This is a genomic window from Vibrio sp. Y42_MX_L11 (assembly GCF_024181785.1).
GTDB classification, from domain to species: domain Bacteria; phylum Pseudomonadota; class Gammaproteobacteria; order Enterobacterales; family Vibrionaceae; genus Vibrio; species Vibrio diabolicus.
The window spans coordinates 349244-406914 of record NZ_JAMZAP010000001.1 but is presented as its reverse complement, the minus strand read 5'-3'; the positions used below and the strand labels follow the sequence as shown (position 1 = coordinate 406914).

Here is a 57671-nt window from a genome sequence, read left to right as displayed (position 1 = left end):
ATAGCAAGAAAGGATCATTTTGTAACTCTTGCCCAGTCACCCCAGAAAACGGGTTGTACAGAGACTGAATCACATGCTGCACTTGCTGTTCTGGATTTTGGCTTAAACGTTCTCGTTGTTCAGGCGTCAGCAATTGGAATCGGTGCTTAAAGTAGTAACTCGCCCAAGCTTGCTGTTCTTGAGGTGAGATTTTTCCTACCACATCGCGAAAATGATTACTTTGGCGTAACCCCTTATCAAACTCTGCAGCCGCTGCAAAAAGGGCATTTTTGTCCGGCGCTGTGATCACGAAAATGACTTTGTCGCTCATACTTGCCGAGACCGACTCAAAGGCTTGCTCAGCCACCGGGTTTTGTTGGTTCTTCGGCAACAGTTTTAAAATGTTGGTCTCAATCGGAGATTCTGCACTCCAAACCCATTGTTTGAGTAGCAACGCGCCCGCTAAAACAACGAGATTGAGCCAAACAATAGCAAAGGTGTGAGTGCCGAGACTGAGTTTAGAAACGGAATTGAGCGTCTTCGGCATCCGTGAGTTCCTGAGGTAGAGAGGTCTGGTTCGTAAACGTGATTTCGGTCTTATCGCCACGCAGCTCTTGTAGGGTTAGGCGATCAATGTGCGTTTTACCGGAAAGGGTGATGGCTTTAAACACCGCATTTAATGGCGACTGTTTTGGCACTAAAACGAGCTGCCACTGATTGTTCTCAACTGAAAAATCGAGTGTGAATTGTTCTTGCAGTGCAGAAGTATCCCCGTGGAACACGGATAAAAACACGTGGCTAAAGTAGAACGCCATTGGGTTTTCTTGTGCAGAGATCGTTTTTGGTGCTTGGTCGGCAAAAGTCTGACGAAGTTTGTTTTCCGTCAATACCAAATTGACTGAGAAAGGTTCTGTTTGTTGCCACAACAGGCCATGTGTTTTGCTCAGTGTGAACTGACCTTTAGAGGTTAAAGGTTGACTAAACATTTCCAGATGACGCTGCTGCGTAAAATCTCCGCGTACGATTTCATGCTGAGACAACTGCTGTTGAAGCGATGCCAAATCCGTTACATTTGCTGTCGGTGTGGCCAGTGCTGGAACAGAAAATATCAGCAAAAAAGAGAGTAACCACTTTTGCATTAGTTCAGGCTCCCATGGTTGTGCCATCGCTCTACTTTATCTAAAAAGACTGTTGGAGACACAAAGCACATCTCTTGCTTTTCAATGGATACGGCGACTTGCGTTGTATGCGCTTTGCACATACGTTGATTCGTTTCGGCGTCGTAAATCACGTAATCCACACGTAAGCGGTTTTCCCACTCAGTGAGTTGCGCGGTAATGCGAATGGTGTGATTAAACGGAATCGCCTTCACGTATTTAACGCGCGTGTCGATGATCGGCCACATGTACCCAGAGTCTTGCATATCGCGATAGCTGTATTGGATCTTCTCCATCAGCACACGACGCGCTTCTTCAAAATATCGAAAGAAGTTGCCGTGATAAATCACGCCCATCGGGTCAGCATCTTGAAAAGAGGTGACCATAGTCACCTCCGCTTCTAATGGGTAGAGAACCTGCTCTTGCATTATACCTCCACGTAGAGTGGCCAATGACGTTGCTGAATGCGTTCAATGAAATGACGCAAATCTTGTTCCAATGGGCGATCTTCAATCACAAATTCAAACTCGCTCAGTACGGCGTCACGAATTACTCGCAAACTCTGACTCATGTGGTGTTCGTCCAATTCGTTATGACGGCGACGAATCTCAACCGCTTGAACGCTTGCTAGGAGTGAAGCCGCAGCAACTTGCTCTGTTAACTCAAGTACGCGTAGGCAATCACGAGCCGCAATGGTGCCCATGCTCACTTTGTCTTGGTTGTGACATTCGGTTGAGCGAGAAAAAACGCTCGCTGGCATGGTGTTTTTCAACGCTTCTGCCGTCCAAGCTGAGATACCAATCTGAACCGCTTTAAAGCCGTGGTTGATCGGTTTACGCTCGCCTTCTGCACCGGTTAAGTTAAACGGCAGGCCGTTATTGAACTTGTAATCCATCAGTTGCGCCATCTGACGGTCCAGCAAATCAGCTAAGTTGGCAATGTTCACTTTCAATGTGTCCATCGCCATTGCGATATGACCACCGTAGAAGTGACCGCCGTGCAGAACGCGCTCGTTGTCGCCATCGATAATTGGATTGTCATTGGCACTATTTAGTTCATTCTCAATCAATTGACGTAGCCAAGGCAGTGAGTCTTGCACCATGCCAATCACGTGTGGCGCACAACGCAGCGAGTAACGATCTTGCAGTCGGTCGCTATTGCGTGGCGGACGTTCAGCATTGAGATCATCACGCAGCCAAGCCGCAACTTGCTGTTGACCAGGGTGAGGTTTTACCGCAAACAACGCTTCATCAAAGTGGAAGTCATTACCTTGCATACCCACAGAGACCATCGCAGTAATCTTGGTGCATAGCTGAGCTAGGTATTCTGCGCGTTTGTAGGCAAGACAGGCGAGGGCAGTCATCACGGATGTACCGTTCATTAACGCCAAACCTTCTTTTGGTTTTAGGCGAATTGGCTCAATGCCCAGCTCTGCAAACACTTCTTGTGTTGGTCGCACATCGCCTTTGTAAAGCACTTCACGCTCGCCAATTAAGGTCGCCGCTAGGTAAGACAGAGGCGTTAAATCGCCACTTGCGCCCACCGAGCCTTCTTGTGGAATACGCGGCGCAATGTCGTGGTTGATAAGCGTAACGATTTGGTTCAACAGATCGTGAGACACGCCAGATACGCCTTGCGACAATGAACACAAACGGGTCGCCAACACCGCGCGAGCTTGCTCATGAGAAAGGATTTGACCTAAGCCACAGCCATGGAAGCGCGTAAGGTGCAACGGAAGTTCATCCACAAGAGCGGGTGGAATCGCCACAGTACATGAATCGCCGTAACCCGTAGTCACGCCGTAAATAACGCCTTCTTCTTTCAGTAATCGTTCCAGAAACGCCACGCCACGATCAATTTTCGCGGTAAATTCTGGCGAGGTGTTCATGTTTGCCTTTGCACCTTGAGCAATGGCAACGACATCTTCGATGGTTAAAGATTGGGCACCAAAAGTGATGTTGTGATTATTGTTGTTTGTCATGTGGCTGATTACTTAAAGTCCAGAAGTTAAAAAAGTTGTACCACTGTAACGGCGCTTGCAGTGTGTGGTGTTCTAATCTGTGTGCGTACTGTTGAACAACGTGTTCTAGTGCCTGCTGACGCTCCTTGCGCGGTAGCGTGATTTGGTCACTAAAGTGTTCAAAGTACACATTAAAATGCGGAGTGTTTGCTTCATCGTCGCGTAGGCCGAAGAGTAGATAAACCGGCGCTTTTAATACCGAGGCCAGCATGAATGGGCCTTGCGGGAATGGCGCGGGTTTACCAAGAAAATCTGCCCAAACGACACGATTTTCTTTGCTGGTAGAAGTGCGATCGCCAACGATCACCACCCATTCGCCTTGCTCGATTTTTTGTTGAAGCAGAATCGCGGTGTCTGGTCCCATTGAGCTGACTTGAATCAGATTCAGTTCCGAATTTGGGTTTACCGCCTTCATTACCGCATTAAATTGTTCAGCGTGTTGGGTAAATACCAAGGCATTGATTTTGACATGAGAGTGTCGACGACCAAGCGCGCGGCAGAGTTCGATATTGCCAAGGTGCGAGCCTAAAATGAGCACGCCTTGTTTTTTCTGCGCCATCTCTTCGAAATGATGCTGGCCGTGAATGGTTAGGTTATCGACGTTAAAGTCACCTTGCCATGCTGCCAGTTTGTCGAGCATGGTACGCCCAAAAGAAAGCAGGTGATGATAGCTGTCCAACTGTTTTGGCAGTGCGATGTTCTGCTGCGCTGCGTAGTGCTGTAAGTTGTTCAGGTAAATCTCAGACGCTTCGCGGGCAGATTTACCCGTGAAGTGGTAGTAGCGCATGACTAGCTTTAAAATCAGGTCGAACGCTTTTCTGCCGAACAAGCGGTAAACCGCGAGCAAGGTTTTGATGCCTAAAATCGTGCCTTGTTCTTTTCGTTTCGACCAGTGGGCATTGCTGTCGTCTGTATGACGGCGCTTTCTGGCGAGTAGTGAAGGAATGCGCGGCAACATGCCAAAAAATAGGCGAGTGTGCATCCAGCTTATCTTGACGTTATCCCACAATGCATCGAAGTGGGAAATGCCACCTTCAGGGTAGAAAACGCGCGTTGGAACAAAATCAATATCGACGCCTTCCCAGTACATTCGCACCAGAATTTCGATATCAAAATCCATGCGTTTGCCGATGTTGTACTTGTTCAACACGGCGACCGTTTTCGCCACTGGGTAGGCGCGGAAACCGCACATACTGTCTTTGATAGACAGTGACAAGGTTTCTATCCACACCCAAATGTGCGTAGCGTAGCGACCATACAGACGGGCTTTAGGTACGCTCTCGTCGTATATCGGTTGGCCAGAAATCAGGTTATCTGGTTTTGTTTCGCTGGCGCTGAGCAATTTCGGCAATGCTTCTAGGTCGTGTTGACCGTCTGCGTCGATTTGAATGGTGTGCGTAAAACCAAGCTGGTGAGCTTGATGTAGGCCAGCCATCACCGCTCCACCTTTGCCTTGGTTTTCACTCAAACTAATCAGTTTTATCAGCCCTTGCTCACTCAACGCTGAAAGCGCTTGTTTGGTGTCTTCATTACTGCCGTCGTCCACGACCAGCACTGGCAAAGCGAAAGGGGATAACGACGCAACCACGTCTGCAATTGTGCTGCCGTGGTTGTAGCAAGGAATTAAAAAGCAGGGACGGTAATCACTCACGTGACTCACCCAGTTTCATTTTGCCTGAAGAGTGAGTCACCAAGGTTTCACCGTTTTTCGATGTGTACTTAAAGGTCAATTTCTCGCGCTCATTGTCCCAAGATAGTGAGAGACAAACGTCGGTGTTTGGCAGAATCGGCTCTTGAAATTTGATGACTTCCATTCCTTTAAATACCTTGGGGGTGTTCAAATATTGAACGGCGTAGAACAACGCCCAGTCAATTTGAGTGACGCCGGGTAAAAGAGGAAAGTGACTGAAATGACCTTGGAAATCTAAGATGTCAGCATCCACACGCAGCGACAGCTCCGCGGTGTGGTCACTCACTTCAATATTCTGAATAGTTGGTTTTCTTTTATCCATGTTACTAGCTTTATTGGAATAGTTTTTCAATTTCAGCAACTTGGCGTTTGCCTTGGCTGTTCAATGGAATTTCGTCGACCACTCGGAATTTTCTCGGGATAGCGATCGGTTCTAGCCAATTGCGCAGTGCCTTGCGAAGCTCAAGCCAAAACTTGCCTTTACCAAGTTCATCAAGCACATTGCTGCCTTTATCGTTAAGTACGATGATCGAGACTAATGTGAGACGACCAGATTCTTCCATTGGGATCACCACGCTTTCTTGAACCCACGGCAGTTGCTCTAAACGTTTTTCCACTTCGACAAGAGAAATACGCTTTTCTTCGACTTTGACGATTCGGTCAGTGCGTCCACGCAATTCAAAAGAAATACTATCATGGAAATAGCATTCATCCGCAGTTTGGTACCAAGTGTTTTCATCAATGTGTGGCGAGCGGAGCTTTAAACAATTTTCATGGTTAAGCTTTGCTTCAATGCCAGGGAATAACGTCCAGGGAGTGCTAGCTACGTGCTGCTGACGGTAGGCGATGCCGCCGGTTTCTGTGCTGCCAAAAACTTCAATAGGAAGTGACCCAAACAACAGCTGGCTGTGCTGCGCCGCTTGGTTTGGCAAGGGGCCACCAGAAGAAAATACGCACCGAATCGCAACCGGATTGTGCTCTTCACTGAGTCGTTTTAGTAACGCAGGGCTGCTTACTAGCGTGGTGTCAGCATCGGCGTGATGGACAATTTGCTCTGGGAACTCTAGGTTGTGTGCTGAAAATGGACGTGCAGAGCACAAAGGCCACAATACGCGGAACAGCAAGCCGTAAATGTGTTGATGAGAAACGGTGCTTTCAACGCGTGTGTTGGCAACTGTGTCGCCCCACAGGTTATCTAGAATAGCAACTTCGATATCAAGCTGTTTCAGCGTTTTTGCAATGGCTTTTGGTGTGCCGCTTGAACCCGAAGTAAATAGCGTTACTGGTATTTCCGCCAGGTTTAATTCACGCCAAAAATAAGGTTGTTTGGCCTCTGGCTCGTTAATCACGGTGGTTTCTAGCAATGATTGAGCTTCGATCAAAAGCGAGCTCACGAGTTCTGGAACCGAGACATCGGCATCATGCAGCAACAAATCGTAGTGATCACTGAGCTCTTTGAGTGCTTCTGGTTGGTAATTACCAGGTAATACAATGGATTTTCCTGCGTGGCAACAAGCGAAAAAGCCAACGGCAAACAGGTAGCTGTTGCCAAAACACAACGCAATGTTTTGCGTTGGTTGGGTTTCTAACTGCTGAGCAAGCGTTGCGACGTGCTGCTGGAAATCACCCCAAGTGATAACTGTGTCGCGATCGTAAGAGACAGGGGATTGCTCAGGCCTCTCTGCGACGAACAAGGTCGCTAGGGAGGTAAAGCTCGAATACGTTGTATTCATACGATTAGTGTTCCTTTCGAACAAATTGACGCACGATCCATTCTCCAGCGAACAAGCCACCAGCAAGTAAGTAGCTGATGAGGCCGTTATAAAGCGTCCATATTTTTACTGGTAGGAAACAGGTATAGAGCGCAAAAGCGGCATTCAGTACAAAAAAAACGCACCAAACCATCGTGACTTTGCGTGTGTAAGCCACGCCACTAGCCGGAAGGTCAGGCTCTTGCAAGCGAGCAAGCCTTTCAATGATTGATTGCGGCTGTTTTAAGCTCAGTCCAAAGACACACAGCATACATACATTGACAACCACAGGGTAAAACTGAAGCCACCCGTGTTGTTTAAACACCATGCCAAGTGTAATTAGAACAATGCCAACAGCGCCCGTAGCGAGCGCCAAGAATTTAAACTCTTTTAGTGGGGTCTTATTTGCGACGAAAACACGCAAAAGTAACGCAGCAATTAACAAGCCCCCGACTAAGTTCAAGCCAAATTTATCTATACCGAAATAGACGGCGAAGGGGTAGGCAAACAGTACAATTGCAGACAGACCAGTCAGCAATTGGCGCATTAACTTTCCTTCAATAACTCAGTGACGGCGTTAACCACATCGTCAACGGTTCTTACAGCACTAAACTCTGCTGGCTTGATTTTTTTGCCAGTGACATTCTGTAGGTGTACGACCAAATCAACGGCGTCAATGCTATCAAGGTCGAGATCTTGGTATAAGTGCGCATCTGACTGAATGTCGGCTGCGTCAATTTCGAACAGCTCAACAAGCGCATCTTTAACTTGTTCAAATACTTGATCTTTATTTACATCAGTCATGAATATACCTACAACTTATTCATTAGTTTGAGAAGAAACGTATTTCGCTAGGTTTGCTACAGAAGCAAAGTGTTCGCGCGTGTTTGAGTCGTCGGCATCAATAACGATGTTGTATTGTTTTTTAATTGCGAGTCCAAGCTCAAGTGCATCGATAGAATCTAAGCCAAGTCCATCACCAAAAAGTGGTGCATCCGTTTCAATATCATCTACGGTTAAATCTTCAAGGTTTAAAGCATCAATAATAAGTTGCTTAATGTCGTTGTGTAACTGTTCCACTGGGACCTGCTTATTAATAAAAGTTTTCTGGAAAAATGTTTTCAGCTAGGTGCTGTTGTAAGCGTCGCGCCGCTATTGTCGGCGACGTAGTTTGCTTTATAAAAGGGTCAATCTCAACTTTATCCTTAACTTCAACTCTGAAAAAAGGCTTTGTTGCCGGTACTTGATACCATTTTTTCTCTTTTGTGAGGAAACTTGGCGTTACCGTAATATGGACAACCCTTAAATCTCGTTCTGTTCTTACCGCAATTTGCGCTGCGCCGCGTTGTAATTTTGGTTCTACACCAGGTGTTGTTCTTGTCCCTTCAGGAAATATAAGCAACACGTTGCCTTTGTTAAATCGTTCATCACAAAGTGCTAATAAATCATCCGGCGCTTCATTGGGAATATATCCGGCTGCTTTTACGATGTGCTTCATAAAAGGATTCGACCATATTGCCGATTTTACTAAACAGTCGCAGCGATTTAATTGTGAAGCAATGAGAACGTAATCGATTAAACTAGGATGGTTGGCAACAATTAAACAATTACGATCTTGTTGAAGAATATCGGCACCAATAATTTCGTAATCGATTGCTCCACTTAACTTCATCAATTTACAAAAGGTGTTGAATGAATATCGAATCGCACCTTGAACTTTATATTCACGTTCCGTTTGGTCTGAAACGAAAATACGAATGGTCGGAATAACAATGAAGCTTAGTGCTAAACCACCTAACCCAAATACTGAAAAACAAAAGCCGGTTGCTAGCACACGCCAATACTGATTTAAGCGACTCATTGCTTGTGCCATTCCCAAATTTGTTGCGGAGCGTGAATAGTCCACTGATTTTCATCTGACAAGTAGTGTTGCAAAAACGCTAAGCCTTGTGGCAACGGGTGGTTTGAGCATTTTGCACTGATGCCGCTTTGCACCGTGAAGCTATCTCCATGAGAAAGTATCAAGCCGAGTCCAAACCCTTGGTATTGTTGGTTTTCATATTCTAAATAAGAGTCAGGCATAGGCTCATCAAAATCAACAAGCAGGACTTTTTTGTCAGGATTGTCGGACAAAAACAGCCATGCTTCTAATATTGCACTTTGGAATGTGTTTTCTGCCGCAGCGATCGAAGTTAGGGGGATGGGCTGTTTGGTTGCAATAGTGGCAAGCCCTGCGGCGGTATTATGCACTGACTGAGAAAAAGCCATCGGAGACGCTTCTTCACCGTTAATAATATCTTTAACTAACGCAACACTGCGATGCAATTCGCCATGACGACTCGAAAATACGAGGTAATCAACCTGATGTTGATTAAGCAATTCGATTGCCGTTTGCACTGCCAGTTTGCTAAGTGGACTCATTCTTCTGCGCATCATCGCAGGAATATCTGCAACATTGATTTTGCCATCTTCTGGCCATTTTATCTCTGTTGCCCATTGTTTCCATTCATTGGATTCGGATAAACCGAATGAATTCGCTGTCCACGCATCAATATTGAACGAAATGTTGATCTTCGAGTTTGGCATATTGGGTTAAATTGTTTATTTTACAGCTCGATACAAATTGGGCTTTACCCAAAGTCATAATAAAAAAGGAAATTATCATGTCGCGTTTTAAGCTGTATGTCTCGTTATTATTAACTTTGCTTCTTGTCGGTTGTGGACGAGTACAACCTGTAATGAATGTGGAGGATACTCCAGTTGCTTATGATCTTCAAAATAAACAAGTAAAAATGGCCATTGTGCAATCGGCAACCAACCGAGGTTGGACGATTGAAGAAGTAAGCCCAGGTGTTCTTATTGCAAAAATTCACGTTCGTAAACACTTTGCAGAAGTAAAAATTCCATATAACAACAAATATTACTCAATTATTTATCTCAACTCAGTAAATCTAAAAGCCAGTGATGGCAAAATCCATCGCAATTACAATCGTTGGATAAACAACTTGAATGTTGATATTCAACGAGCTATTGCATTGTTAGGCTCTCAGTCTAAACAATAAAAATATTAATTGCAGTTAGGTTTTTCCGTGTTAAATCAAAATAATGACCCTTTTAATGCTTTTGAAGCAAAAACAGAAGCTCAGAAGTTATCTTTTGCACCAATCGTGTTCCAGACCGCCAGAACGCTCCGAGATTTAGGTATTTTAGCCGCGCTAGACAGCGCCGGTTCACAAGGCATGAGTGCCACGGACATTGCCGAGAAAACGGGCGTGTCAGAATATGGTGTCAAAGTATTGTTGGATATGGCGATTAGCGCACATATTGTTTTATGGGAAAGACCTAACTATTCGCTTGCGAACCTTGGTTTTTACCTTCTTCACGATGGTATGACGAACGCAAACATGGATTTTACGGCTGATGTCTGTTACGCCGCGATGATGCATCTGACGGAAGCGATTCAAGAAGGTAAGCCTTCAGGTTTGAAAGAGTTGGGCAATTGGGAGACGATTTATCAAGGTCTGTCGACGCTGCCACATCAAGCCAAGCAGAGTTGGTTTAAGTTCGATCACTTCTATTCGGATCGCTCGTTTCCATTACTGCTTAAAGAAGTGTTTGCAAGCAAGCCAAAGCACCTAGTGGATATTGGCGGAAATACCGGGAAATGGGCTATTCAGTGTTGTAAGCATGATCCTGATGTTGAAGTTACTATTGTCGATTTGCCGCAGCAATTAGAAGTTGCGATGTCAAATGTCTCAGAAAACCAGTTCGCCGAGCGTGTACGTCCATACCCTGCCAACATGCTTGATAAAGCACAAACATTGCCTGAGCATGCTGACGTATGGTGGATGAGCCAGTTCTTGGATTGCTTTTCACCAATTGAGATCCTAAATATCCTTAAAAAAGTCAAAGCCCAGTTAACGAAGGGAGATACTATTTACGTATTGGAGCTATTTTGGGATGCCCAAAAATACGCGGGTGCTTCCTATAGTCTTAATGCAACCTCTCTCTACTTTACCTGTTTAGCCAACGGCAATAGTCGTTTTTATCGCAGTGATGATTTCTTAGAAATTGTCGAAGCGGCCGGTTTATCTGTCGCCGAAAGAACCGACAACATTGGCCTTGGTCACACCTTATTAAAACTACAAGCAAACTAAATTCAGAATGAAAACAGAGCTCAAGCAAGTTGTCGTCGTAGGAGCGGGCCCATCTGGCTCCACCGTTTCTGCGTTATTAAAATCGCGTGGCATAGATGTCGTTGTCATAGAAAAAGCCACCTTTCCACGTTTCTCTATCGGAGAAAGCCTGCTTCCTGCATGTATGGAAGTTGTCGAGCAAGCCGGAATGACCAATGCGGTAAAGCAGTTTGGCTTCCAATATAAAGATGGCGCTGCATTTCGTCGCAATGGTGTTTACACCCAGTTCGATTTTACGGACAAATATACCCCAGGGCCGGGTACGACGTTTCAGGTGCAACGTGCCAGTTTTGATAAAGTGCTCGCCGACAGTGCCGCAGAGCAGGGCGTCGATATTCGTTATCAACATGAGCTAGTTAGCTTGGCGTTTGAAGGCAAAAAATCGCGCTTAGAAGTTGTTGGGCCGAATAAACAGACCTATCAAATCGAAGCTGATTTTGTTTTGGATGCGAGTGGTTTTGGCCGTGTTTTGCCACGCTTGTTGGATCTTGAAGAGCCTTCTTGTCTTCCTCCAAGAAAAGCGATATTTACTCACATTGAAGATCGTATCTCTCCACAAGAGCCAGAGTACGATCGTAATAAAATTCTGATTTCCGTGCATCCTGAAAATCACGATGTATGGTACTGGCTAATTCCATTCTCGAATGGTACATGTTCGTTTGGTGTGGTGGGTGAGCCTGAGTTTTTCGAGCAATATCCAGAAGATAAGCTTGCAGCTTTGCAGCAGTTGGCGAATGAAGAGCCGGGGTTGGCTTCTTTGTTGCGAAATGCGAATTACCCAAATCCAACAGGAGAGTTGGGTGGCTATTCAGCGAACGTCAAACGCTTAGCGACAGAAAACTACGCACTGCTTGGTAATGCCGGCGAGTTTCTTGATCCTGTGTTTTCATCTGGCGTTACTATTGCCATGAAGTCAGCGGAATTTGCGGCCGATTGTGTAGCTCGTCAATTAAATGGTGAAGTGGTTGACTGGCAAGAAGAGTATTCGGAACGCTTGATGGTGGGGGTGAACACATTCCGTACTTATGTGGAGGGGTGGTACAACGGCACATTGCAAGATGTGATTTTCTACCAAAACCCGAATCCACGTATTAAGCAGATGATTAGCGCGATTTTGGCTGGGTACGCTTGGGATACAAACAACCCTTACGTAAAACAAAGCGAACAACGTTTGTCGACGCTCGCTGAGCTGGTTCGAGAAGCGGAACTGTAAGAGTATAAATTCTCTTAGCTGAGGATGCGTAAACCTAGGTCTTACCGAGAAATTGGTAAGACCTTTTTTATTCTCGACAATACCTTTTTATTTGTACTTCGAGCTTACTGGAGACATCTTGACCACTTGTTTCGAGGTGTATCGAATTTGAGAAAATTTATAGTGATTATGATCACATACATACTCATTGTTGCTGATATTTATATTAAACGTGTAGGAAATGGATTACATTTTGGGAGTGTTCCCTAAATCCGGCTTCGTTGTGAAAACGGTTTATAAGCAACTGTATAAATTAGTAAAGTTCCAAAAACTGCACCAAAAAAAAGATGAGTTTCTTGCCAAATCAATTCGCTTGGTGAGTTCGAACCATCGACTGCGCCAAACACTTCCTTTACTTTCTCGAATTGTCAAAGAACACGACGCGTCAACGGTCTCTTCGGTTGTTGATCCCGAGAACGCGGTGGCGTGGGGAGGCAAAGTTTCTCCAGAGTTCAAATGCAAAGTCATCCGTATTAGTGAAGAGCTGGAGATCAACCCTAATCATCTGATGGCCTGCATGGCATTTGAAACCGCTGAAACCTTCAGTCCAAGCATCAAAAATGGTTCAGGAAGTGGGGCGACAGGGTTAATTCAATTTATGCCCTCTACCGCTGAGTCATTAGGAGTGAGTACGAAAACTCTTGCGAGGATGAGCGCGGTTGAGCAACTTGACTATGTAAAAGCCTATTACTGGCCATATCGCCATAAAATCAATAGCTTGGAAGATGCGTATATGGCAATTCTCTATCCTGCTGCGATTGGCAAACCGTCTTCTTTCGTTTTGTTCAAGCAAGGCTCGATTGCATACCGACAAAATGCGGGTATCGATCGTCACAATACAGGAAAAATCACGCTTAATGATGTTTCCTATAAAGTACGGAAAAAACTAGAGAAAGGTTTACAGCCCAATTTGATGGGATAGGGCCGCGCTTTATTCCACTTCGCTATTGTTAGTTGGTGTATCGATGTCTTTGGTGACTCTGACTTGCATAATGCGATGTTTTTTAACGAGGAGTATGTCAAATCGCCAACCTTGGTAGTGAATGTGCTCCCCAACATTTGGGACTCGACCATAAAGCCATGTCAAAAGCCCATTTAATGTTTGAAAGCCTTCTCGCTCTTCGCCTTCTATGCTGCTCAGTTCGAGTTTGTTCTTGAGCTCATTGAGCGGGATCAACGCGTCCATCAACCAACTGCCATCTTTTTGTTGTTTGGCCCACACTTGCTGTGGCGCCATGCCCAGTTCTCCAGCAATTGACTTTAACAAGTCGTAAAGGGTTACTAGGCCTTGTACATCACCATACTCATCGACAATAAAGACCATTTCCGCACTGGTTTGTTGCATGTAGTTAAGGAGAGGTAACCCTTTCATGGACTCGGGTACAAAACGCGGACGCTTGAGCTGTTTAGCCAGTTTACTGATAGACAATTCGTCATATTCATCGAGCAGGACTTTGGATGAAATGGTGCCAATAATATTGTCCAAACTACCCTTACAGACTGGCCATACGGAGTGTTGGGTTTGGCGAAGGTCAGTAAGGATGACATCAATAGGTTGGTTGGCATCTAGGTAATGGATATCGCACCGTGGTGTCATTAACGATAATGCTAAACGATCGTTAAGGTGGAGTAAGTTGCGAATCATCAATTGCTCTTGTGGCTCAATCGCACCGGACTCAGAGCCTTCGCTAACAATAGCAAAAATATCCTCCTCGGTAACAATCTCACCGTTGCTGTCGTTTTGACGCAATAATCGGAGAAAAGTATCGGTTGAAAACGTCAATAAGAAGACAAAAGGAGTGGTGAGCTTGGCGAGCCAGTGGATCGGATAAGCTACGATAATAGCGATGGTTTCTGCGTTGTTTTGTGCAAAGCGCTTGGGAACGAGTTCTCCCACCACAATCGCGAAGTAGGTGATCATGAGCACGACGCTCGTCGTTGAAAGTACCGTTGCTATCTCTCTTTCTAGCCCTTGGGTTACTAACCAATTTTCGAATGGTACTGAAAGCGTTGCTTCACCAAAAATACCACTTAATAGCCCGATGACGGTAATGCCTATTTGGATCGTGGAAAGAAACTGAGTCGGATTGTTTTTAAGTTCGAGCGCTAAAGCGGCAGAGGCGTTGTGTTCTGCAATTAATTTTAGCCTTCCGCTTTTGGCTGCGACTAGAGCGATCTCTGACATAGCAAACGCGCCATTGAGTGCGATTAATCCAACCAGCAGTAATACGTCCATAACGTTTCCCAGTAATGTACACGTTAGCAGCATAACTAGATTCACGCGCAAGAAATGTGATGTTGCGAGTAAATCATGCAGCGCTCTATTATCGGGCTCTACGTGCATGAATCCTTCTGTTACTTCACTGGGATTCTGATACACTACGCGCCCATTTCCTCTGTTGAGACGTTTCTATGCCATTTTCTAAGCTTGGTTTAAGCGCATCGATTACTGATGCAGTAAAAGCGCTAGGTTATGAAAAACCGACCTCTATCCAACAAAAAGCCATTCCAATCGTACTGCGTGGTAGCAACTTAATTGCTGCAGCACAAACGGGGACAGGTAAAACGGCCAGTTTTGTTCTACCAATCTTAGAAAAGCTTAGTCAAGGCGAAACTCAACGTAAAAAACGTGCTCGCGCTATTATTCTTACGCCCACACGCGAACTTGCGCTTCAGGTTCATCAAAGCATTGAAGCTTATGGTAAAAACTTACCGCTGCGCTCAATGGCGATGTTTGGTGGTGTGGATTATGCGCCACAAAAACAAGCCTTGATCGAGGGTGTCGATATTGTGGTAAGTACGCCGGGACGTTTGATTGACCTGTACGGTCAACGCGCTATTCACTTTGATGAAGTGGAAATGCTAGTGCTTGATGAAGCGGACAAGATGTTGGACATGGGATTCATCGATGCGATCGATAAGATCGTTGATTGCATGCCAGAACATGTTCAAAGTCTGCTGTTCTCGGCAACGCTATCTAACCCTGTTCGTGATTTGGCGAAAAACGCGATTATTGATCCTGAAGAGATCACGATTGCAAAACACAGTGCATCTAAGTCGAACATCAAGCAGTGGATCACCACCGTCGATAAGGACATGAAGTCGTCGCTGTTAAGTCACATGCTCAAAGAAAACGACTGGTCGCAAGTACTGGTATTTATTGAAACCAAACACGGTGCTGCCAAGCTTGTTAGCCAACTTGAAAAGCGTGGCATTGTGGCTGAAGCGTTTCACAGTGGCCGTAATCAGCGTGTTCGCCAGGAATTAATAGAAAAGTTCAAAGCCGGTGAAATCCAGTACCTAGTTGCAACTGGTGTTGCAGCGCGCGGTATTGATATCGATAACTTGCCCGTTGTTATTAACTATGACTTGCCGTATCCAGCAGATGAATATGTACACCGTATTGGTCGTACCGGTCGTGCTAGCGCACAAGGTGAAGCGATCTCATTAGTCTCAAAAGATGACTTTAAAAACCTTTGTATGATCGAGAGCCGTTTAGGGCACTTGCTAGAGCGAGTGGAAATTGACGGCTTTGCACCAAGAAAGCCAGTGCCGATTTCTATTTTAAATTACGTACCTAAGAACAAGCGTAAACCGCACGATAAGCGCGAATCAAAATAGCCTGTTTTATCTCTACGATCCAAAAGCCGCATTGTTGCGGCTTTTTGCGTTTTAGGGAGACTCACTCATGGGTTGACAGTGTTGGCTTTTATGCCGTAATGAGGAAAAAAATTAATTTATGTCATACGCTTAACACTCAAAGTGAGTCAGCTTTCGTAAAGCTTTTGTCAATTCTCTGTCCTCAGGTTTGCACAAGGTTAGGAATGGGCGCAGACTTTTTCGCTTGCTAGTGAATGCATAAGATGAGGCATAAATGAAAACAGGTGATAAGCAATTCGCCGTTATTGGTCTTGGCCGATTTGGTTTGGCAGTGTGTAAAGAGCTACAAGATTCAGGAGCTCAAGTTTTAGCGGTTGATATCAACGAAGACAGAGTCAAAGAAGCTGCTAGTTTTGTTAGTCAGGCAATTGTGGCTAATTGTACTCACGAAGAGACGGTTGCTGAGCTTAAGCTTGATGATTACGACATGGTGATGATTGCTATCGGAGCGGACGTTAACGCTAGTATTCTCGCCACACTGATCGCCAAAGAAGCGGGAGTGAAGTCAGTATGGGTTAAAGCCAACGATCGATTTCAAGCGCGTGTCCTGCAAAAGATTGGTGCGGACCACATTATCATGCCTGAACGTGACATGGGGATACGTGTCGCGCGTAAAATGCTCGATAAACGGGTTCTTGAGTTCCACCCTTTAGGTAGTGGCTTAGCCATGACGGAGTTTGTGATTGGATCTCGTTGGATGGGTAAGACATTAAGTGACCTAGCACTGTGCAAAGTCGACGGTGTGCAAGTACTCGGGTTTAAACGGGGCCCAGAAATAACCAAGGCGCCAGACCTTAATACCAAGCTGGAAATTGGCGATCTCATTATTGTGGTTGGCCCGCAAGATGCGCTGGCAAATAAATTAAAATCACTATGACGCAGTTTCATCAAAAAGGCGTTTTTTACGCGCCAGATGGTAAACGAGAAAAAGCCAAGGGTAACGAGCCGCGGATTATATTGCTGAGTTTTCTCGGTGTGTTGCTGCCTTCTGCCGTGCTGTTAACCTTGCCAGTTTTTTCTGTTACAGGCCTTTCGATAACGGACGCTTTGTTTACCGCAACATCCGCCATAAGTGTGACAGGGCTTGGTGTTGTCGATACCGGGCAGCACTTTACGTTAGCCGGAAAAATCTTGCTGATGTTTTTAATGCAAATCGGTGGGTTGGGACAGATGACGTTGTCGGCGGTTTTACTCTATATGTTTGGTGTGCGTTTAAGCTTACGCCAGCAAGCGTTAGCGAAAGAAGCGCTAGGGCAAGATCGACAGGTCAACTTAAACCGACTGGTGAAGCGGATTGTGATTTTTGCGCTTGTCGCAGAATCTATTGGGTTTATTTTCCTTTCCGTTCGTTGGGTTCCTGAAATGGGCTGGCAAACTGGCATGTTTTACGCGTTATTTCATGCGATTTCTGCGTTTAACAACGCAGGGTTTGCTCTGTTTTCAGACAGTATGATGAGCTTTGTGAATGACCCGCTGGTCATCTTTACCCTGGCCGGGTTATTCATTTTTGGTGGGCTTGGTTTTACTGTTGTCGGAGACATCTGGCTGAACTGGCGTAAAGGTTTCCACTTTTTGCATCTTCATACCAAAATCATGCTTATCGCGACTCCGATATTGCTCTTTGTTGGGACGGTGATGTTTTGGTTACTCGAGCGGAGTAATCCAAATACAATGGAATCGTTACCTTTGGCGGGTCAATGGTTGGCGGCATTCTTCCAATCCGCTAGTGCTCGAACGGCCGGATTCAACAGTGTCGACTTGGCGCAGTTTACCCAGCCAGCGTTATTGATCATGATTGTTTTGATGTTGATTGGTGCTGGGTCCACCTCAACGGGGGGCGGTATTAAGGTTTCCACATTTGCCGTTGCGTTCATGGCTACGTGGACCTTTTTGCGCCAAAAGAAACACGTGGTTATGTTTAAACGAACCGTAAACTGGCAAACCGTGACTAAGTCACTCGCCATTATCGTTGTGAGCGGCGCCATTCTGACAAGCGCGATGTTTTTATTGATGCTCACAGAGAAGGCAAGCTTTGATAAGGTCATGTTTGAAACCATTTCCGCATTTGCGACGGTAGGACTTACCGCTGGTTTGACGGCAGAGCTTTCTGAACCTGGCAAGTACATTATGATCGTGGTAATGATCATTGGTCGTATCGGGCCACTCACGCTTGCCTACATGTTGGCCCGCCCTGAACCTACCTTAATCAAATACCCAGAAGACGCCGTTCTTACAGGGTAAAGTAGCGTTTATTAGCACCCCACCGACCATAACGAGCACTGATTAATAGCAGTGCTCGTACATTTATAAAATATGTGGGACGTTGCCCAATTTTATCTACAAAGTCGCAGAAGTTTATTTCTTCTTCCTTTTGTTTCGATACTATTCATTCACTCAATTTATACCCTCGGAAGCCACACTTACAAAAGTATTTGGGCATCCGACGCTTTTGTAACGTGATGCTAAATAATATTGTGTTATCTGAGCGAATTGATACCAGCCTTAGTCGTTAGCCACTTAACCTCATTCTATGTTTATGGGTTACTGTGTACTGGCTGTGCTTGGAATTAAACGAATCGAAAAGATGGAGCCGTACTTTGAAGTTCAACACACTCGCCTTGACTATGCTAACTGCGCTTCTTGCAGGTAAGAGCATGGCAACTACTCCGCCATCACCAGTTTGGCATACTATTGCGTTGAGCGATGGTACCTCTAGTGAGGCAATTTTACGCGGCACTGCCGATTTCCACTGGTTTGAAGATAAACAAGGTAATGCCTTGGTTCATGAAGATGGCATTTGGTTGTTTGCACAGATTCAGCGCGAGTCAGACATCCCAACGTTGCGCTCGACGGGTGTTGCTAAAACTCAATCTAGTGATGCGCCTGAATCGGCGAAGTTTCGCCCGGATCTACAAGTTAAGCCGCAGTTATCTTCTCTAAAAACCATTGAACCGATGGCGCGCCAAAATCTATTGCGTTCGGCGCAAGGTTATCAGGCGATGAGTAGCTCATCGATGAAGCAACAACCACTGTTGGTTGTGCAAGTCTCCTTTGATGATCAAGCGATGGTGCATGACTTCGAACAACGTGTGTTTAATACCGATGGCCAAAGCGTTGTCGATTATTTTGATAAAAACTCTCAAGGGAAATTCAAAGTTGTCCCTGCGATTGAGAGTTATGGTGCCGCGAATGATGGTGTGATCAATGTGACCGTGGCGCAAAGCCACCCAAATTGCCACTCTAGCTCAACTGACAAGACTTGCACTGCCAAGTTGAATGCGGTCTTCACCGAAGCGTATCAAAAACTGGATCCGTACTTTAATCTTTCGGCTTACGACAGCAATCAAAATGGTACCGTAGAACCGTCAGAACTCTCAGTTATGTTTATTTTTGCGGGTGGCGATCGTTCAACCGGATTCCTTGATCGTCCTTCTATTTGGCCTCATAAATTCTCTCACGACGATGTGACACTAGATGGAAAAAAAATTGCCGATTATTGTGTGTTTGCTGACTACCAAGTTGATCATCAAGCGACGTTAGGCGTGATCGTACATGAGCTTGGCCACTTAATGCTTGGCTTGCCGGATTTGTACGCAAGGAACAGTGATGCCTCGATCGGTTCTTGGGGCGTGATGGGTGGTGGTTCATGGGCACAGAAACCGGGAGACTCATACGCAGGAGACACGCCAGTGAACATGAGTGCGTGGAGCAAACACGCTGCTGGTTTCGTTGTACCAACGGTCACTCATGGAAGCCCGACGCCTATTTCCGTGAACAACGACGATGTCAAACTGGTGTATCTCGACCCATACTTGAAAGAGTTTGGCCCACGCGTTTATTTGGAAAACCGTACCTTTAGCGGTTACGACCGAGCATTGGCGGCAGAAGGCATACTAGCGACGTCGGTTAATGTCCAAAATCGCTTTAACGATGTTGGCGCGATGCAGGTTCAAATCATGCAGGCCGATGGTCTGAGTGAGTTAGAACATGATGGAAGCAGTGATGCTGGCGATTTGTATCCTAATGGTGGCAATGTCATTTCAGATACATCGACCCCAGGTCTGAGAGCGATCGCCGGGTTTGATACTGGGGTTCGTATTTCCAACATTGCCAGCAATACCAACGGCGGCAGTTTTTCTCTTGAGCATATAAACGAGCCAAATAAATCGGCATGGTTAAACTCTCTTCACCAAGGTTATGTGTACGCAAGTGGCAGTAACACTCTGGCGGTATCATTGGATTTGAATGCTGAGACAAAGCTTGATGGTCTTCAACTTTACGCGCAAAGCAGTAGCGCTCAAAGTGACATGACTTATCGAGTATGGCGATTCCCATTCTCAGGTAACGTGGGCTACCGATTAATATTGGATCAGAACAATGCTGAACTTTTACAGCAAGGTAGCTTCCAAAAGCCATCCCGAATTTTATTTCCTCAACCGAGCCAATTAAGTGCGGGTCAGCACCTGTTAGTAGTGGAATTAGAAGGCGGTGAATTTGAATCGAACTTTGACTTTGGCCGCTTACTAAAAACTGAAAAATCATCCCTGCCTGCAATGTGGACTGGTAATTACAACGAGATAGGTACGTTTGGTTTGGAGCAAGCCGGGTTCTCTTATGTTCCGTTCGCAGCACTCTTGAATGTGGAGGTGAACAACATTGTTGAAGCGAAAGCTGATTCACTGCAAACCGATAAGAATACGCCAATCGATCTGAACCTGATGGACAATGATTTCATGGCCATAGGGTATCAGTTCAATGTGGACATTGTGCAGAAGCCTGAGCACGGCACCATTTCTGGCAACCAATACCAACCTGAAGCAAACTTTGTTGGTTTGGACAGCTTCCAATATCGTTTGCTGTCTACGGATGGCGTGTATTCGTCTTCGGTTGTGAGCGTGCAGGTCGAAGTACTTGGTAGTAACGAAGCACCAAAAGCGCTCATCGATGTGGATAGCCAGGAGATTACTGCTGGACAGAAAATAACGTTGTCGGCGGCAAACAGCACAGATGCGGATGGCGATGTGTTGAACTACCGATGGGAGCAATTGGCTGGTACTTCAGTTTCTATCGGAAATTCGACCAGTGCTACGGCAAGCTTTACAGTGCCTCAAGGTATAAAAGCGGGTGAGATTCTGACATTCCGTCTAACCGTTACTGATCCAAGTAATGAAACCTCCAGTGCTACCGTCAATTTAACCATGCAAAACGCAGCGCCAGTCACGTTAGCAGATACGGCGACCGTTGCCGTTGGTGAAAGCATTGTGATTGATGCTGCTGGCAATGATTCGGATGTGAATGGCGATAAACTGGTTGTAGAAAGCGTACAGAACCTAACGGGCGTGGGAAGTGCGAGTGTAGAAAATGGCAAAATTCGTTTTCAAGCTCCGGATAGTGCGGTTGATAACATCAAGCTGCAATACACGGTTTCAGATGGCAACGGTGCTACCGCAATAGGTGAAGTGACCGTGACGGTTGTCGCTTCTTTGAAAACAACGACATTCAAGAACTCTGAAGGTAGTGGCAGTGTTTCTTATTGGGCTCTGATGTTACTTGTTGCATTGGGCTGGCGACGCCGCGTCTAAAACGATATCGAATTACGTTATAAGCCACTCACATTGAGTGGCTTATTTTTGTACCCGTTTTGCTTCCTAGTACCTCTCATTATCTTATGAGATGTGTTTCTCATTATTTTTAAAGCGATTTTTCTATTCAGCGGTTACCCTATGGGCAGATTTTTATAAATTAAGGATGTTGTATGTCAACCGAGGACTTTTCTGTTTCGGCAATATGCCGAGAAGCAGCAGTGATGGTTAGAAGGAACCTACTCGCAATTGTCATTGCTTGTATTCCATTGATCATCGTGCACTCAATTTTTGTGTTTATGTATCCTGAAATGACGGGGCAAGATCAAGCGAACGCTCAAGAAGGAAACATCGCGGGATTTTATTTCGTCACAATCATTTTATACCCACTTGTTGCCGCGATGGCGGCTGTGCGTGTACACCGAATTTATTTGGTTGGCGATTACATGCACTCAGTGTTGGATGTATTTCGCTTGTCAGCCAGAGAATTCCGTTTCATTGGCTGGTGGATATTATTTGGGTTGATGATGATGCTCGTCATTGGTATCCCAATCTTTGTGTTGTCGTTTCTCTATATTGCAGAAAGTGGTGAACCTGATTTTGTCGCCATGGCGTTTATCACAACGGTTGCAAGCATTCCGGGCTATTGGGTGATGGCGCGCTGGTCGTTCGTGTTGCCAGCGACCGCAATGGATCATCAGCCGCGCAGCTTGCGTCGTTCGTGGAACCAAAGCAGACCATACAACAAACAAGTATTCATTTTGATGGGCTTAATTCCATTGGGCGCGGGATTGCTCAGTCAGCTTATCTTTAGTCACTTTACTAACCTCTTCATGCTGAGTCTTGTGGGTGTTGCCTATGGTATTTTCGGTGCGTACCAGTTGGCTTTGTTATCGTTGAGCTATAAAACAGTCGTGGATATTGAACGTGCTCGTTTTGATACACCATCAGAGCCACCAAAAACGGGTGAAGAGTTTTCCGCTTAATCATTTGATCGCTTTTACATACCACTTCCGTTTGTGAGGTGGTATGCAGCGGGTTAATACCTTCCTACCGCCTTCGCGTTATTCACGCAAAATACCCATGACCATTTCATGGCTGAATGACAGTGACGTTCACACGTATACTGACATCAGTACTTCTTTTTATTAAGGAACCCCACATGTCCATTTGGCAACGGGTCAGTTTCACCCATCGCTTTAGCCAATTACCGTCAGCTTTCTATACTTTGGTCGAGCCGCAACCCTTGGATAATACTCGTTGGGTCGCTTGGAATGGTGAGTTTGCGCAGCAGTTTGGTTTACCAGCAGAGCAAAACGATGAGCTATTGGCGGTTTTTTCTGGGCAAAGCCAATTCGAACAATTTCGTCCTTTGGCGATGAAATACGCAGGACATCAGTTTGGCGTTTACAACCCAGACTTGGGCGATGGACGTGGATTGCTGTTGGCGGAAATTGAGCATCAAGATGGCACTTGGTTTGATATTCACCTTAAAGGCGCGGGGCTAACCCCCTACTCGCGAATGGGGGACGGCAGGGCGGTGTTGCGCTCAACCATTCGTGAGTATCTATGTAGTGAAGCCATGGCAGGGCTTGGGATCCCGACGACTCGTGCTCTTGGCATGATGGTCAGTGACACGCCGGTTTATCGCGAGAAAACAGAATTCGGCGCAATGTTGATTCGTATGGCGGAGACCCACGTGCGTTTTGGCCATTTCGAGCATTTTTTCTATACCAATCAATTGGCAGAGCAGAAGTTGCTGGCGGACAAAGTGATCGAGTGGCACTTTGCTGATTGTGCATCGGCAGAGAAGCCATACGCTGCAATGTTTGGTGAAATTGTTCAGAAAACAGCGGACATGATTGCTTATTGGCAAGCGTATGGGTTTGCTCATGGGGTAATGAACACCGACAATATGTCGATCCTTGGTCAAACGTTTGATTACGGCCCGTTTGGTTTTCTTGATGATTATGAGCCGGGATATATTTGTAATCATTCCGACTACCAAGGCCGTTATGCATTTGACCAACAGCCAAGAATTGCGCTTTGGAACCTCTCAGCACTCGCGCATGCGCTATCGCCACTCGTTGAGCGAGAAGATTTAGAAGCGTCGTTGAGCCAATTTGAAGTCCGGTTGAGTCAGCAGTTCAGCCGCCTAATGCGTGAGAAGTTGGGTTTAAAAACCAAGATCGCGGAAGATGGACGTTTATTTGAAGCAATGTTTGAGCTCCTTCACCAAAATAACACGGATTACACTCGCTTCTTTAGAACGCTTTCAAATCTTGATACTGATTCTTCTCAAGCCGTAATCGACTTGTTTCTTGACCGAGAAGCTGCGCGAGCTTGGCTTGATCTGTACTTAGCTCGATGTGAGCTAGAGGTTGATGAACTAGGGGGCCTGATTTCAGCCGAACAGCGTTGCGAACAGATGCGTCAAGCCAATCCCAAATACATCTTGCGTAACTACTTGGCTCAGTTGGCGATTGATAAAGCGGAAGAAGGGGACTTTAGTGAATCACACCGATTGGCCGAACTGTTAAAGCGCCCATTTGATGAGCAACCCGAGTTTGATGATTACGCGAAATTGCCACCGGAATGGGGGAAGAAAATGGAGATAAGCTGTTCTTCATAAATGGGTCATTTCCCACCCATTTGAATCTTTTTCTTGGGTGGAATTCACTCGTTATACTCTGTGTTCATGTTAATGGGTTTTGTTAATTTATTGAAATACATATGAATTTTAACATGGTCCATTAATTGCTCTTTGTTGAACATCCGTACCCATCGTCTAATACCTAGTTATTCATGGACGGGATGGGATGTGATTCAACAAGGAGAATAATAATGTTTAAGCCTCTAACTCTACTATCTGTCTCTGCGCTTGCTGTAACGAGCTTTAACGCTGCCGCGAATTGTGACCCAGGTGAAACGGTCATCAAGTTCAGCCATGTAACGAACGCGGACAAACACCCAAAAGGTATTGCGGCTTCGTTGCTTGAAAAACGTGTTAACGAAGAGATGAACGGTAAAGTCTGTATGCAGGTGTTTCCGAACTCAACGCTTTACGATGATGATAAGGTGTTGGAAGCACTACTAAATGGTGATGTTCAACTCGCTGCACCTTCTCTTTCTAAGTTTGAGAAATTCACCAAAAAGTACCGCCTTTTCGATCTGCCTTTCTTATTCGACGATGTCGACGCTGTTGACCGCTTCCAAAACTCTGAAGCCGGTGAAAAGCTGAAAAACTCAATGAAACGACGTGGTCTACAAGGTATTGCGTTTTGGCATAATGGCATGAAGCAAATGTCAGCTAACAAGCCGCTCATTTCTCCAGCCGATGCTGAAGGGCTTAAGTTCCGTGTTCAAGCTTCTGACGTTCTCGTTGCTCAGTTTGAACAGCTAGGCGCAAACCCGCAAAAAATGTCATTCAAAGAAGTGTACGGTGGCCTGCAAACTAAGGTTATTGATGGTCAAGAAAATACTTGGTCAAACATCTACGGCAAAAAGTTCTTCGAAGTTCAAGATGGCATTACGGAAACGAACCACGGGATTCTGGATTACCTAGTGGTGACGTCAAACGACTTCTGGAAAAACTTACCAGACGATCAGCGCGAGCAGCTAAACACAATCATCCAAGAGGTGACAGCGCTGCGTAATGCTGAGTCGACCAAAGTGAACCTGGCGAACAAAAACAACATCATCGAAGCTGGTGGTGTGGTTCGTACGTTAACGCCAGAGCAGCGCCAAGAATGGGTCACTGCACTTCAACCAGTATGGAAGAAGTTTGAAAAAGACATTGGTTTTGACCTAATCGAAGCCGCTTTGGCTTCTAACCAAAAATAATAACGCCTAGCACGCTTAGCCCTCTCGATTAGAGGGGGCTCTTTTCCCCTACAGACGACGTGATGTAATTATGGAACAGACTTTTTTTGCCAAGGCTGGACGAATCACCGATGCCATTGAAGAGACTTTGATTGCTTTCTTCCTAGGTGCCATGACCTTGTTAACCTTTGCCAATGTCATCTTTCGTTATGTCTTTAACGACAATATTCTTTGGGCGCTTGAGCTCACCGTCTTTATGTTCGCATGGATGGTGTTGGTCGGCGCTTCTTACGGTGTGAAAAAACACTTTCATATTGGTGTTGATGTGATCATCAACATAGTGCCAGAGGGCAAACGAAAAGCCTTGGCGTTATTTGCTGCAATATGCTGTTTAGCCTTCTCTATTTTGCTTTTAATTGGCTCTTGGAACTACTGGTATCCGTTCGCCACAGACCGAGCGTGGTATGAAACGGATGATATTCCAATGCCGGAAATGCTTCAGTTTATGGCGGATTGGTTAAACGAGGGAGAGCGTTACGAAAAGCTGCCACGTTTTATTCCTTATTTCGCTTTGCCGCTTGGTATGGCGTTGCTAACGCTGAGATTTGCTCAGGCAACATGGCAAATTGCTACCGGAAAGCTCGACCGACTGATTGCAGGGCATGAAGCGGAAGAAGAGCTAGAGGCGCTTCAAGAAGAGATGAGTGATGCCGGTGATCTTATGGCTCCAAAGGCCTCAGACAATTCTAAGAGCAAGGAGCAATAAGCCATGGATATCTTATTTCTATTTTTGATGGTGATTGGTTTCATGCTCGTCGGCGTGCCAATCGCAGTTTCTCTGGGTCTTTCCAGTATTCTTTTCCTTTTGATTCATTCGGATGCGTCTTTGGCGTCTGTTGCTCAAACGTTGTTTAATGCATTTGCTGGACACTACACTCTATTAGCAATTCCATTCTTCATTTTAGCTTCAAGCTTTATGTCGACAGGTGGTGTAGCAAAACGGATCATTCGTTTCGCGATTGCTATTGTAGGCTGGTTCCGTGGTGGTTTAGCGATGGCTTCGGTTGTCGCATGTATGATGTTTGCCGCGCTATCAGGTTCATCTCCAGCAACGGTTGTTGCCATAGGTAGCATCGTTATCGCAGGTATGATCAAAAACGGTTACTCAAAAGAGTTTGCGGCCGGCGTAATTTGTAACGCAGGTACGCTAGGGATTTTGATTCCGCCGTCTATCGTTATGGTAGTTTACGCTGCCGCGACTGATGTATCAGTTGGACGTATGTTCCTCGGTGGTGTGATACCGGGTTTGTTGGCTGGCGTCATGCTGATGATAGCGATCTATATTGCTGCCCGTATTAAGAACCTGCCAAAACAACCATTTGTCGGTTGGAAAGAGACGTTTGATGCAGCTAAGGATGCAAGCTGGGGCTTGTTGCTGGTGGTGATCATTCTCGGTGGTATTTATGGCGGTATTTTCACCCCAACAGAAGCCGCTGCAGTTGCTGCTGTGTACTCGTTCTTTATTGCCAACTTTGTATACAAAGACATGGGGCCATTTGCTGATAAGCAAAATACTAAGCCTGCATTAGTCAAAATTTTTCACACCTTCGTTCATAAAGACACCAAACACACGCTGTATGAAGCGGGTAAACTCACCATCATGCTGCTTTTCATTATTGCCAATGCGTTAATTTTGAAGCACGTTCTCACGGAAGAACGCATCCCGCAAATGATCACAGAGTCAATGATGTCAGCTGGTTTAGGACCAATCACCTTCTTGATTGTGGTGAACGTATTGCTGTTGATTGGTGGTCAATTTATGGAGCCATCAGGCTTATTGATCATTGTTGCACCACTGGTGTTCCCAATTGCGATAGCACTGGGGATCGACCCAATTCACTTAGGTATTATGATGGTGGTGAATATGGAGATAGGTATGATAACACCACCTGTTGGGCTTAACTTGTTTGTTACTGCAGGTGTCGCCAAAATGTCGATGATGAATGTAGTAAAAGCCGCACTGCCATGGGTGGCGGTGATGTTCCTATTCCTCATTATTGTAACGTACGTGCCATGGGTGTCGACTTGGTTACCAACGACCTTGATGGGGCCAGAAATCATTACTAAGTAATGGCGCCAGATATTTGAAGAAAAACAAAAGAGGTGTGATGATTCACACCTCTTCGTCTATGGGTTTGTAGTTAGGCCTACGAGGGTCTGGGTGGACTCGCCGCTCGTAGCTTCGCCACTTCTTTTTATTCTTGCGCCGCTCCTCGCCTGAACGTCTCTCTTCTTGATATTGCCCGTCTACCATCACGGTATCTGTAATGATCGGTATTCTCACTTTCTCGTTCATATCCGTAACAACCATGATGAATCAATTATTAAAAATTATGATTCAAGTTGGATATAATACCAATCCTTGAGAATCGTTTTATTTATAGAGCTCTTTATCTATTTGATAGCGTTGCATTTTGTCATACAGAGTTTTTCGAGGCACATTCAATTGCGCCATTGTCTGTTTAATGCTGCCGTTATTTTCCAGTAATGCACCTTCAATGGCTGCTCTCTCGAACTCTGCAACTTGTTCTGCAAGACTTGAAGAAGGCTTGGCAACCGGAGTCGATTCTCCTAACTGAATTAATTTACCCAATAGCACGAAACGCTCTGCTGCATTTCTTAGCTCGCGAACATTGCCTGGCCAGTCATGGTTCATCAGTTGGGCAAGGTCGTGGGATGACAAGCTAGGAGAGCTTTTACCGTAACGTGAAGCCGCTACCAATAGGAAATGATGGAAGAGGGCAGGGATGTCTTCTTTCCGTTCACGCAGTGGCGGGAGATCTAAGGTAACCACATTCAGTCGATAGTAAAGATCTTGGCGAAAGGTTCCCTCTTCAGCAGCGCGTTTCAAATCGACTTTGGTTGCGGCAATTACTCGAATATCTAAGGGCAAGAGTTCATTCGAGCCGACACGCTCAATCACACGCTCTTGCAGTACTCTCAGTAAACGGATTTGGGCTTGGATTGGCATTGACTCGATTTCATCCAAGAAAAGTGTACCGCCTTGAGCAAATTCAAACTTACCGATACGGCGGCTTTCTGCGCCAGTAAATGCGCCTTTTTCATGCCCGTAGAGTTCGCTCTCAATCAAATTCTCTGGTACTGCACCACAATTTACTGCGACAAAGTTTTGGTTCCGTCGAGAGCTTTGCTCATGCAAAGAGCGGGCGATTAACTCTTTACCTGTACCAGTTTCGCCAAACAATAAGATATCTGCATCAGTATCGGCGATGTGAGCAATGGTTTCGCGTAACATTTGAATGCTAGACGTTTCTCCGATAACACGAGGTCCGAGCGTTTTACTTGCCTTGAGAGACAGGCGTAACTTCTCGTTTTCAACCGTTAATTGGCGCTTCTCAATGGCGCGCTTGACGGTTTCAACTAGGTGCTCAGGTGGGAATGGCTTTTCGATAAAATCATACGCTCCTTGGTGTAACGCATTAACCGCCATTGAGATATCGCCATGACCAGTAATCATAATCACGGGAAGATGGGTGTCTTTTCGCACAAGGGTATTCAGTAAATCCATCCCTGAAATACCGGGTAAGCAAATATCGGTAATCACCACTCCTGGCTCTGCTCCCTGCTTAATGGCGAGTAAGGCAGATTCAGCGTCTGGAAAGAATGTGGCATCGATATCTGCCAATTCAAACGTTTGTTCTATTGCCAGTCTAAGATCGGCTTCATCATCAATAAAAAACACCTGGCACATGATCTCATCCTTTTGATTGTTCTGTGTTGTTAGGAGCGATAGGTAAACACAATGAAAATCGAGCTCCGCCTTGTTCTCGATTTTGGGCACATAATCTTCCGTTCATACTGGCTAAGATTTGTTGCGAGATGGAGAGCCCTAAACCTAACCCATTTTGTTTGGTAGTTAGGAAAGGCTCACATAAGTCCGAAAGTGAGAAATCTCCAAGCCCTGGACCATTGTCATCTACATGAATCCAAATTAAATCGGCATGTTCGTCTTGCTCTACGGATAACTGTACTTGTTTGTCTTGTTGCTCTTTGAGAGCCTCTATCGCATTGGTCAGCAAATTAACCAACACTTGTTCAAGTTGAATGATATTGATCTGAACTTCAACATCGTGCTCTGGTACCTGCGTTTCTAGCGTGACACGTGCAGATTTAAGTGCGGGTTTCATCAGCTCTTTGACTGAGGCAATTACTGGAAACAAACGAGATTGAGCCAGCTCGTTTCCACTGGTTTTTTTAGCGAAAGAACGAAGCTGCTGACTGATGTTTGCCATACGATCAGTGAGGGCTGAGATGCGAGTTAGATTATCTTCCACTCGCTCATATTTTTCTTTTTGGAGGAACAGCTTGCCGTTTTCAGCAAAGCTACGAATGGCCGCAAGTGGATTATTCAGTTCATGACTGATACTGGCTGACATTTGCCCCAATACTGCTAGTTTCGCAGCTTGAACGAGTTCGTCTTGCGTTAGGCGAAGTGTTTGTTCGGTTTCAATTCTCTGGGCGATTTCTGCTTGCAATTCTGCGGTGCGAGCCATGACTTGATATTCAAGTTTTTGATTGGCCTCTTGCTGAATTCTCTCAAGTTGTAAGTGGCGTTGTTGACGGTGATAGATGAGCTGGCCAATTAAAAACAACACGGTGAATGCAAGAGTAAGTACAAAAATGTAACCCATCGTAAGCCAGACGATAGACTGCTTGGGAGATAGTACACGGATGGTCAGCTTGAGCTCTGGTAGGGGCAACGAAGAGACCACCAAGGTCCCTTTGTTATATGGGTAACCTTGTTTAAGCTCAGAGTGCGTTTCCTCCACATTGCCCACCAATCCTAGAGTTTCAATTGGCTCATCAAGGTATTGTCGGCTTGCCCAAACTTGTTTTCTTTCATTCTCAGTCAGTGGTTGTAAGCTTTTGAGTAGCCAATCACTTCGGCTGCTCATGAAAACAATCCCGTGCGGATCGCTCGCGACGAACACACTATTTGGCTGCTGCCAGTTGTCTTCTATCTTACTCAAGTCCATCTTAACCACGACCACACCAAGGACGCCGCCCGCATATATGATCGGATAAGAATAGTAGTAGCCACGCTTACCCGAAGTCGAACCCAGCGCGTAGTATTGGCTTCGTTCCCCAACGATTGCTTGTTTGAAATAAGGGCGGAACGCAAAATTTCGTCCAATAAAAGATCGCTCTTTACGCCAGTTGCTGGCCGCGACCGTCGTACCCCATTGATCGATTAAATAGGTATCTGCCGCTTCAATCACGTCATTAACGGATTCTAAATACCGATTGGTGAGTTCCAGTTGGGCACTGTTATTTGGATGCAGTAACGCTTGATGGAGAGGGTGATCTTTGGCCAGAAGGTTAGGGATATGAGCGTATTTATCGAGTTTGTTTTTAATATGACTAGAAAATTGCTCAAGTTGGGACTGGTGTTTATCAAGCAATGATTGATAACTAGTCTGCCAAACCCAATGACCACCTATGATTGCGCAAAGGAAATAGAAGGCAAAAAAAATCAGCAGAATCCGGTTTTTTTGCGACATCCTTACACTCCTTAAACCTTTCCTTTGGTCACGTAAGAAAATGTTAATAGTTTGTAGGGAGGATTAGGGATTTAGTTTTCAACTCTGTGGAGTAAAACAAGAGCAAGATCTCTTTTTAGGCTTTTCGATAAAAAAACCGGTCGATTCTCTTGAAAAAGTCGCTATTGTCCCCATTCTAGATATGCTGACGATACTTAGACGGTGTTTGAATCGCATTTTTGAAGAAAAAATGGGTCAGCATTCGAGAATTTAGCGCAGACAATGTCCACATAGTGGCTATTGGCTCGACAGGGTTGCGACAGATCGCTAGAATGTCGCGTCTAAAAATTCTGTCCTGAGGCTAATAGGAGATACCTTTGGTAATTTTATCGAAGATATCACTGATTAGTCCGGTACTGACAAACAGTATCGATACTCGATTTAAATTAGGTGTTCGGACAGAACACTACACAAGGATGAAGCGTAAGCTCCGCTGAGTTTCGCTCATACGCTCGGAAAACCGAGCCACTTTAGAGGTTTATATATAATGCAAGTTACTGTTGAAACGCTAGAGGGCCTAGAGCGCCGTCTAAACATTACTGTTCCAGCTGCAAACATCGAAGACGCTGTAACAGCTGAACTACGCAACATCGCTAAAAACCGTCGTTTCGATGGTTTCCGTAAGGGTAAAGTGCCTCTAAAAATGGTTGCTAAGATGTACGGCAAAGCAGTACGTCAAGACGTTCTTGGTGAAGTTATGCAACGCCACTTCATCGAAGCTATCGTTAAAGAGAAAATCAACCCAGCTGGCGCTCCAACTTTCGCTCCTGTAGAAAACAAAGAAGGTTCAGACCTAGTTTTCACTGCAACTTTTGAAGTTTACCCAGAAGTTGAGCTTAAAGGCCTAGAAAACATCACTGTTGAAAAACCGCTAACTGAAGTTAAAGACGCAGACGTAGAAGAGATGATCGATACTCTACGTAAGCAACAAGCAACTTGGGTTGAAGTTGAAGAAGCAGCAGAAGATGGCAAACGCGTAAGCATTGACTTCGTTGGTTCTATCGACGGTGAAGAGTTCGAAGGCGGTAAAGCTGAGAACTTCCCTCTAGAAATGGGTGCTGGTCGCATGATCCCTGGTTTCGAAGACGGTATCGCAGGTAAAACTGCTGGTATGGAATTCGACATCGACGTGACTTTCCCAGAAGATTACCACGCTGAAAACCTAAAAGGTAAAGCAGCTAAGTTCGCAATCAAAGTGAACAAAGTTGAAGCTCGTGAACTACCAGAACTAAACGACGAGTTCGTTGCTAAGTTCGGTGTTGTTGAAGGCGGTGTTGAAGCACTTAAAGCTGAAGTTCGTAAAAACATGGAACGCGAGCTTAAGCAAGCTGTTAAGAACCGCATCAAAGAGCAAGCGATTGACGGTCTAGTTGAGCAAAACGACATCAACGTACCATCAGCGCTTATCGAGCAAGAAATTCAAGTTCTACGTCAACAAGCTGCACAACGCTTCGGTGGTAACCCAGAAGCTGCTGCACAGCTTCCACGTGAACTGTTCGAAGAACAAGCTAAACGTCGCGTAGTAGTTGGTCTTCTACTAGGTGAAGTAATCAAGTCTGAAGAGCTAAAAGCGGACGACGAGAAAGTTAAAGCTCTAATTGAAGAAATGGCTACTGCATACGAAGATCCATCAGAAGTTATTGCTTACTACGAGCAAAACGAAGAAATGATGAACAACATGCGCAATGTAGCTCTAGAAGAGCAAGCAATCGACGCGATCATCGCTAAAGCACAGGTTTCTGAGAAAGAAGTAGGCTTCAACGAGCTACTTAACCAACAACAACCTGCTGCTTAATAAGCAATATCTTGCGTAGAAGGTTGACTTAACGTTAACTATTCTGCTAACAATGGTCCGTATGATAGTCATCATCCGGGCCATTTATTTTAGGGACATAAGAATATGAGCTACCAAGAAAAAAATGCAATGTCGCCAATTATGGACGCGCTAGTACCAATGGTGGTTGAACAAACTTCCCGAGGCGAACGCTCTTACGACATATACTCACGTCTGCTGAAAGAGCGCGTGATTTTTTTAACGGGTCAAGTGGAAGACCACATGGCAAACCTTGTCGTGGCTCAGCTACTTTTCCTAGAATCTGAAAATCCAGATAAAGATATTTTCCTATACATCAACTCGCCAGGCGGCAGCGTAACAGCTGGTATGTCTATCTACGATACCATGCAGTTTATTAAGCCAAATGTGAGCACTGTATGTATGGGTCAAGCATGTTCAATGGGTGCCTTCCTGTTAGCAGGTGGTGCGCCAGGTAAGCGTTACGTACTGCCTAACTCTCGTGTAATGATCCACCAACCATTGGGTGGTTTCCAGGGTCAAGCTTCTGATATCCAAATCCATGCTCAGGAAATCCTGACCATTAAGCAGAAGCTAAACAAGTTGTTAGCAGAACATACTGGCCAACCTCTTGAAGTCATTGAGCGCGATACTGATCGTGATAACTTCATGTCATCAGAGCAGGCTGTGGAATACGGTATCGTGGATGCAGTGTTAAGCCACCGCGGCGAGTAATTAGCCAGCGCATTTTGGCAAAAATTGATATACACTCATTCATGAAGAGTAAAGGCTAAGAGGTTAGCGAATGACAGATAAAAGCAAAGAAAGTGGCAGCGGTAAATTGCTGTACTGTTCTTTCTGCGGCAAAAGTCAGCACGAAGTTCGCAAGCTAATCGCAGGTCCGTCAGTGTACATTTGCGACGAGTGTGTCGACTTATGTAACGATATTATTCGCGAAGAAATCAAGGATGTTCTCCCTAAGAAAGAATCTGAAGCGTTACCAACGCCAAAACAGATCCGTGAACACCTTGATGACTATGTGATCGGGCAAGATTACGCGAAAAAAGTGCTCGCAGTTGCGGTATATAACCACTACAAGCGTTTACGCAATGGTGATACAACGAGTGAAGGTGTGGAGCTTGGTAAAAGTAACATCCTTCTAATTGGCCCAACAGGTAGCGGTAAAACACTACTTGCTGAGACATTAGCTCGATTCTTGGATGTGCCATTTACAATGGCAGACGCAACCACACTAACCGAGGCTGGTTATGTGGGTGAAGACGTTGAAAACATCATCCAAAAGCTTCTGCAAAAATGTGATTACGATGTAGCTAAAGCTGAACGCGGCATCGTTTACATTGATGAAATTGATAAAATTTCACGCAAAGCTGAAAACCCATCTATTACGCGTGACGTATCTGGTGAAGGTGTTCAGCAGGCGCTACTAAAACTTATCGAAGGTACGGTTGCATCGGTTCCACCTCAAGGTGGTCGTAAGCACCCTCAGCAAGAATTCCTACAAGTGGACACGTCGAAGATTCTGTTCATCTGTGGTGGTGCATTTGCTGGCCTAGATAAGGTGATTGAGCAGCGTGTTGCAACAGGCACAGGTATTGGCTTCGGTGCTGAAGTTCGTTCTAAAAACGAATCGAAGACCGTGGGTGAGCTATTTACTCAGGTTGAGCCTGAGGATCTAGTGAAGTACGGACTCATTCCAGAATTCATTGGTCGTCTTCCTGTGACAACAACACTGACTGAGCTTGATGAAGAAGCGTTGATTCAGATCCTATGTGAGCCGAAGAACGCATTAACCAAGCAATACGCAGCATTGTTTGAGCTTGAAAACGCCGAACTTGAGTTCCGAGAAGATGCGCTGCGCGCTATCGCTAAGAAAGCAATGGAGCGTAAAACAGGTGCTCGTGGTTTACGCTCGATTCTTGAAGGCGTATTACTGGAAACCATGTACGAACTGCCATCTGCGACAGACGTAAGTAAGGTCGTGATTGATGAGTCCGTCATCAATGGTGAGTCAGAGCCACTGCTTATTTATAGCAACTCAGACAATCAGGCCGCTGGAGCAGAATAAATTCAGCCGTACTGAAAAAGGAGGTAAGTAATTACCTCCTTTTTTTATTTCTCTTATTGAATCCAAACAATTAGCCCCCATATAAATCGATAAGTAATACGTAAACGTGAAAGCGGAAGAGAGAATTATATGAACTTGGAACGTTCCGAGCGTATCGAGATCCCGGTACTACCTCTACGTGACGTAGTGGTCTACCCACACATGGTTATTCCATTGTTTGTTGGTCGTGAGAAATCGATTAGCTGTTTAGAAACGGCGATGGAAACCAACAAACAAGTTCTTCTTGTGGCACAAAAGCAAGCTGATACTGATGAGCCTACGGTTGACGACCTATTTGAAGTCGGTACGGTAGCCACCATTCTCCAGCTACTGAAGCTTCCGGATGGCACAGTAAAAGTACTGGTTGAAGGCCAGCAACGTGCGAAAATCAATCACTTTAAAGAGAGTGACTTCTTCCTAGCGGAAGCGGAATTTGTTGTTACGCCAGAATTGGATGAGCGTGAGCAAGAAGTGATTGTTCGCAGTGCGATTAATCAGTTTGAAGGCTTTATTAAGCTAAACAAGAAGATTCCACCAGAAGTTCTCACCTCACTCAACGGTATCGACGAAGCGGCTCGCTTAGCGGATACTATTGCAGCTCATATGCCGTTGAAGCTGGTGGATAAGCAGCAAGTACTTGAAATTGTTGATGTCACTGAGCGTCTGGAATTCCTAATGGGCCAGATGGAATCAGAGATCGATTTGCTGCAAGTTGAAAAACGCATTCGTGGTCGCGTTAAAAAGCAAATGGAAAAATCTCAGCGTGAGTACTATCTGAATGAGCAAATGAAAGCGATTCAGAAAGAACTTGGTGAGATGGAAGACGCACCAGACGAGTTCGAAACGCTGCAGAAGAAGATTGACGAATCAAAAATGCCTCAAGAGGCACGTGAAAAGACTGAGCAAGAGCTGCAAAAGCTTAAGATGATGTCTCCAATGTCTGCCGAAGCAACAGTGGTTCGTAGCTACATCGATTGGATGGTCAGCGTGCCTTGGGCTAAACGCTCAAAAGTTAAGAAAAATTTAGCGAAAGCAGAAGAGATTCTTAATGAAGACCACTACGGTCTAGAGCGCGTAAAAGAGCGTATTCTTGAATACTTGGCGGTTCAAAACCGAATCAATAAGTTAAAAGGTCCAATCCTTTGTCTTGTTGGTCCTCCAGGTGTGGGTAAAACGTCTCTTGGTCGTTCAATTGCTTCTGCTACAGGTCGTAAGTACGTTCGTATGGCGCTGGGTGGTGTACGTGATGAAGCAGAAATCCGCGGTCACCGTCGTACTTACATTGGCTCATTGCCAGGTAAATTAATCCAGAAGATGTCGAAAGTTGGCGTGAAGAACCCATTGTTCTTATTGGACGAAATCGACAAAATGTCTTCAGATATGCGCGGCGATCCGGCATCAGCGCTACTAGAAGTACTTGATCCTGAACAGAATAACTCGTTCAACGATCACTACTTAGAAGTGGATTACGACCTTTCTGACGTTATGTTCGTTGCAACCTCGAACTCGATGAACATTCCAGGTCCATTGTTAGACCGTATGGAAGTTATTCGTTTATCTGGTTACACCGAAGACGAGAAGCTGAACATTGCAAAACGTCACCTTGTTGATAAGCAAGTGAAGCGCAATGGTCTAAAACCGGATGAGATCATCATTGAAGACTCTGCGATTATTGGCATTATCCGTTATTACACTCGTGAAGCGGGTGTCCGTAACTTAGAACGTGAGATCTCTAAGATCTGCCGTAAAGCCGTGAAGAACATCCTGCTGGATAAAGACATCAAGTCAGTCACGGTAACGATGGACAACCTAAAAGAGTACTTGGGTGTTCAACGTTTCGATTACGGTAAAGCGGATGAAAGTAACCGAATTGGTCAAGTGACAGGTCTAGCTTGGACAGAAGTGGGTGGTGATCTGCTAACGATTGAAACTCAATCCATGCCAGGTAAAGGTAAGCTGACGCAAACGGGCTCTCTTGGTGACGTGATGCAAGAGTCTATCCAAGCCGCAATGACAGTAGTTCGCTCTCGTGCAGAAAAACTGGGTATCAATACTGACTTCTACGAGAAGAAAGATATTCACGTGCACGTACCGGAAGGCGCGACGCCAAAAGATGGCCCAAGTGCGGGTACTGCAATGTGTACTGCTTTGGTTTCAGCTCTGACAGGTAACCCTGTGAAAGCAGAGGTAGCGATGACGGGTGAAATCACACTGCGTGGTGAAGTCCTACCTATCGGTGGCCTAAAAGAAAAGTTACTTGCGGCACACCGTGGCGGCATTAAGACAGTGCTAATTCCAAAAGACAACGAGCGTGATTTGGAAGAGATTCCTGATAATGTTATCGCTGATCTGGAAGTCATCCCTGTACAGTGGATTGATGAAGTACTGAAAGTCGCACTAGAGCGAGACCCGACGGGCGTTGAGTTTGAGTCTCAAAAATAGTGATGTGCAGCAAAAATAAGTAAAAGTTTACGCTGATAAGTCTAAAAAGGCTTGTCAGCGTTTTTTTTGGGCGCTAAGTTAGTTTCGATAGCTGCCAGCCCTTGACGAATAAGGGATGGAGCATATTTTCTTAACAATGGAACGAAAGTCATCACAAAAATAATCACAGATGACACAAAGGGGAAATTACAGTGAATAAAACTCAGTTAGTAGAACAAATCGCAGAAAATGCAGACATTTCTAAAGCGTCAGCGGGTCGTGCTCTAGATGCATTCATCGAAGCAGTAAGCGGTACTCTTCAGTCTGGTGATCAAGTTGCTCTAGTTGGCTTTGGTACATTTAGCGTTCGTACTCGTGCTGCACGTACTGGTCGTAACCCAAAAACTGGTGAAGAAATCCAAATCGCAGAAGCAAAAGTACCAGCTTTTAAAGCTGGTAAAGCACTGAAAGACGCTTGTAACTAATCACAGCGTTAATTCTGTAACCGGCCATTTGCTTAACTTTTGCTCAAACAATAAGTTTCGAACAAAAATTTACAAACTTCGAGCCGAACTTTCTTAAATTATGCGCATCATACTGATGCGCATTTCTTTTTCTGATATTATTGCGCCATTATTTCTATTAGATAGAAGCAGTAGGCTTCAATTGTGGAGAGCAGTTAAATTATGATGGATCGACTACGCGAAGGCGTGAATAGCATCGCGGTCAAAATTATCCTTGGGCTTATCATCCTGTCTTTCGTATTTGCAGGTGTGGGTAGCTACATCGTTAGTGGTAACAACAACTCTGCAGCGAAAGTCGGTAACACTGAGATTCCTCGTGGTGAGTTCGAGATGGCATACCAAAATGAGCGTAACCGTATGCAAGCTCAGTTGGGTGACTACTTCTCTCAAATGCTGGCTGACCCTGCATATGTTGAATCTTTCCGCAAATCCGTTTTAGATCGAATGATCAATGACGTGTTGCTTGACCAACAAGCAGAAGCTTTAGGTCTGCGAATCAGCGACACTCAAGTTCGCAGCATGATTCTAGACATGCCTCAATTCCAGTCTAATGGTCAGTTCGATCAAGAGATCTATCAAGCTTCTCTGCGTCGTGCAGGCTTTTCACCAGACTCTTTTGCTGAGTACATGCGTCGTGAATTGGTTCGTGAACAACTGCTGAATGCACTACAAAACAGTGAATTTATTCTGCCAGGTGAAGTACAGGCAGAAGGTAAGCTGTTCACTCAAACTCGTGATGTTCGCACGATTAAAATCGACTTAGCAGAGTTTGCGAAAAACATTGAATTGACTGACGAAGAAATTCAACAGTACTACAAAGCAAACCCTGACAACTTTACTCGCCCAGAGCAGGTTAAAGTCGCTTATATCGAACTGTCTGCTGAAGCGCTAAAGGAACAAGTTAATGTTTCTGACGCTGAGGTGAAAAAGTACTACGATGAGCACTTAAACAAATATTCTTCAGAAGAGCAGCGCCGTGTCGCTCATATTCTTGTAGAAGGGGACGATGAAGCAAAAGCGCAGGCTATCTTAGATGAGCTAAATGCGGGAGCAGATTTTGCGACGCTTGCTCAAGAGAAATCTGACGATTTTGGCAGTGCTGAAAACGGCGGTGACTTAGGTTGGATTGAGCGTGATGTGATGGACCCTGCTTTTGAAGAAGCGGCATTTGCGTTGAAGAATCCAGGCGATACGTCAGGTCTAGTAAAGTCGGACTTTGGTTACCATATTATCAAGCTTGAAGAGCTAAAAGACTCTGTGGCGAAGCCATTTGAAGAAGTAGCCGCTGAAATAAAACAAGAAATGGTTGACCAACAAGCAGTTGATCAATTCTACGAGCTACAAAGCGAGCTTGAGCGCGTAGCGTTTGAATACCCAGACTCATTGTATGACGCTTCTCAAGCGGTTAACCAAGAAGTGAAGACAACGGACTTTATTTCTCAAGTTGACGCACCTGAAGTGCTTCGTAACCCTGCGGTAATGCAAGCTATCCTTAGCCCAGAAGTAAAAGAAGATGGCTTAAACTCTGAAGCTATCGAAGTTGCACCTGAACATATTATTGTTGTTCGTGTTGAAGACGCACGTGATGAGACGGTTCTTCCACTAGAAGAAGTGAAAGATCAGGTTATTGCAGAGCTATCTCGCGTTAAGGGTGAGCAAGATGCGATGGAACTTGGTACACAGGTTGTTGCTGCATTGAAAGAAGGTAAGACAGATGTGCTTACTGAAAACAACCTTGCATTTGGTGAACAAGACACAGTAGATCGCCGTTCTCCGTTGGCAACAACGGTATTCGCGATGGCAAAACCAGTCGATGGTAAGCCAGTATATGGTCAGTCTAAAGATCTTGAAGGTAACATTGTTATCATCGAGCTTGATGCTGTAAATGCTGAGCTAGATAGTGATTTAGAAGAGCAAGTTGCGATGCAAATGCAGCGAGCATCTTCTCAGCAAGACCTATCATCTGTGCTAGCTGTACTGCGCGCAAACACTGACATTGAGTACTTTATTGTGAGCAACTAAGCACAATTAGTGTAATTTGCATGTTAACTAAAACGGACCGCATAAGCGGTCCGTTTTATTTTTGTCTTTATTAACTTCAATCATCAATAAGCATTACTTAAATTAGTGCGCGTTTAAGTGATACCAGTCATTGCGAATATCGGGTCATCTAGGTTTGTTAACTGGATAGTGACTTGCTACTGGTGACTGGTTTTAGCCTACTATTTTGGAGATTGTATGTTCAATATGAAATGGATTTTGACATTGTGCTTATTTGTTTTTGCGCCTTTTAGCATGGCTGCGGATTCAGCCACTGACAAATATGAAGGAATTGAAATTACCGTAAATATCAACACGGCCTCTGCTGAAGAAATAGCGACCATGTTGAAAGGTATTGGTGAGAAGAAAGCGCAGAGTATCGTGGACTACCGCGAGGAGCATGGCCCTTTTAAAACGGCAGCAGATTTGAAGAGCGTAAAAGGCATTGGTGAAGCGACAGTTAAGAAAAACGAAGACCGCATTTTACTGTAGCTTGATGTATTTCAGATATTGAGTCTGAATTCAGAACAATATCTGTTTCCCTATTACTGCTTTCCCGAACCAACCCCTCTTTCGTGGTTCGGGATTTTTTAACCGAATAAACGACGGCGAAAGCCTTTTTCCATTAGAGCCATTGTTAACCCACCGAACGCACCAAATAAATGAGCATCAATAGCAACGTTTGCGCCGATAAGCGCAGCAGTGCTGCTGGATGGACCATAGATCTGCTCCCATGCTACTTTGGCAATAAGCCCTCCGACCAACAACAGGCTGCTTCTTCTGCTTTCAAAGACTTCTCTGAGTGCCCAGAATCCAAATAGACCGTGTAGTACGCCAGATAATCCCACGTACACCGACATATTGGTAAACAAATTCATTGCGCCAACAAATGCACACAAGAGTGAGAAAACGATAAGGAAGTTGCGAGTGCTTGGACGAAAAATAAAAGTAATGATCCACAATCCTGCCAGGTTCATCCCTAAGTGCGCAAAGTTGGTATGTGTGAGATTTCCTGTTACGATTCGCCACCATTCGCCATGGCGTATATTGTAGCTGTGCCACTCGGTTAGGCTTGCCATTGGTTCGAATTGAAGTATCAAACAGATCACGCTGATAATACTCAGCAAGGTATAAAGGTTCACTCTATGTCTCGTTATTGTTCTCGTTGTGGAAAATCGCAAAAAGCGTGTATTTGCCAATGGATTGTACCGTTGGCAAGCGAGGTAGAACTTATCATTCTTCAGCACACGAGTGAAGAACATCGTCCGCTTGGTACGGCACGGATTCTCAATTTGAGTTTAGATAACTGTATTTGTCTGATAGGAGAGGACTTTTCTGGTGATGATGTCTTAAATCACATGTTGGCGGATGAATCATATCAACATTTTGTTCTTTACCCATCGGAACAGTCACGATGCATCTCTGAAATCAATCAAGTGAGCCGTAGTGTATCTAAGAAAATACGTTTGGTTTTGCTCGATGGGACGTGGAAAAAAGCGTACAAAATGTGGCAGCTTTCTAGCAATTTACATCCACTCCCAACCGTGCAATTACCGAAGCAATTGCAAGGGCATTACACCATTCGTAAGGCGCCCTCTGAGAATTGCTTATCGACAGTCGAGGCGGGTTATCATTCGCTTCGTTTGCTTGAACCCGAGAGAGACTTTACACCGCTTATGCATGCCTTTGAAAAGATGATCGAATTCCAAATCGCCCAGATGCCGCCGGGCGTATTTGAAAAGAATTACTTGAAAGGTTGAGTGTTACTAAAGAACGATGGAAGAGAATAGCTGACGGTGAAGCTTTTGCGCGTGTCCATCGGTCATAGCAGAAATGTAATCGGCGATGACTCTCATCTTATTGCTCTCGCTTTTCGCTTGGCACCACAGTTCTTTTGTATGAACAGGCAGCAAGCGCTCTGGGTCCGCTGTTAACGCTTCAAAAATGTCCATAATAATTTGCTGACCTTTATATTCAACGATCTGGACCTGCGGGACTTGGATAACAAAAGTACTGACAAAGTGTTTGAGTACGTCAAGTGCTCGTGCCATTTGTGGCTCTAAACACGCAGTCCAAGACAGTAATGGATTATTGAAAGGCTCATCCACCGCCTTGATTGAAATGCTGGTCAGGAGGGCGTTAACCATACCACCGATGGCATCTTTCCGTTCATGATGCTTACCACTAAATAGCATCTGTCCGATGGAATCGATATGTGCTTCAAACCACGGGTCGCCACAGTCCGCTAATTGACTTGCTGCGCCTTCTTGCCATTGCTGACGTGTCACCATACCAAGCACGATTGCATCTTCTAAATCATGAACGCCGTAGGCGATATCGTCCGCTAGCTCCATGATTGAGCAATCGAGTGATTTAAAACGCGTTTTACTGTGCTCAAACTCCGATTCTGGTTTTGAGCGCATTAAGCTAAGCAATGCCTTGTCGTTGTCAGAAAGCGGCGCAATTACCCAATCAAATAAGTCTTTGTCACAATCATAAATGCCCTTCGCTGGGCTCCAATCTTTGGCTTTTAGTTTGCGTTGATGCTCGGCTGGTTGAGGCAACTTGACGGAGCGTGTTTGACTAATAAGGGCAGGGTACTTAATCAAACCAAGCAGTGTGCGGCGTGATAAATTCATTCCGAAATGCTCAGTATAAGGCTCTAACTTAGTGACGATACGAAAGGTTTGGGCGTTCCCCTCGAAGCCGCCATGTTCGCGCATTACGTAGTTTAGAGCGACTTCTCCCCCGTGACCGTATGGAGGATGCCCGATGTCGTGCGCCAAACATAATGAATCAATTAAGCTGTCTGACGGCAATAGTTCACGGAACTCTGGTTGTTTTTTCTTTAACTGGGCGACGATACCGGTCCCGAGTTGCGACGCTTCTAAGGAGTGTGTTAACCGGCTGCGGTGAAAGTCTTCCAAGCTATTGCCGTGTACTTGGGTTTTTGCTTGTAAGCGTCGAAATGCAGCCGAGTGAAGAATGCGCGCTCGGTCTCTTTGGTACGGGCTTCGATGGTCGTCACGACGTATTTTATGCTCATCATCATGGCGCTCTTGCCATTGCGGGTGTAATTCAAACGACACGATTATCTCCGTAAGCTAACTGATTTCATCTAACGATAATTCGAAACTTGGGGCAAAGGTATTGAGGAAGTAATCCATTTCAGGCGTTCTACGTTCTTGCAAAGTGATGTCTAAGCGTTTTTTTGCCAGAGCGAACTCATGATTGCCTGCGCTTAGTTCTTCGAGACATTTTAAATAGGCACAGATGGAGTCGGCTTGCTTGACGATTTTTGCGTCCTCTCCGTGTGCAGAGTGGGAAAGAAGGTAGGGGGCAAAATCATCTTGGAACTCTTCCGGTAACATTGAAAGCAATTTTTGTTCCGCTGCCGATTCTATCTTCTTATATTCTTTGGCAATTTCAGGGTTGTAATACTTCACTGGGGTTGGAAGGTCACCCGTTAATACTTCGCTGGAGTCATGGTACATAGCAAGAATCGCGATGCGTTCTGGATTAAGGTTGCCACCGAACTTTTTGTTTTTAATTAGGGCAAGGGCATGAGCGACAAAAGCAACTTGTAAGCTATGCTCTGAAACGTTTTCTGGTGAGACGGACCGCATTAAAGGCCAGCGTTGGATCAGCTTCATTCGAGCCAGGTGAGCGAAAAAATGGCTTTCTTTCATGGCTTTCTCCGTTTCTGGTGTAAAAAAGGAACTCACTAGGAGTTCCTCTAAGCATATGAGAGATCAGCACTAATTACTACCAGTGATTCATTACTGGCTGTAGGTTGATAGGAATCGCTCAAAACGTCCAATGGCGATTTCTAGATCTTCAACGTGCGGCAGTGTAACTATGCGGAAATGGTCTGGTTTCGGCCAGTTGAAGCCGGAACCTTGCACCAGTAAGACCTTCTCTTGTTTTAAGAAATCTAAAACCATCTGCTGATCGTTCTTGATGTTGTACATTTTTGTGTCGATTTTCGGGAAGAGGTACATCGCACCCTTAGGTTTGACACAAGAAACACCAGGAATCTGATTGATCAGTTCATACGCTCTATTGCGCTGCTCTAATAAGCGTCCGCCAGGTAAAATCAGTTCATTGATACTCTGGTATCCACCTAACGCAGTTTGAATCGCATGTTGCATTGGTACGTTTGCACATAAACGCATCGATGAAAGCAGCTCCAAGCCATTCACGTACCCTTGAGCTAGATGTTTAGGCCCCGTTAGGAACATCCAGCCACCACGGAAACCGCAAACACGGTAGGCTTTTGAAAGGCCATTGAATGTCATGACGAGCACGTCTTCAGTGAGTGTTGCGACTGAGGTATGTGTTGCACCGTCGTACAACACTTTGTCGTAGATCTCATCTGCGAAAATGATCAGTTTGTGCTGGCGCGCGATCTCAATCACTTCAAGTAGGAAGTCACGGCTGTATACCGCACCTGTCGGATTGTTCGGGTTGATCAGAACAATGCCACGTGTCTTTGGTGTGATTTTCTTTTTGATGTCTTCAAGGTCTGGGTACCAGTCTGCACCTTCATCACATAGGTAATGAACCGGCTTACCGCCTGATAGTGCAACTGAAGCTGTCCACAACGGGTAATCAGGTGCTGGGATCAGCATTTCGTCGCCATTGTTTAATAGCGCTTGCATGGCCATCACGATCAGCTCAGACACGCCGTTACCCACATACACATCTTCGACATCTAGAGAGCGGATACCTTTACGTTGATAGTGTTGGACCACGGCTTTACGAGCAGAGTAAATGCCTTTGGAATCACAATAGCCTTGAGAAGTCGGCAGATTACGAATCACGTCGACTAAAATCTCATCAGGGGCGTCAAAACCAAATGGGGCAGGGTTACCAATGTTTAGCTTTAGGATTTTATGCCCTTCTTCCTCCATGCGCTTAGCATGTTTGAGTACAGGACCCCTAATGTCGTAGCAGACATTATCGAGTTTTGACGACATCCCGATATTTTGCATTGTATAATTCCTAAAAATTCGTTAATTTCTTTATTAAAATACAATAATTTGTTTTTTATTAGAATATATATCTGTAAATTATCTGTTTGCTGGTTAAGTTTTGCTCGTTTGCTATCACAGGATTTTGCAAAAGATCGCATACGACCTTGATTTGCTTTGGGTCTAAACTTAGAGTAGCCGTCAGTTACCATTTATCCTCACATACTACGAGGTTGATTTGTCACAGTTCCATCAAGCCGTAAAGAGAATTATCGAGCGAGTTCAGCAAGCGGAAGGCAATCAAACACGTCTGGTCGAGCCCCTGAGCGAGAAACCTAATTTCTCATTTATTGATTGGCTTGATGCACAACCACTTTTCCCTAAATTCTACTGGCAGTCCCGCGATACTCGTGAAGAGGTCGTTGCACTAGGGCAATTACACGCTTTTGTTGAGCCAGGCCCTGCTTATACCATTCTAGGTGAAGGGCAACGAGTCTGGGGCGGACGCTCTTTTGACGGCCAGCATGAGAAGAATCGTCGCTGTATGCCTTCTTTCTTCTTTTTGCCTCAAATTGAGTTAATTCGTTTTGACCAACAATGGTCTCTCGCAGTTAATATTTCAGAAGATAAAGCACGAACCCTAGCAGGACTGAATAAACTGGTTTGTGAGGTCGCGACCTTAGCTCCGATTTCTTCTCACATCCGCTCTATTGTTCATACGCCAAGTCAGCCTCAATGGAATGAGTTAGTTCATAAAGTTTTGACTGGTATAAAGAATGATGATTTTAAGAAAGTGGTATTGGCGCGTCGCTCTACCGTGCAGCTTGATAACACATTAAGCGCTGCACAATTGCTGAAAGCGAGTTACTTAAACAACCATCATAGTTTCCATTTCATGCTGAGCTTAGACAGCAAACACAGCTTTATGGGCTCTACGCCAGAACGTTTGTATTCTCGCGTAGGGCACGAACTTCATACCGAAGCGTTAGCAGGCACGATTGGTAGAGGGGACAATGCCACTCACGATATGGAGTTGGCGAATTGGTTATCCCAAGATGAAAAGAACCTCAACGAAAACCAATATGTGGTTGATGACATTATTGATCGCCTATCACCGCATTCCGAAGCGGTTGAAGTGGAGGCCGAGGCAAGTTTGGTTAGGCTACGAAAAGTGCAACACCTCAAGCGAAATATTCATGCGAGCCTAAAGACGGGCATAAACGGTGTTCAGTTGTTATCGGCGCTTCAGCCAACGGCGGCGGTTGCTGGCTTACCTCGACAAGAATCCATGCAGTTTATTCTTGATAATGAGCCCTTTGCACGCGGCTGGTACGCGGGGTCAATGGGGTACATAAGCCATGAACGAGCAGAGTTTTGTGTCGCGATCAGAAGTGCGCTTGTGCTCGGTGACCAAGTACAACTGTTTGCGGGCGCAGGTATTGTGCCAGGTTCTGTGGCAGAGCATGAGTGGGCGGAACTTGATAAGAAAATGTCGACGTTACTTACGCTGATTTCTGATCACCCTCCGTTGGGAGTCGCATCATGAATCATGACCAAGCGGTACTCAATCGAATTTGGTCAGAAACCATATTGATTGAGCTTCAGCGATTTGGCGTTAAGCATGTTTGTATCGCTCCTGGCTCTCGTTCTACTCCTTTAACTTTAGAGGCGGCAGAACAGTCCAATTTTTCTATTCATACTCACTTTGATGAGCGTGGTCTCGGCTTTATGGCTCTTGGCTTAGCGAAAGCTACTCAAGAGCCAGTGGCAATCATCGTTACCTCTGGTACGGCAGTGGCGAACTTATTACCAGCCGTTGCGGAGGCTAGGCTTACTGGTGAAAAGCTGGTGCTGCTCACTGCGGATCGTCCGATGGAGCTCGTTGGCTGTGGCGCAAACCAAGCGATTAACCAGTTGGGTATTTTTTCACATCATGTCTCGGCCAGCTTGAATTTACCAAGCCCAACTTTAACAACATCGCTTAATTGGTTGCTGACCTCTGTTGACGAAGTGATGTTTACTCAGCAACTGCAAGGTAGTGCTGTTCATATTAACTGTGCATTTCCAGAGCCTTTGTATTCCAACGGCGCAAAAGCGGATTATCAAACCTACTTAGACTCGGTAGCCGGATGGCGAAAAGGAAGTGGTAGTTATACCCAGCGTTTTAGCCACTTATCACAGGCGCACATCACGTCTTGTGCGGATAAAAAAGGCTTGGTTGTGATTGGCAGCTTACCGCTTGAACAAGCGAAGTCGGCGCAGGCATTTGCACAAAAGATGGGATGGCCGGTACTTGCAGACCCGCAAAGTGGTCTCAGTTCGGATTGGGCGCATTATGATGTATGGCTTCAACTTCCCGAGTTCGTAAACGAGCTTGAGTCTTGTGAACTTATTATCCAATTTGGTAGCCGAATCATCTCCAAACGTTTGAACCAGTGGATTGATAAACAAGTTTCGCAGAGTCAACAAGATAAAGACGTTCAATACTGGTATATCTCGCCGCGTATGGACCGTAATAACCAAAATCATCTGGCGCAAATGCACTGGGTTGAGCTTCCTCAAACTTGGATTTCTCGCATTAGCTTTGAGAAGCCAATATTTGCTGGGTGGGCTGATAGGTTAGCGAATGGAGTTAAGCGAGTTCATCAACGTATCGAAGAAGCTTTCCTATCTGATTCAGCGTCTGCCATTGACGAAATTGCGTTGGCAGCAGACATCAACGAGCGCACTAAAAACGCTGATGTCTTTTTGGGTAACAGTTTGTTTGTTCGACTTGTCGATATGTACGGCAAACTTGATGATGTAGAAGTGTTCACTAACCGAGGCGCGTCAGGAATTGACGGTTTGTTTGCTACCGCATCAGGTGTGCAGCGAGCAAGAGGTAATCCGTTACTGATGTATATTGGTGACACATCAGCACTGTATGATCTCAATTCACTAGCGCTGTTTTCTCACAATAAATTGCCGACGGTACTTGTGGTCACAAACAATGATGGTGGCGCAATTTTCGATATGTTACCGGTGCCTCAGGAGCATCGCACTGCGTACTACCAAATGCCCCACGGTTATCAGTTTGAACATGCAGCCAAACAGTTTGGTTTAAAGTATGAGAAGCCAACTACGTTAGAAATGTATCAAGCAATGGTTGCCGAGCACCTGTCGAGCGGTCAAGGCACACTGCTGGTGGAAGTTCAAACCCCACCAAGTCAAGCCGCAGAGTTGATAAAGGCATTTAATAAGAGCCTGCATGCTTCACTCTGAGCGTCTCTCTTCAACTGAAAAACACCAAAGTGGTGATCTTCCCACTCTGGTGTTTTTGCATGGCTTTTTAGGAAGTGGTGCTGATTGGCAAGCTTGTTTGGATGAGCTGACTCGGTTTGAACGAATTGTTATAGACCTTCCTGGTCATGGTCGTAGCCAGTTTACAAAGTGCAACGATCTCGATGATTGCTGCAAACTTCTTAATTCCACACTATCTTTATTATTTCCTCCGCAACAACCACTTATTTTGATTGGTTACTCGATGGGCGGCCGTATTGCGATGCATGGTATTGCCAATCAATGCTTCTCAGATCTCAATATTGTGGGCGCAATTGTTGAAGGGGGAAACTTCGGGCTTCAAACTGAGTCAGAGAAACAGGTGAGATTGGAGAATGATGCTCGCTGGGCAAAGCGTTTCAAAACAGAACCACTTGAACGTGTTTTGAACGATTGGTATCAGCAAGCGGTGTTTTCTTCACTAAACCATGAGCAAAGACAAACATTAATTGCGAAGCGAAGTGATAATCTTGGCTCGGCGGTCGCGAGCATGCTGATGGCAACATCGTTAGCCAAGCAGGCGTATTTGTTGCCCACACTGAAAAAGCAGAATATACCGATGTATTACTTGTGTGGCGCGAAAGACCAAAAATTTAGCCAACTGGCACAACGTAGCGGGTTGGCGTATCGACAAGTTGAAGGCGCAGGACATAACGTTCATCAAGAGCAGCCCCAACAATTTGCGATGCATATTAAGCACATAATTCAATCTCACTTTGGTGAGAGTAACGAGAACAATGGGAATCACCATGGCTAAAACAGTAGGCATTTCTGAAGAAGAACTTTACGCTCCGGTTCAATGGAAAGATTGCAGCGAGAAATACGAGGATATTCACTACCATAAATCTGAAGATGGTATCGCGAAAATTACCATTGCACGCCCACAAGTGCGTAATGCATTCCGCCCTCAAACAGTAAAAGAGATGATTGATGCGTTGGCAGATGCGCGTTACGACTCTGGTGTTGGCGTGATCATTCTGACAGGTCTAGGTGAAGACGCATTCTGTTCTGGCGGTGACCAGAAGATCCGTGGCGACTACGGCGGCTATAAAGACGACCAAGGTACACACCACCTAAACGTATTGGACTTCCAACGTGATATTCGCACTTGTCCAAAACCAGTGATCGCATCGGTAGCAGGTTGGGCTGTGGGCGGTGGTCACGTACTGCACATGATGTGTGACCTAACGATTGCGGCTGACAACGCTCAATTTGGTCAAACAGGCCCTAAAGTGGGTTCATTTGACGGCGGTTGGGGCGCATCTTACATGGCTCGTATCGTAGGCCAGAAGAAAGCACGCGAAATCTGGTTCCTATGTCGTTTCTATAACGCGCAAGAAGCGTTAGACATGGGCTTGGTCAACACGGTTGTGCCGCTAGAAGAGCTAGAGAAAGAAACCGTTCGTTGGTGTCGTGAAGTTCTTCAGCATAGTCCAATGGCGCTACGCTGTCTGAAAGCTGCATTGAATGCGGACTGTGATGGTCAAGCAGGTCTTCAAGAGCTTGCGGGTAACGCAACGATGATGTTCTACATGACCGATGAAGGACAAGAAGGTCGTAACGCATTCAATGAGAAACGTCGCCCAGACTTCGACAAATTCCCTCGTAACCCATAATCCGTATAAAAAGAGGAGTGTTTTAGCTCCTCTGTTCCATTTTTCCTGAGCGCCTCGCCCTCTGGGAGGCTGGTGGGATTGCTCGCCAGAACGCTCAAATATACGGCATTACATAGGACTCGAATTATGCGTGAAGCGAAAATTTATCGTTATAGCTTGCCCATGGATAGTGGTGTCATCCTGCGAGACAATAAGCTAACAGAACGTGTTGGTTATGTTGTCGCGCTTTCTGAACGTGACCAAATAGGGCTTGGAGAAGTCGCTCCTCTTCCTGGTTTTAGTTTAGAGAACACCGAAGATGCTGGTATTCAGCTACAAGAACAAGCGGAGCGTTGGGTAGCAGGATTGGATGTGGATTACGCCAACATGTATCCATCGGTCGCGTTTGGTTTATCGATGGCACAGTTAGAGTTAGCTGGTGGCTTACCCCAACAAGGTAAGTATCAAACAGCGCCGCTGTGTACTGGTGACCCAGACGAGCTCATTCCAAAGCTGAACGAAATGGAAGGCGAGAAAGTCGCGAAAGTAAAAGTCGGGCTTTATGAGCCAATTCGCGATGGCATGCTTGTGAACCTTTTTCTTGAATCTATCCCTCAATTAACGCTTCGACTTGATGCAAACCGCGCTTGGACACCAGAAAAAGCGCAGCAGTTTGCTAAATACATTACTCCGTCTCTGCGTCAGCGCATTACCTTTTTGGAAGAGCCGTGCCGCTCTCCTGGCGATAGTCTCTCTTTTGCTATCAATACTGGTATTGCGATTGCTTGGGATGAAACTTTGCAAGATGCGGTTCGTCGAGAGGATTTCCGTCTTGAAGATCTAACTGGTGTGAAAACGATCATCATCAAACCCACACTCATTGGTTCGGTGGATTTTTGTATTACACTGATAGAGAAGGCGAAGTCACTGGGGATGAAAGCGGTTATTAGCTCGAGCATTGAATCCAGTCTCGGCTTAACGCAATTAGCGCGCTTTGCCCAATGGCAGCTGCCTGATGAAGTTCCAGGTTTGGATACGATTGGCCTATTCAAAGCTCAGTTAGAGCAAGGCTGGCCTAAGTGTGAACTTCCCGTTCTTCCTCTGAAAGATCAGGAGATTGTGTGGCATTCTGCATAGACAATGTTGCGAAGGCACCGTGGAAATATTGGGCTCAAACGAGCCCTTTTTCTATTGCACTCAAGACACCAACAGAAACATTAAACTGGCAACAACTCTCAGTACGTATTGACCAATACGCTCACTATTTGAATGACTTGGGCGTAACGCGGGGAGATGTGCTGACTTTGGTAGGTAAAAACCAAGTCGAAACTCTGCTGTTTTATCTTGCTTCCAAGCAGTTCGGCGCACTTGCTGCGCTGACCATGGTACAACCACTCGATACGCTACAGAGTAAACTTGCGACCCTTTATAAACCTGAACAAACTCGGTTTATCTGGTTTGCTCAGGAGTGCGCTTCGACCTTTTCTGAACATGATATACAAAAACTCAAGGCAACATTGCTTTCACCGCCTGTAGTATCACAGCAAGAGAGTGACTCGTTGACTGAAGATAGCTATCATCATGACCGGCTCGCTTCAGTAGTATTTACTTCTGGCTCTACAGGGGAGCCTAAAGCTGTGGTTCATACACATCGACAACACCTTGCATCCGCAGAAGGCTTGTTGCAAGAGTTCATTTTCACTCAGCAAGATTCTTGGCTATTGTCGCTTCCGCTTTATCACGTCTCTGGATTGGCGATTGTATATCGTTGGCTATATGTCGGAGCGACATTGAAAATCGGTACAGGAAAACTTGTCGAAGATATTCAGGGCGTGTCACACGCATCTTTGGTTGCCACGCAGCTCAAACGGCTATTGGATGATGATGCTCACTTGTCATTGACGCATGTGCTATTGGGCGGCAGCCACGTTGCTCACGAGTTGGCGTTGCGAGCAACAGGACGAGGGATTGAGGCGTGGTTAGGTTATGGGATGACGGAAGCAGCCTCTACCGTTACCGCAAAGAGAATTGACAGTACCAGTAATGCTGGACACGTATTGAATCACCGTAAGATAAAGTTGGTTGACCAACGCATTTTTGTCGGTGGTAAAACATTAGCGGCAGGGTATTTTCATCAAGGTCATGTTACTCCGTTTCTGGATGAGAAAGGCTGGTTTGACAGCAAGGATCTTGGTGAGTGGCAAGGTGACGAGTTAAAGATCATCGGCCGTGCCGACAATCAATTTATCTCTGGTGGTGAGAACATTCATTGTGAAGAGATTGAGGCAGCATTGAACCAAATTGATGGCGTGGTGCAGAGCATAGTGGTTCCAGTCGAAGATGCGGAATTTGGTCATCGCCCTGTTGCTGTGATTCAGACCAATGATTTGCGCAGCAAAGCGGAATATGACCTGCATTTGCAACCCAGATTAGAGAAGTTTAAATGGCCAGTGGAATACCATCTAATGCCACAAGTGCTACTAGAAAGTGGGATCAAAGTTTCTCGGAAGGCAGTGAAGGAGTGGCTATTGCCATCAATTCAGCATTAGTCAATTTTGCTATGTATTAGTCAGAAAGGGAATTTCGTATCCTTATAACTCTGAATCATAATTATGCTTCTTCGAAGAGAGAAAAGGCATAAGGTTCAGGATGGTAAAGCTAGTATTAATTGCGGCGGTAGCACTACAAATTGGTATTGCAATAAGCAGTGAAGGGCTCGCCCGCTCTCTTGCAGAGCTGACGGCCTTTTTGATCGCTATCGCATTGGTTGTTACATACAAAAACAGCAAACTTGAGCCGTCGTCATCTCAACACGATGAGAAGACCACTAATATCTAAACAATAACCAACTTAGAGAAGTGGTTGAAATTAACACCCACAGAGTTACACCAAACAACAGTGGCTTAGCTCCAGCAGACCTCAGCTTCGAAATTGAAATGCTGCAACCAATCAGGAACAGGCACACCACCAAAGCTTGTTTCGCTCCAACGAAAATACCGTGATAGACCATTTCAAATTGAGGGAAGAAGTCGCTAAACGCGATGGCTGCGCAGTACCAAAAAATGAAATAAGGAATAACTAACTTTTTCGTTCCATTCTCTTTCTGGTCTCTCGAAAAGATCACGGCACTGATCAGTGCGACAGGGATGATCCATAAAGCTCGTGCGAGTTTTAACGTTGTTGCTGTAGTTAGCGCTTCTTCACCGTAGGCTGAGGCAGCCCCAACAACAGAAGAAGTGTCATGAATAGCAATCGCGGCCCATGTACCAAATGTGTGTTGATCTAGCCCTAAAGCATGCCCAACCACAGGAAACACGAATAGTGCGATGGAGTTTAGGACAAATACCGTTGCCAGTGCTAATCCAATCTGTTCGTCTTTTGCTTTAATCGCTGGTGCTACAGCGGCAATTGCACTACCACCACAAATTGCTGTACCTGACGAGATTAAGTATGCGGTTACTCGCTCCAACTTAATTATTCTGGCAATGATAGTGCCTATGATCAGTGTGCCCGCAATCGTGGCGATAATCAGACCGATACCATCCGATGTAACAGAGAGTGCTTGCTCAAAGTTGATGCCAAAGCCTAAACCAATAATCGAGTAGGACAACAGCTTTTTAGTAAAAGAAGCAATGGGCAGTTCTGAAGGCACAAAACCAAAACTTGCGAGTAGAAAACCAATAACTAGGGCAATAGGAGAGGAGACAAAAGGGGTTAAGCAAAAGAGTAACGCCAATCCAAACAAGAGGTAGTTTCTATTCAAGGTTTTTATTCGCTGTTGTGAATGAAAGCGCGAGTATATCGCACTGAGTGTGGTCAGTTTGTCTTAATGATTTGAACACATGTTCAGTTATTCTAAACATGTGTTCAAATGTATTTTTATCGCCAGTCGCCTCTGAGTTGATGCACTCTATCGAACATCGTTTTTGCCGTTGCTTCATTTGGTGGAACTGGCTGTCCGGCTTCAATTTCTAGCTTTGACCAAAATCGAGTTGGTAAGCCACAACATGCTCGGCCTTTCGCGCGGCTGAAATAGCTTCCCCATAAGCCTTTGAGTGCCACGGGTATGACAGGTACTGGGCTGCGACGCAGAATAATATCAATGCCACGCATGAATTCATTCATTTCACCGTCTGAGGTTAATTTCCCTTCAGGGAAAATACAGACGATATGTCCTTCGCTTAATGCGGTTTCCACATCATTAAATGCACGCCTGATGGAGTTTCTGTTACTCGCTGAAATTGGAATTACCCCAGTTCTGCGTAAAAAGCGTCTTAGTGGAGGTAGGTTGGCGTAATCTTCCTCCATCACAAAACGAATCAACCTTGGGCATACTGCGCTAAGTAGCAAGGCGTCCATATAGCTCACGTGATTACATACGATTAATGCACCGCCTTGTTCTGGCAAGTTATGTAGGTTTTTATGTTTCACTCGATAAATAGTGTGAGTTAGCATCCAAACCACAAAACGGACAACGAATATCGGTATTTGCAAAAAAATGTAAGCAGCGACCAAGAAATTCAAAATGGCTAACAATGCAAACAACTGAGGAATTGTCATCTTGATGACACTCAGGCACACAATACCTAAGACAGCACTGCCGACCATAAACAGAGAGTTAAAGATGTTGAGCCCTGCGATGACTTGTGCGCGCTCGGTTTCCTTTGCTCTATGTTGCATTAATGCGTAAAGCGGTACGATAAACAGCCCGCCAGAGGCGCCAATCATCAATAGATAGAAAAATAATGGCCAAAAAGGCTCATATCTAAAGAAGTCTACAAAGTTATGGAAGATAGGTAGGTCACTTGGAATGGAGGTTGCCATCAAGTACCCAAATACCGTAATGCCAAGTGCGCCAATTGGCACAATACCGACTTCGATACGATGATTCGAGATCCAATTGCAAAGCAGCGACCCTAGCGCGATACCAATAGAAAACAGAGCAAGTAAGAAAGACACCGCACTCTCGGTTCCATTTAAGTAAATCTTGGTGAAATTCGGGAACTGGGTTAGATAGGCGGCGCCTAAAAACCAGAACCAGCTTATCGCCATAATACATTGAAAAACAACACGATCTGATTTTGCGATGGATAGCGTGTGTTTAGTTTGTTTGTACGGTTGCCAACGAAAAGAAAGATTAGGTGCGCTGGCGGCTGCAAAGGGTATTGATCGGCTCGACAAATATCCCAACAATGCAAAGAGTACGACACAAAATGCGGCAAGGTATTTTGCGTTGTCTGCTGAGGCGATAATTCCAGCACCTAGGGTACCAATAAGGATGGCGATAAAGGTACCAGCTTCAACAAGGGCGTTGCCTGGCACTAACTCTTTCGCGTTTAATTTTTGGGGCAAAAGGGCATATTTAACCGGTCCAAAGAATGCTGACTGTGTGCCCATTAAGAACAGTAGCAGCAAAAGCACACCATAACTTTCGGTTATAAAACCAATGGCGCCCAAAAGCATGATGGCGATTTCAAACAGCTTTACCTTGCGAATAAACCATGATTTTTCATATTTATCGGCTAATACGCCAGCTGAAGCGGAGAATAGAAAGAACGGTAGAATGAACAAGCCAGCCGCTAAATTGATGAACAAGTTGCTCGAAATAGGTAGTGCGCTGGATCCCGCGAAGGCGACAAACAGCAGCAAAACGTTTTTAAAAATATTGTCGTTGAAAGCGCCAAAAAACTGAGTGATGAAATAGGGTAGGAACTTTCTTTGCGTAAGTAAGGACGGCTGTCTGTCAGACGACATGGATAATCCTTTGTTACCAGTTTGTGAGGTAGTTAGAAAGCAGGTTACTGATTAATTCTTTACCATCAATGGGTTCACTAGAGAAAAATTTATCATCAACACTGAGTAAAGTAATACCGTGTACGCCAGACCAAAGCACTCGACTCGCTTGAATCACTTCGGACTCGGTACGATGTGGTGCGATTTGAGCCAATAGTGACTCCAGCATTCCTGTCATCCCGTCGATACGTTTGGCATGCCATTCTGGAAGCTCTGCACCATTCATGTTGTGCTCGAACACTAACTGCCAACGGTAAGGGTGCTTTTGAGCGAAATCGTGGTAGCAATAAGCCAGTTCAAATAGAGCTTGATGAGCGTCTTTACTGCTATTGGTCGCCTTCAGTGCTTCTTGGGAGAGTTCGTCTAAAGTTTGCGCGACTACGTGTAAAAGTAACAGGTTATAGTTGCCAAAAATGTTGACTAATGTGCTTGGCACGTAACCAATCATGTTAGCGATTTTACGAAGACTGAGTTCGTGGTAAGAATTCTCATCTAAAAAGTTTTTGACTGTTGTTAACGTCAAATTTACTAACTCTTCTCTGGTGTGATCGTTTCTGCGCGCCATACTCTCAAACTGCTTTATTGAACATCGTTCAATATGATAGTCAGCTACCTATTAACCGTCAACAAGGCAATATACTCAAGTGACGTCAAGGTGTAGGATTCTGAGCTGTGTCACTGATTCTAATTCAAGTAAAACATCCCCGAGTAGTAGCGAGTTCATTCCAAGCATTTCTAAACGAACCAAGTATCTCGAAGTTAACCGAGAGCAGTCTGTATCTTTGGCAATATTCTGATACATGTCAGATTCTGTAAGCTGTTTTCATCAACAGGCATACAGAGTATGATGACGTAACAATCATCTTTGGCGTGCTACTGTTTGAAACAATCGTTGTTTCGTCTGATAGAGCACAATCTTAGATAGCTAACTTTAAGGATAACGATGAAACGTTTATTTTCTATTGTTGCTCTGTTGATGTTTACCGTTGCTGTAACACCTATCGCGGAAGCGAAGAAGTTTGGTGGCAGTAAGTCTTTCGGTAAGAGCTACAAAACAGCGCCAGCACCAAAACAACAGCAACAAAACACCAATACGGTCGGCAAAGATCAGACGGCGAAGTCTTCAAGTAAAAAAGGCTTAATGGGTGGTCTGCTAGGCGGACTTCTTGCTGGTGGTCTACTTGCTGCATTCTTTGGCGGTGCTTTTGAAGGTATCCAGTTTATGGATATCTTAATTATTGGTTTGATTGCCTTTGTCATCTTTAAATTAATGCGCGGTATGCTAGGTGCGAAGCAGGGCAGTATGAACCAGCATCGCCAGCAACCTGCATTTGGTGGTAACGCATCTAAGTTTGAGCAACCAAACATGCAAAACTTTGAGCAACAGCCAAACACAAATAATGGTGGCTTTGGTGGTTTCGGCGCTCAAACGGACGTACCACATAACTACCCACCGGGCTTTGACCAAGCTGCGTTCATTAACGGCTCTCGTGAACACTACCGAATCCTGCAAGGAGCGTGGAATCACAATCAACTGGAAACCATTGAAGAATATGTTTCTCCAAGCTTGTTTGAAGATCTGAAAGCAGAGCGCGCGAAGCTCGACGGTGAGCAGCATACTGATGTAATGTACGTTGATGCAGAGATCGTCCGTGCCGATTACGATGCAAATAAAGCACAGCTTAGCCTACAGTTTAGCGGTCGTTACCGTGACACAGTAGAAGGTGTTGAAGAAGAAATCGAAGATATCTGGCACCTAGAGCGTGACCTGACTGTGCCTAATGCACCATGGTTAATTGTTGGTATTCAAGGCTAGTCACCTTTAAACCAATTTAGTCACTAATAAAAATCCCGCGCCCCCTGCGGGATTTTTTGTATCTGTCGTTTGTATCTACGAAAGATATTTTTATAAAACCTGCCAGGTGGAGCCTTCATCATGCTCGCGCTTAACTCTGCCGAATATCTTTTTTGCTAGCTAGTCCTCAAGTGCTTTACTGAATGTTTTTAGCATTCACATTATGGTCATTGCGATAAAGCAAGGACAAAGTGCTAGTACATTGTTTGTATTACAACGACCAGATCCGAACTTTGGCCATCGGAGATTCGCTTAGGCTCAGTTGTTAAAGTAGGATCCAACAGAGGGAGAATCGCGAAGAAGTTGGGTTAAATAAGGAAGGGCTTGTTACTTTATCAAGAATCCGAAACGAAAAAAGCCAGCTCAATGAGCTGGCTTTTTCAATATGGTGGAGGGGGACGGATTCGAACCATCGAAGGCAGTGCCGGCAGATTTACAGTCTGCTCCCTTTGGCCACTCGGGAACCCCTCCAGGGTGTTTTATACTTGAAAATTAGTTTCCCAAC

At 45.2% G+C, this 57671-nt stretch carries 52 protein-coding genes, 1 tRNA gene and 1 pseudogene (1 of these 54 cut by a window edge); 30 read left to right on the top strand and 24 right to left on the bottom strand.

The annotated features are described in order from the left end of the window. The 12 genes in view from NL643_RS01775 to NL643_RS01720 are tightly spaced (at most 15 nt apart) and all read right to left on the bottom strand, a layout consistent with a single transcriptional unit that may run on beyond the window. A protein-coding gene (locus NL643_RS01775; RefSeq protein WP_253643810.1) for an MMPL family transporter crosses the window boundary here: on the bottom strand, positions 1–526 show its 5' portion. Its footprint begins 1817 nt before the window's first position; 526 of the gene's 2343 nt are visible here — the first part of the coding sequence; the start codon lies at positions 524–526; its stop codon lies beyond the left edge, outside the window. Further along, the gene (locus NL643_RS01770; RefSeq protein WP_253643818.1) at positions 498–1118 is read right to left on the bottom strand and encodes an outer membrane lipoprotein carrier protein LolA; all 621 of its coding nucleotides are present in this window, start codon (positions 1116–1118) and stop codon (positions 498–500) included. Before NL643_RS01770 ends, NL643_RS01775 begins: the two co-directional genes overlap by 29 nt. Continuing rightward, entirely contained in the window at positions 1118–1564 is a 447-nt protein-coding gene (locus NL643_RS01765; protein ID WP_253643809.1) for a thioesterase family protein, read from the bottom strand. The genes NL643_RS01770 and NL643_RS01765 overlap by 1 nt, the downstream gene beginning before the upstream one ends. Next, a complete protein-coding gene (hutH, locus tag NL643_RS01760) occupies positions 1564–3117 on the bottom strand; it encodes a histidine ammonia-lyase (RefSeq protein ID WP_031821846.1) in 1554 nt (517 codons plus the stop codon). The genes NL643_RS01765 and hutH overlap by 1 nt, the downstream gene beginning before the upstream one ends. Further along, positions 3101–4807: a glycosyltransferase family 2 protein gene (locus NL643_RS01755; protein ID WP_253643808.1), complete on the bottom strand. Its 1707-nt coding sequence runs from the start codon at positions 4805–4807 to the stop codon at positions 3101–3103. The genes hutH and NL643_RS01755 overlap by 17 nt, the downstream gene beginning before the upstream one ends. Next, positions 4800–5168, bottom strand: a complete 369-nt coding sequence (locus NL643_RS01750; RefSeq protein WP_031850164.1) for a 3-hydroxyacyl-ACP dehydratase — start codon at positions 5166–5168, stop codon at positions 4800–4802. The genes NL643_RS01755 and NL643_RS01750 overlap by 8 nt, the downstream gene beginning before the upstream one ends. A 10-nt stretch (positions 5169–5178) precedes the next feature. After that, entirely contained in the window at positions 5179–6579 is a 1401-nt protein-coding gene (locus NL643_RS01745; protein WP_253643807.1) for an AMP-binding protein, read from the bottom strand. Positions 6580–6583: 4 nt separating this feature from the next. Continuing rightward, a complete protein-coding gene (locus tag NL643_RS01740) occupies positions 6584–7144 on the bottom strand; it encodes a hypothetical protein (RefSeq protein ID WP_145474319.1) in 561 nt (186 codons plus the stop codon). Beyond that, positions 7144–7401, bottom strand: a complete 258-nt coding sequence (locus NL643_RS01735) for an acyl carrier protein (RefSeq protein WP_005382279.1) — start codon at positions 7399–7401, stop codon at positions 7144–7146. The genes NL643_RS01740 and NL643_RS01735 overlap by 1 nt, the downstream gene beginning before the upstream one ends. A 15-nt stretch (positions 7402–7416) precedes the next feature. After that, on the bottom strand, positions 7417–7677 hold the full coding sequence (locus NL643_RS01730) for a phosphopantetheine-binding protein (protein ID WP_005382278.1): 261 nt from the start codon (positions 7675–7677) through the stop codon (positions 7417–7419). A gap of 13 nt (positions 7678–7690) precedes the next feature. Continuing rightward, the gene (locus NL643_RS01725) at positions 7691–8458 is read right to left on the bottom strand and encodes a 1-acyl-sn-glycerol-3-phosphate acyltransferase (protein ID WP_006742871.1); all 768 of its coding nucleotides are present in this window, start codon (positions 8456–8458) and stop codon (positions 7691–7693) included. Continuing rightward, a complete protein-coding gene (locus NL643_RS01720; protein WP_253643806.1) occupies positions 8455–9183 on the bottom strand; it encodes a beta-ketoacyl synthase chain length factor in 729 nt (242 codons plus the stop codon). Before NL643_RS01720 ends, NL643_RS01725 begins: the two co-directional genes overlap by 4 nt. Positions 9184–9260: 77 nt before the next feature. On the opposite strand from NL643_RS01720, the gene NL643_RS01715 reads away from it, so the two are divergent. The 4 genes from NL643_RS01715 (at position 9261) to NL643_RS01700 (ending at position 12967) form a co-directional block, all read left to right on the top strand. After that, positions 9261–9659 carry a hypothetical protein gene (locus NL643_RS01715; protein WP_005390458.1) on the top strand — a complete coding sequence of 133 codons (399 nt, stop codon included), beginning with the start codon at positions 9261–9263 and terminating at the stop codon, positions 9657–9659. Between the two features lie 27 nt (positions 9660–9686). Then, positions 9687–10754 carry a methyltransferase gene (locus tag NL643_RS01710; protein ID WP_253643805.1) on the top strand — a complete coding sequence of 356 codons (1068 nt, stop codon included), beginning with the start codon at positions 9687–9689 and terminating at the stop codon, positions 10752–10754. A gap of 7 nt (positions 10755–10761) precedes the next feature. Further along, entirely contained in the window at positions 10762–12006 is a 1245-nt protein-coding gene (locus NL643_RS01705; protein WP_253643804.1) for an NAD(P)/FAD-dependent oxidoreductase, read from the top strand. 220 nt (positions 12007–12226) lie between these two features. Then, positions 12227–12967 carry a transglycosylase SLT domain-containing protein gene (locus NL643_RS01700; protein ID WP_253643803.1) on the top strand — a complete coding sequence of 247 codons (741 nt, stop codon included), beginning with the start codon at positions 12227–12229 and terminating at the stop codon, positions 12965–12967. 9 nt (positions 12968–12976) lie between these two features. Here NL643_RS01700 and NL643_RS01695 read toward each other — a convergent pair whose 3' ends face one another. After that, complete coding sequence (locus NL643_RS01695) at positions 12977–14281, bottom strand: hemolysin family protein (protein ID WP_082244850.1); 1305 nt, start codon at positions 14279–14281, stop codon at positions 12977–12979. Positions 14282–14457: 176 nt separating this feature from the next. Between NL643_RS01695 and NL643_RS01690 the strand changes: the two genes are divergently transcribed. The 9 genes from NL643_RS01690 to NL643_RS01650 all read left to right on the top strand — a co-directional run bounded on the left by NL643_RS01690 (position 14458) and on the right by NL643_RS01650 (position 27240). Further along, positions 14458–15666 (top strand): DEAD/DEAH box helicase, encoded by a 1209-nt coding sequence (locus NL643_RS01690; RefSeq protein ID WP_253643802.1) that lies wholly within the window; start codon positions 14458–14460, stop codon positions 15664–15666. A gap of 253 nt (positions 15667–15919) precedes the next feature. Then, positions 15920–16582, top strand: coding sequence for a TrkA family potassium uptake protein (locus NL643_RS01685; RefSeq protein WP_006742864.1), 663 nt, complete (start codon positions 15920–15922; stop codon positions 16580–16582). Next, entirely contained in the window at positions 16579–17946 is a 1368-nt protein-coding gene (locus NL643_RS01680; protein ID WP_182019042.1) for a TrkH family potassium uptake protein, read from the top strand. The genes NL643_RS01685 and NL643_RS01680 overlap by 4 nt, the downstream gene beginning before the upstream one ends. Positions 17947–18302: 356 nt before the next feature. Continuing rightward, positions 18303–21287 (top strand): M6 family metalloprotease domain-containing protein, encoded by a 2985-nt coding sequence (locus NL643_RS01675; protein ID WP_253643801.1) that lies wholly within the window; start codon positions 18303–18305, stop codon positions 21285–21287. Between the two features lie 173 nt (positions 21288–21460). After that, the gene (locus tag NL643_RS01670; protein WP_253643800.1) at positions 21461–22273 is read left to right on the top strand and encodes a sugar transporter; all 813 of its coding nucleotides are present in this window, start codon (positions 21461–21463) and stop codon (positions 22271–22273) included. A gap of 176 nt (positions 22274–22449) precedes the next feature. Beyond that, positions 22450–23919 carry a protein adenylyltransferase SelO gene (locus tag NL643_RS01665; protein WP_253643799.1) on the top strand — a complete coding sequence of 490 codons (1470 nt, stop codon included), beginning with the start codon at positions 22450–22452 and terminating at the stop codon, positions 23917–23919. A 212-nt stretch (positions 23920–24131) separates the two neighbouring features. Beyond that, positions 24132–25130, top strand: coding sequence for a TRAP transporter substrate-binding protein (locus tag NL643_RS01660; RefSeq protein ID WP_253643798.1), 999 nt, complete (start codon positions 24132–24134; stop codon positions 25128–25130). Between the two features lie 70 nt (positions 25131–25200). Next, positions 25201–25875: a TRAP transporter small permease gene (locus NL643_RS01655; protein WP_005390505.1), complete on the top strand. Its 675-nt coding sequence runs from the start codon at positions 25201–25203 to the stop codon at positions 25873–25875. Between the two features lie 3 nt (positions 25876–25878). Beyond that, positions 25879–27240: a TRAP transporter large permease gene (locus NL643_RS01650; protein WP_005390510.1), complete on the top strand. Its 1362-nt coding sequence runs from the start codon at positions 25879–25881 to the stop codon at positions 27238–27240. Between the two features lie 42 nt (positions 27241–27282). Here NL643_RS01650 and NL643_RS01645 read toward each other — a convergent pair whose 3' ends face one another. From NL643_RS01645 to NL643_RS01635, 3 genes are all read right to left on the bottom strand, one after another. Continuing rightward, a complete protein-coding gene (locus tag NL643_RS01645; RefSeq protein ID WP_046874352.1) occupies positions 27283–27465 on the bottom strand; it encodes a hypothetical protein in 183 nt (60 codons plus the stop codon). Between the two features lie 78 nt (positions 27466–27543). Further along, on the bottom strand, positions 27544–28881 hold the full coding sequence (locus tag NL643_RS01640) for a sigma-54 dependent transcriptional regulator (protein ID WP_005390512.1): 1338 nt from the start codon (positions 28879–28881) through the stop codon (positions 27544–27546). Between the two features lie 4 nt (positions 28882–28885). Next, on the bottom strand, positions 28886–30691 hold the full coding sequence (locus tag NL643_RS01635; RefSeq protein ID WP_253643797.1) for an ATP-binding protein: 1806 nt from the start codon (positions 30689–30691) through the stop codon (positions 28886–28888). Between the two features lie 40 nt (positions 30692–30731). Between NL643_RS01635 and NL643_RS01630 the strand changes: the two are divergent. The 8 genes and pseudogenes from NL643_RS01630 (at position 30732) to NL643_RS01595 (ending at position 40124) form a co-directional block, all read left to right on the top strand. Next, positions 30732–30944, top strand: a pseudogene (locus NL643_RS01630) (hypothetical protein). A gap of 273 nt (positions 30945–31217) precedes the next feature. Next, positions 31218–32525, top strand: coding sequence for a trigger factor (tig, locus tag NL643_RS01625; protein ID WP_005390526.1), 1308 nt, complete (start codon positions 31218–31220; stop codon positions 32523–32525). A gap of 105 nt (positions 32526–32630) precedes the next feature. Continuing rightward, positions 32631–33257: an ATP-dependent Clp endopeptidase proteolytic subunit ClpP gene (gene clpP, locus NL643_RS01620; RefSeq protein ID WP_005382347.1), complete on the top strand. Its 627-nt coding sequence runs from the start codon at positions 32631–32633 to the stop codon at positions 33255–33257. A 70-nt stretch (positions 33258–33327) separates the two neighbouring features. After that, a complete protein-coding gene (gene clpX, locus NL643_RS01615) occupies positions 33328–34608 on the top strand; it encodes an ATP-dependent protease ATP-binding subunit ClpX (RefSeq protein WP_005390528.1) in 1281 nt (426 codons plus the stop codon). A 129-nt stretch (positions 34609–34737) separates the two neighbouring features. After that, the gene (lon, locus tag NL643_RS01610; RefSeq protein ID WP_005390529.1) at positions 34738–37089 is read left to right on the top strand and encodes an endopeptidase La; all 2352 of its coding nucleotides are present in this window, start codon (positions 34738–34740) and stop codon (positions 37087–37089) included. Between the two features lie 191 nt (positions 37090–37280). Next, a complete protein-coding gene (locus NL643_RS01605) occupies positions 37281–37553 on the top strand; it encodes an HU family DNA-binding protein (protein WP_005382341.1) in 273 nt (90 codons plus the stop codon). Between the two features lie 201 nt (positions 37554–37754). Further along, positions 37755–39614, top strand: coding sequence for a peptidylprolyl isomerase (gene ppiD / locus NL643_RS01600; RefSeq protein ID WP_253643796.1), 1860 nt, complete (start codon positions 37755–37757; stop codon positions 39612–39614). A gap of 225 nt (positions 39615–39839) precedes the next feature. Beyond that, positions 39840–40124, top strand: a complete 285-nt coding sequence (locus tag NL643_RS01595; protein ID WP_031780151.1) for a ComEA family DNA-binding protein — start codon at positions 39840–39842, stop codon at positions 40122–40124. Between the two features lie 98 nt (positions 40125–40222). Here NL643_RS01595 and rrtA read toward each other — a convergent pair whose 3' ends face one another. Further along, positions 40223–40774, bottom strand: a complete 552-nt coding sequence (rrtA, locus tag NL643_RS01590) for a rhombosortase (protein WP_047009480.1) — start codon at positions 40772–40774, stop codon at positions 40223–40225. A gap of 3 nt (positions 40775–40777) precedes the next feature. Between rrtA and NL643_RS01585 the strand changes: the two genes are divergently transcribed. Continuing rightward, the gene (locus NL643_RS01585; protein WP_253643795.1) at positions 40778–41392 is read left to right on the top strand and encodes a tRNA-uridine aminocarboxypropyltransferase; all 615 of its coding nucleotides are present in this window, start codon (positions 40778–40780) and stop codon (positions 41390–41392) included. Between the two features lie 6 nt (positions 41393–41398). Here NL643_RS01585 and NL643_RS01580 read toward each other — a convergent pair whose 3' ends face one another. The 3 genes from NL643_RS01580 to NL643_RS01570 form a co-directional block, all read right to left on the bottom strand. Then, positions 41399–42721: an anti-phage deoxyguanosine triphosphatase gene (locus NL643_RS01580; RefSeq protein WP_253643794.1), complete on the bottom strand. Its 1323-nt coding sequence runs from the start codon at positions 42719–42721 to the stop codon at positions 41399–41401. Between the two features lie 15 nt (positions 42722–42736). Continuing rightward, positions 42737–43321: a 5'-deoxynucleotidase gene (gene yfbR / locus NL643_RS01575; RefSeq protein ID WP_170892960.1), complete on the bottom strand. Its 585-nt coding sequence runs from the start codon at positions 43319–43321 to the stop codon at positions 42737–42739. Between the two features lie 90 nt (positions 43322–43411). Then, complete coding sequence (locus tag NL643_RS01570; protein ID WP_005390543.1) at positions 43412–44626, bottom strand: pyridoxal phosphate-dependent aminotransferase; 1215 nt, start codon at positions 44624–44626, stop codon at positions 43412–43414. Between the two features lie 217 nt (positions 44627–44843). Here NL643_RS01570 and NL643_RS01565 point away from each other — a divergent pair, with 217 nt between their 5' ends. The 7 genes from NL643_RS01565 (at position 44844) to NL643_RS01535 (ending at position 52356) form a co-directional block, all read left to right on the top strand. Continuing rightward, complete coding sequence (locus NL643_RS01565) at positions 44844–46151, top strand: isochorismate synthase MenF (protein WP_047009476.1); 1308 nt, start codon at positions 44844–44846, stop codon at positions 46149–46151. After that, positions 46148–47866 carry a 2-succinyl-5-enolpyruvyl-6-hydroxy-3-cyclohexene-1-carboxylic-acid synthase gene (gene menD, locus NL643_RS01560; protein WP_253643793.1) on the top strand — a complete coding sequence of 573 codons (1719 nt, stop codon included), beginning with the start codon at positions 46148–46150 and terminating at the stop codon, positions 47864–47866. Before NL643_RS01565 ends, menD begins: the two co-directional genes overlap by 4 nt. Beyond that, positions 47853–48680 (top strand): 2-succinyl-6-hydroxy-2,4-cyclohexadiene-1-carboxylate synthase, encoded by an 828-nt coding sequence (gene menH, locus NL643_RS01555; RefSeq protein WP_253643792.1) that lies wholly within the window; start codon positions 47853–47855, stop codon positions 48678–48680. The genes menD and menH overlap by 14 nt, the downstream gene beginning before the upstream one ends. Continuing rightward, positions 48673–49539, top strand: a complete 867-nt coding sequence (menB, locus tag NL643_RS01550) for a 1,4-dihydroxy-2-naphthoyl-CoA synthase (RefSeq protein ID WP_012842018.1) — start codon at positions 48673–48675, stop codon at positions 49537–49539. The genes menH and menB overlap by 8 nt, the downstream gene beginning before the upstream one ends. A gap of 126 nt (positions 49540–49665) precedes the next feature. Next, positions 49666–50655: an o-succinylbenzoate synthase gene (menC, locus tag NL643_RS01545; protein ID WP_047009472.1), complete on the top strand. Its 990-nt coding sequence runs from the start codon at positions 49666–49668 to the stop codon at positions 50653–50655. Beyond that, positions 50640–52067 carry an o-succinylbenzoate--CoA ligase gene (gene menE / locus NL643_RS01540; RefSeq protein WP_253643791.1) on the top strand — a complete coding sequence of 476 codons (1428 nt, stop codon included), beginning with the start codon at positions 50640–50642 and terminating at the stop codon, positions 52065–52067. Before menC ends, menE begins: the two co-directional genes overlap by 16 nt. Before the next feature lie 100 nt (positions 52068–52167). Beyond that, entirely contained in the window at positions 52168–52356 is a 189-nt protein-coding gene (locus NL643_RS01535) for a hypothetical protein (RefSeq protein ID WP_005390556.1), read from the top strand. Here NL643_RS01535 and NL643_RS01530 read toward each other — a convergent pair. The 3 genes from NL643_RS01530 to NL643_RS01520 form a co-directional block, all read right to left on the bottom strand. Next, the gene (locus NL643_RS01530) at positions 52346–53281 is read right to left on the bottom strand and encodes a YeiH family protein (RefSeq protein WP_104974325.1); all 936 of its coding nucleotides are present in this window, start codon (positions 53279–53281) and stop codon (positions 52346–52348) included. The two genes, NL643_RS01535 and NL643_RS01530, sit on opposite strands and share 11 nt — an antisense overlap. Before the next feature lie 116 nt (positions 53282–53397). Next, positions 53398–55272, bottom strand: coding sequence for an MFS transporter (locus NL643_RS01525; protein ID WP_046874204.1), 1875 nt, complete (start codon positions 55270–55272; stop codon positions 53398–53400). A 13-nt stretch (positions 55273–55285) separates the two neighbouring features. Next, positions 55286–55876, bottom strand: coding sequence for a TetR/AcrR family transcriptional regulator (locus NL643_RS01520; RefSeq protein WP_006743255.1), 591 nt, complete (start codon positions 55874–55876; stop codon positions 55286–55288). A 378-nt stretch (positions 55877–56254) separates the two neighbouring features. Between NL643_RS01520 and NL643_RS01515 the strand changes: the two genes are divergently transcribed. Beyond that, positions 56255–57127, top strand: coding sequence for a Tim44 domain-containing protein (locus tag NL643_RS01515; RefSeq protein ID WP_046874203.1), 873 nt, complete (start codon positions 56255–56257; stop codon positions 57125–57127). A gap of 425 nt (positions 57128–57552) precedes the next feature. On the opposite strand, the gene NL643_RS01510 is transcribed toward NL643_RS01515, so the two are convergent. Continuing rightward, positions 57553–57637, bottom strand: a tRNA-Tyr gene (locus tag NL643_RS01510). Positions 57638–57671 lie beyond the last annotated feature (34 nt).

Coding starts and splice junctions, on each gene's coding strand:
- menD (WP_253643793.1), top strand. CDS start 46,148: ATGAATCATGACCAAGCGGTACTCAATCGAATTTGGTCAGAAACCATA.
- NL643_RS01685 (WP_006742864.1), top strand. CDS start 15,920: ATGAAAACAGGTGATAAGCAATTCGCCGTTATTGGTCTTGGCCGATTT.
- NL643_RS01695 (WP_082244850.1), bottom strand. CDS start 14,281: ATGGACGTATTACTGCTGGTTGGATTAATCGCACTCAATGGCGCGTTT.
- NL643_RS01770 (WP_253643818.1), bottom strand. CDS start 1,118: ATGCAAAAGTGGTTACTCTCTTTTTTGCTGATATTTTCTGTTCCAGCA.
- lon (WP_005390529.1), top strand. CDS start 34,738: ATGAACTTGGAACGTTCCGAGCGTATCGAGATCCCGGTACTACCTCTA.
- NL643_RS01640 (WP_005390512.1), bottom strand. CDS start 28,881: ATGTGCCAGGTGTTTTTTATTGATGATGAAGCCGATCTTAGACTGGCA.
- yfbR (WP_170892960.1), bottom strand. CDS start 43,321: ATGAAAGAAAGCCATTTTTTCGCTCACCTGGCTCGAATGAAGCTGATC.
- menC (WP_047009472.1), top strand. CDS start 49,666: ATGCGTGAAGCGAAAATTTATCGTTATAGCTTGCCCATGGATAGTGGT.
- NL643_RS01535 (WP_005390556.1), top strand. CDS start 52,168: ATGGTAAAGCTAGTATTAATTGCGGCGGTAGCACTACAAATTGGTATT.
- clpX (WP_005390528.1), top strand. CDS start 33,328: ATGACAGATAAAAGCAAAGAAAGTGGCAGCGGTAAATTGCTGTACTGT.
- NL643_RS01680 (WP_182019042.1), top strand. CDS start 16,579: ATGACGCAGTTTCATCAAAAAGGCGTTTTTTACGCGCCAGATGGTAAA.
- NL643_RS01660 (WP_253643798.1), top strand. CDS start 24,132: ATGTTTAAGCCTCTAACTCTACTATCTGTCTCTGCGCTTGCTGTAACG.
- NL643_RS01635 (WP_253643797.1), bottom strand. CDS start 30,691: ATGTCGCAAAAAAACCGGATTCTGCTGATTTTTTTTGCCTTCTATTTC.
- ppiD (WP_253643796.1), top strand. CDS start 37,755: ATGATGGATCGACTACGCGAAGGCGTGAATAGCATCGCGGTCAAAATT.
- NL643_RS01705 (WP_253643804.1), top strand. CDS start 10,762: ATGAAAACAGAGCTCAAGCAAGTTGTCGTCGTAGGAGCGGGCCCATCT.
- NL643_RS01595 (WP_031780151.1), top strand. CDS start 39,840: ATGAAATGGATTTTGACATTGTGCTTATTTGTTTTTGCGCCTTTTAGC.
- clpP (WP_005382347.1), top strand. CDS start 32,631: ATGAGCTACCAAGAAAAAAATGCAATGTCGCCAATTATGGACGCGCTA.
- NL643_RS01520 (WP_006743255.1), bottom strand. CDS start 55,876: ATGGCGCGCAGAAACGATCACACCAGAGAAGAGTTAGTAAATTTGACG.
- NL643_RS01700 (WP_253643803.1), top strand. CDS start 12,227: ATGGATTACATTTTGGGAGTGTTCCCTAAATCCGGCTTCGTTGTGAAA.
- tig (WP_005390526.1), top strand. CDS start 31,218: ATGCAAGTTACTGTTGAAACGCTAGAGGGCCTAGAGCGCCGTCTAAAC.
- NL643_RS01745 (WP_253643807.1), bottom strand. CDS start 6,579: ATGAATACAACGTATTCGAGCTTTACCTCCCTAGCGACCTTGTTCGTC.
- NL643_RS01665 (WP_253643799.1), top strand. CDS start 22,450: ATGTCCATTTGGCAACGGGTCAGTTTCACCCATCGCTTTAGCCAATTA.
- NL643_RS01525 (WP_046874204.1), bottom strand. CDS start 55,272: ATGTCGTCTGACAGACAGCCGTCCTTACTTACGCAAAGAAAGTTCCTA.
- NL643_RS01765 (WP_253643809.1), bottom strand. CDS start 1,564: ATGCAAGAGCAGGTTCTCTACCCATTAGAAGCGGAGGTGACTATGGTC.
- NL643_RS01735 (WP_005382279.1), bottom strand. CDS start 7,401: ATGACTGATGTAAATAAAGATCAAGTATTTGAACAAGTTAAAGATGCG.
- NL643_RS01585 (WP_253643795.1), top strand. CDS start 40,778: ATGTCTCGTTATTGTTCTCGTTGTGGAAAATCGCAAAAAGCGTGTATT.
- NL643_RS01650 (WP_005390510.1), top strand. CDS start 25,879: ATGGATATCTTATTTCTATTTTTGATGGTGATTGGTTTCATGCTCGTC.
- NL643_RS01720 (WP_253643806.1), bottom strand. CDS start 9,183: ATGCCAAACTCGAAGATCAACATTTCGTTCAATATTGATGCGTGGACA.
- NL643_RS01750 (WP_031850164.1), bottom strand. CDS start 5,168: ATGGATAAAAGAAAACCAACTATTCAGAATATTGAAGTGAGTGACCAC.
- NL643_RS01725 (WP_006742871.1), bottom strand. CDS start 8,458: ATGAGTCGCTTAAATCAGTATTGGCGTGTGCTAGCAACCGGCTTTTGT.
- NL643_RS01670 (WP_253643800.1), top strand. CDS start 21,461: ATGTCAACCGAGGACTTTTCTGTTTCGGCAATATGCCGAGAAGCAGCA.
- menH (WP_253643792.1), top strand. CDS start 47,853: ATGCTTCACTCTGAGCGTCTCTCTTCAACTGAAAAACACCAAAGTGGT.
- hutH (WP_031821846.1), bottom strand. CDS start 3,117: ATGACAAACAACAATAATCACAACATCACTTTTGGTGCCCAATCTTTA.
- NL643_RS01690 (WP_253643802.1), top strand. CDS start 14,458: ATGCCATTTTCTAAGCTTGGTTTAAGCGCATCGATTACTGATGCAGTA.
- NL643_RS01715 (WP_005390458.1), top strand. CDS start 9,261: ATGTCGCGTTTTAAGCTGTATGTCTCGTTATTATTAACTTTGCTTCTT.
- NL643_RS01570 (WP_005390543.1), bottom strand. CDS start 44,626: ATGCAAAATATCGGGATGTCGTCAAAACTCGATAATGTCTGCTACGAC.
- NL643_RS01740 (WP_145474319.1), bottom strand. CDS start 7,144: ATGCGCCAATTGCTGACTGGTCTGTCTGCAATTGTACTGTTTGCCTAC.
- NL643_RS01515 (WP_046874203.1), top strand. CDS start 56,255: ATGAAACGTTTATTTTCTATTGTTGCTCTGTTGATGTTTACCGTTGCT.
- NL643_RS01655 (WP_005390505.1), top strand. CDS start 25,201: ATGGAACAGACTTTTTTTGCCAAGGCTGGACGAATCACCGATGCCATT.
- menB (WP_012842018.1), top strand. CDS start 48,673: ATGGCTAAAACAGTAGGCATTTCTGAAGAAGAACTTTACGCTCCGGTT.
- NL643_RS01645 (WP_046874352.1), bottom strand. CDS start 27,465: ATGAACGAGAAAGTGAGAATACCGATCATTACAGATACCGTGATGGTA.